This window comes from Paenibacillus tritici (assembly GCF_013204885.1).
GTDB classification, from domain to species: Bacteria; Bacillota; Bacilli; order Paenibacillales; family Paenibacillaceae; genus Paenibacillus_AQ; species Paenibacillus_AQ tritici.
Genome location: NZ_JABMKX010000021.1, coordinates 57672 through 101255 on the forward strand (window position 1 = coordinate 57672; position 43584 = coordinate 101255).

Genomic DNA, 43584 nt, shown 5'->3' on the forward strand with positions numbered 1-43584 from the left:
CAGTACCGAACTGGCACTCCTGACATTGAACAGGGGCAGCAGGCTCTTCGAGCTGAATATGTGTCCGCTTATTGCTGAACCGGCACCTGCCTATAAGGCTGCTATTCTAGCAATACGCGATATAGGGCTGCCCCCCGTCATACGCCAACTGGTCCCAATCTGTGCCTCCTGCAAATCTATCCGCAGCACCCAGGAGGAATGGATCAGGATCGAACGGTTCCTGCAGCAGCAGCTTTCTTTGCAATTCACTCACGATATCTGCCCGGCCTGCATCCGCGAGCTGTATCCGCAATACGCCGCTTCTCTGAAGTGGTGATCAGTCCGGAAATGTCCGGCATGATCATTCCTGTTGGCTTTAATTCCACTTGATCCCCGCAAAATCCTTCTTTCTGCAAGTTAAAAATGTCCGGGAATGCACAGCAGCGCCCCTCCCATAAGGAGGAGCGCTGTTTGTTACTTATGTCTCTGCCGACTGTCTAATCTTTCTTTTCAATGCTAAAAACTTTCAACTTTTCATCAGGATCGAAATTAACACAATTGCTAAGCAATAAGGTATAAAAATCATTGGTTTCTGCTTTCTCGATCTTCTTGCAATAATATTTCATTCCTTTTCCTGTACTCAATGCATCTCTGCTATTGTCAATGCCCCAAGTGATTGTCTTCCCCTCCGTGTATACATCATTGATTACAAAGCCACTATCAACGGGCTGGGGAATTAACATTAAATAATCAGATTTTCCTTGATTAAAATTCTCTATAAAGTTATCTATCTTTTTCAAGTCATTGTAGTCAAAATCAAATAAAATCGGAAGATGACTTGACTCGCTAGTGTTTTCATCTTTATCATTTAAATTCTTCACCAACAAAAATCCTAATATAACAACCAATAAACAATTGAGTCCTAAGATCACCCGGTTGATTTTATTCATACCATCTCTCCTTGGAGAATTTATTACTGATTCGACGCAAAAAATAAAAAAAGCAGCAAAATCCCTTGAAATACCAAAGGCTTTTGCTGCTTTTGCTTTTTAAATCGTATGCGGTAGAGAGGACTCGAACCTCCACGGGTATACACCCACTACCCCCTCAAGATAGCGTGTCTGCCATTCCACCACTACCGCATATTGGTGACTCGTATGGGATTCGAACCCATGTTACCTCCGTGAAAGGGAGGTGTCTTAACCCCTTGACCAACGAGCCAAATTTGAAATTTTATCTTTGTGACAACAAAAATGAGTATATCAAACCCGAACGAATTTGACAAGCCTTTTTTCGAAAGCTAGGGTCTGCGAAAAATATAGGGAGAACCGCAGTGTGCAGCCTCTGCTTCTCTCCCCGCTCCTGCCCCACCTTCCCGCAGGACAGAATCCATATTCTTCCGCCTTAGAATTAGCTCCCCCCGCCGCCAGCAGCAGCAAGCACACTTATTCCCTCAGCGTATTCATATCCGAGACTGCCGGCCACCGCTGCGTTGGTGACCTGTCCGGCCACTACATTCAGACCACGCGCAAGCGCCGCGTTCTGGACTGCCGCCGCCTGAATGCCAAGATTGGCAATCTGCAGCGCATAGGGGATCGTCACATTAGTCAACGCCAGCGTCGAGGTCCGGGCGACTGCCCCCGGCATATTGGCTACAGCGTAATGGACTACGCCATGCTTCACATAGGTCGGGTTCTCATGGGTAGTAATCCGGTCAATCGTCTCAATCGACCCGCCTTGATCAATCGCAACGTCCACGATTACAGAACCCTCTTCCATCTGCTGCACCATATACTCTGTGACCAGCTTGGGGGCACGGGCACCGGGAATCAGTACGGCCCCGATCAGCAGATCGGCCCGGCGTACTGCCTGCTCCAGATGATAGGAATCCGACATCACGGTAATCAGCCGTCCGCCAAAAATATCATCCAGCGCACGCAGACGGCTCGCATTCAGATCCAGTACCGTAACGCGCGCGCCCATCCCCAGGGCAATCTTGGCCGCATTGGTGCCGACAATGCCGCCGCCGACTATGACTACCTCACCAGGCCGCACTCCCGGCACACCGCCCAGCAGAACACCCTTGCCGCCATGCGGCTTCTCCAGCAGCCCGGCACCGATCTGCACCGCCATCCGCCCGGCGACCTCGCTCATGGGAATCAGCAGGGGCAGCGAGCCGTCCTCCAGCTGAATCGTCTCATAGCCCACGGCGGTCACGCCGCTCTCTACCAGCGCCTTAGTCAGTTCTGCTTCAGGAGCCAGATGCAGATAAGTGAACAGAATCAGCCCTTTGCGGAAATAAGCGTATTCCTCCGGCAGCGGCTCCTTCACCTTAAGGATCATCTCTGCCTTGCTCCAGACATCGGCAGCTGTATCCAGAATCACTGCGCCTTTATCCATGTATTCCTTGTCACTCATCCCGCTGCCTGCACCGGCAGAGGATTCAATCAACACTTCGTGCCCGGCCTTACGTAACGCTTCCACCCCGGCCGGAGTGATGGCGACACGGTTCTCATTATTCTTGATTTCTGCGGGTACGCCAACGATCATGCGGATTCCCCCTAAAAGTTTTGTAAGCATAGACTTAGTTGCGCTATATAAGAAGCACTTAGGTTTTAAACTTGAAGCTTCATCGTCACTGCGGTGAATATTTGGACTTCCGGCCGCTGTTGTCCCCAGATTTCTGGATTAATACCGCTATTCGCGGTGGAAATCCGGTGACAAAGGCGGTCGCTACCGCTCCTACAGTTCCAAATTTCCCCTCCGCTTCTTTTGCTTTTTGTTATTTTCTTCAGTGCTTCTTATATAGCATAGTCCATATTCTATCGCTCTGAGATACGAAAAGAAAGGCTCCAAGTCGAGCCTTCCTCTTAACAGCTAAGTAAGGCAAGAGGCCCCTGGCCTCCTGCGGAATAGAAATTATTCCTCTCTCCTTACTATATGCAGATGGACAGCTTAAGGGTTAACCTTGGTTTCAAAGGTTTGCTTCCCGTCAACGAATTTCAGCACAACTGCGGCTTTGACCGGGTCATGCTTGTCGTTCAGCGTAATCTTGCCTGTAGCAAGCTGCAGATCTTTGGTCGCTGCCAGCGCTTCTGTAATCTTGGCCGGATCTGCTTCACCGGCACGGGTGATGGCATCGGCAACCAGCTTCAGGGCGTCGTAACCCAGGGCAGCCATACCATCCGGAACCGCGCCGCCGTTAGCCGCTTTGTAAGCATCCACGAAGGAGGTTACTTCATGAGCCGTATCTTCAGACGAGTAGTGATTGGACATGAAGGTATTATCCAGCGCTGCGGCACCGGCGATTTCAACGAGCTGCGGGGAATCCCAGCCGTCGCCGCCCAGGAACGGAACGGTGATGCCCATTTCACGGGCCTGCTTCACAATTTTCCCTACCTCTTCATAGTAACCAGGCAGGTAGATGACATCAGGGTTCGCTGCTTTGATCCGGGTCAGCACCGCTTTGAAGTCAGAATCCTTCTGCTGGTAGGACTCCTGGCTCAGCACTTCGCCGCCTTTCCCTTTGAAGGTCTCTTCAAAGAACTTCTGCAGACCTTTGGAGTAGTCGCTTGAAGTATCTGTATAGATTACAGCCGTCTTGGCTTTCAGGGAATCCAGGGCAAAGTTAGCCATCACTTCACCTTGGAACGGATCAATGAACGCGGCGCGGAACACATATTCATTCACATTGCCGCTGCGCTCATCCACGGTAACCTTCGGGTTGGTGGCACCTACAGAGACGAGCGGGATCTTCTTCTCGGTGGCTACCGGAACGATACCCAGGGTGTTAGTAGAAGTGGAAGCGCCGATGATGGTAACCACCTTGTCACTTGTGATCAGCTTCTGCGCCGCCTGCGTCGCTTCCTCCGACTTCGACGCATTGTCTGCAACGATCAGCTCAAGCTGCTTGCCGAGTACACCGCCTGCGGCGTTGATCTCGTCCACTGCCAGCTTCGCGCCCTTGGATACGGAGTCGCCGAAAGAAGCCTGACCGCCTGTGAGCTCAAGGTCAGCCCCGATTTTGATTGTGCCTCCGGCAGTATTGCCGCCGCTTGCAGAGTTACCGCTGTTCTCTGTGTTGTTGGCGCAGCCAGATGCTAACACCGCAGTCAATACTGCCGACAAGATAATGGCCCCAAGTTTCTTCATTGTTTCTCCCAGCCTCCCGGTTAATTGATTTTTATATATGGTGTTTCTGTGATGCTGTTGTAATCCGGCATATCCTGCTTAGTGCCCAAGATAAGCCATTTGGATCTCATCCGAGTCAGCCAGTTCCTTGGCATCCCCTTCTAGCACTACGCGGCCCGTCTCCAGTACATAAGCCCGGTCGGCGATTCTGAGCGCCTGATGCGCATTCTGCTCCACCAGCAGGACCGTGGTTCCGGCATCGTTCACTTCCTTGATAATCCGGAAAATATCCTGGACCAGCAGCGGCGCCAGTCCCATGGACGGTTCATCCAGCAGCAGCAGCTTGGGATGGCCCATAAGGGCCCGCCCCATAGCCAGCATCTGCTGTTCCCCGCCAGACAAGGTTCCGGCCTGCTGTTTCTTGCGCTCCAGCAGCCGGGGGAAGATATGGTAGACCCGTTCAAGATCAGCGGCCAGGCTGCTGCCAACCTGCAGATAAGCCCCCATCTCCAGATTCTCCTCGACTGACATATTAGCAAATACCCGGCGCCCTTCGGGACAATGGATCAGCCCCTCTTTGACAATCGCCTGAACAGTCTGATTCACAATCCATTTATCCAGAAATTCAATACTTCCTGTCTTCGGTTTAAGCAGCCCCGAGAGCGTCTTCAGCAGCGTAGACTTTCCTGCGCCATTGGCTCCGATCAGGGTCACGATCTCTCCCTGCTTCACGTGGATGCTGAGATCCTTCAAGGCATGGATCGCTCCGTAATAGACGTTAATCCCTTGTACTGTAAGCATCGCGCTACGCCTCCTGTCCCAAATACGCTTCGATGACCTTCGGATTATTGCGGATCTCCGCCGGTGTTCCGTCAGCGATAAGGATGCCGCGATCCAGGACGTATATGCGATTGCAGACCCCCATCACCAGTGACATATCATGTTCGATCAGCAGAATGGTCAGGTCGAATTCCTCCCGGATCCAGGCGATCAGATTCATCAGATCACGCGTCTCATTCGGATTCATCCCGGCAGCGGGCTCATCGAGCAGCAGCAGCTTAGGTCCGGCCGCCAGCGCCCGGGCAATCTCCAGACGGCGCTGATTCCCGTAGCTCAGGTTGCTGGCGATCTCATCCCCCTGGTCGGCCAGATTGAAGATAGAGAGAATGTCCATGGCCTTCCGGGTGATTTCTTCTTCTCCCTGAAAGTGCTTCGGCAGACGTAGCATCGAAGAGAACAACGAGTGCCTGGCATGCTGATGGAAGGCAATTTTGACATTCTCCAGAACCGTCATCGCCGTAAATAAGCGAATGTTCTGAAACGTACGTGCAGCGCCTTTATGATTGATTCTGTAAGGCTTCATCCCGCCGATAGATTCATTATTCAGCAGAATGCTGCCTGATGAGGGCGGGTATACGCCGGTCAGCAGGTTGAATAAGGTTGTTTTGCCCGCACCGTTAGGCCCGATCAGACCGATCAGCTCCCCTTGGTCAATATGGAGGGAAACCTCACTTACAGCCTTAAGTCCGCCAAAGGCCCGGCTGGCCTCCTTCACCTCAAGAAGTACTGCTGCTCTCGATTGCGTCATTTGCCTTTGCCTCCTTTTTGCCGGACTTGCCGAATGAGAACCGGGTTGAGCCAAGCAGGCCGCTTGGACGGAAGATCATCATCAGGATGAGCACGATCGAATAGATAATCATGCGCCATTCCGGGAATTCACGTAAGTAGGTGTAGAGCAGAGTGACGAACACCGCTCCAACAATAGAACCAGCCGTACTGCCAAGCCCCCCGAGAACCACCATCACGATAATTTCAAAAGACTTCAGGAAGTTGAAGCTGCCCGGCGTAATCACATAGAACGTATGGGCTGACAAGCCGCCCGCCATGCCGGCGAACAAAGCACCAATGGTAAACGCGATAATCTTATAGCGGGTTGTGTTAATCCCCATCGCCTCAGCAGCAATCTCATTCTCGCGGATAGCGATACAGGCCCGGCCATGCGTAGATCTAATGAAGTTATTAATCAGCACTACCGAGAGGAGCGTGAAGAAAAAGAGCATCGTCCAGGTAGTTTTGGCCGGAATACCGCTAAGCCCCGAAGCTCCGCCGACATATTCGGTATTCAGCATGATAATCCGGATGATCTCACCGAACCCCAGCGTGGCGATGGCGAGATAGTCACCGCTCAGCCGGAGAGTTGGCATGCCGATCAATACGCCGAACACGGCCGCCAGGAGCCCGCCTGCAATAATAGCCGGAACGAATGGCACGTTGTAGTCCAGAGTAAGGATCGCCGAGGTGTATGCACCCACAGACATAAATCCGGCATGACCAATGGAGAACTGCCCGGTAATCCCGGTAATCAGGTTGAGCGACACCGCCAGCATGATGTTGACCCCGATTAGAAGCAGCATAGACTGATTCACATCACTAAGTATTCCCGTTGTTAGAAGAACTTTAACGATTCCATAGAACGCAAGGGCGACAAGAATGCCCAGCCAGAACTTTTTATTTAACTTTCGCACGGCTGCCTCCTCCTACACTTTCTCCCGGACATTCTTGCCGAACAGCCCGGAGGGTCTGAAAATAAGGATTAGAATGAGTACCGCAAAGGCCACGCCATCACGCCAGGAGGAGAACCCGAGTGAAGAAATTTCAGTCTCAACCGTCCCCAGCAGCAAGCCGCCAACCAGCGCACCGGGAATACTTCCAATGCCTCCAAGTACAGCCGCTACAAAAGCCTTAAGTCCGGGCATCACGCCCATCAGAGGATCAACCGAATTGTACGTCATTCCAAAAATGACACCGGCTGCGGCGGCCAGCGCCGAACCAATGGCGAAGGTGGCTGAAATGGTGCGGTCCACATTGATTCCCATGAGCCGCGCGGCTTCTACATCGAAGGATACGGCCCGCATGGCTTTGCCCGTCTTGGTGTAACGAACGATATACTGCAAGACAAGCATTAGAATAATCGTGGTCAGCAGAATCATGATCTGATTGGACTCTACCTGAATGGAGGAACCGAACAGATGAACCTGCTTCTTATCCATAATATCCGGGAAGCCCTTGGCCTGCGGCCCCAGAATCAGCACTCCGGTATACTCGAGCAGGAAGGATACGCCAATCGCTGTGATCAGCGCGGCAATCCGTGTTGACTTGCGCAGCGGCTTGTAGGCCAGACGTTCAATGCTAATCCCGAGACATGCACTGATGGTCATTGAGATGATCAGCGACAGTAGCAGGACAACGACGGGCGGTAATCCGGCAGCTGCCAAGTACTTGGCACTATACAGACCGATGAATGACCCTACCATAAATACATCCCCATGCGCAAAATTGATCAGTTTGATAATCCCGTAAACCATAGTGTAACCAAGAGCGATCAGAGCGTAAATGCTGCCTACGGAAATCCCGTTAATTAGTTGCTGAATGAAGTACTCCATCGCCAACCCCTTTTCCCTATATTCATCTTAAATCCCCTTTCGCTGTGTACCTTCTCTACTTGGAATATGATGTCACTTATATTAACACAAGGTCAGGGCATCGTCACTAATTTTTGTGCGAATTAATATAAAATTCAATATTTGGTGTTATATTACATAACGTGATATGTGTAGTATCCGGTAGGTTTAAGTTGGTTATTGTAGAACATGTAGAAAACAGGAGTAAAACAGAGGATTTTGCAGCAGGATGGTGTTAGCAGTGGTTACCTTTTCTTATACAATACTTTGTTTCTGCGTAATTAATATAACATTTGTCACGGATTGAACCGGCAAATAAGCCGGCCCCTCGATCATCGGAGGTCCGGCTTCTTGTCAGATATAGTCTTGCAAGGGTCGTGTAGCGTTAATCCAAATATACCGCCTTACCCGTCTGCGCCGATTCATAGATAGCCTCAAGTATCCGGGATACGACATAGGCCTGTTCAGGAGTCACGACCGGATCTTTATCCTGTTCGATTGCTTCGATCCACTTTCGCAGTTCCACATCCGTAGATTTCTCTTCTTTGCCTTCATAAAAGGCTACTCCCCCGGCGCCAAGCTCAATCTCATTCGTGTATAGCTTGCTATGGTTCTCCCCATTAATTCTGAGACCGTTCTTCATGTCCGCACCCGCTTCGGTTCCGCTTAAGCTGCACTTGGCTTCATCCACATCCAGCGAATTCAGCGCCCAGCTCGCCTCCAGCGTAATCGTTGCTCCGTTCTCCATCACAATCATCCCGAACGCAGAGTCTTCCACGGTGAATTTCTTCGGGTCCCAGGGTCCCCAGGCGTTGGCAGCGTCTTCTTTTTGTGAGAGCTCATGGTATTTGGTCCCCAGCACAACCTTCGGCTTGTAGTTGTCCATCATCCAGAGCGTCAGATCCAGCGCATGCGTTCCGATATCAATCAGCGGGCCGCCCCCCTGCTTCTCCTCATCCAGGAATACTCCCCAGGTCGGAACCGCTCTGCGCCGGATGGCATGTGCTTTGGCATAATAGATATGGCCGAGCTCGCCAGCTTCACAGACTTTTTTCAAATACTGGCTGTCTTGTCTGAACCGGTTGTCATACCCGATGGTCAGCTTCTTGCCTGTACGTTTCGCTGCTTCAGCCATACGTTTGGCGTCTGCCGCTGTTTTGGCCATGGGCTTCTCACACATCACATGCTTGCCCGCTTCCAAGGCTGCAATGGATATTTCCGCATGCGCATCATTGGGAGTAAGAACATGAACAATATCAATAGAAGCATCCTTCAATAATTCCTTATAGTCCGTATAGACAGCCGCTTCCGCACCGCCGTATTGTTCCGCAGCCGCTTCCGCCCGTTCCCTGATAATATCGCAAAAAGCCACCACTTGAACCTTATCCTGTCTGCTTAAGGCAGGCAAATGCTTCCCGTTCGCAATTCCTCCACAGCCGATAACTCCAACACGATATACTTTGCTCATAGTCTCTCATCCTCACTGTTCATGTATTTTTCGGGCCTTGCGGTATGCAGCCGGGGTCATGCCCAGCCGCTTGCGGAATACCGAATGCAGATAGGTGGCATTGGTGAACCCTTCGGACTCCGCGATGTGTTCGATCGACAGGCTGCTGGCTTCAAGCTTGCTGCACACCGCCTGCAACCGGATCTCTTCAAGAATCCGGCTGAACGTTTGATCCGGATGGACCTGCTTAAAGATCCGCTGCAGCTGTCTGGAGCTGATATTCAGCTTCTCCGCAACATTCTCCAGCGTCACGGCTGATGAATAATTCGCTTCCATGTACTGAACGGCGTATTGATAGCGGTAGGTCAACATATCCCGTACGGGTGCCGCAGCGCCCATCCCGCCTGTATCATAAGCTCTGGTTACCTTCAGCAATATACTGATCACAAGATGCTTGATGGATGTGTAATATCCCGCCAGCTTGCCGTCACAGGCTTCATAGGCCTCCAGAAAACACTTCATCGCCCTGTGATAATCCTGCGCAGGGATAAGCGGCAGCCTCCTCAGCTTCTCCACACATTCCTCTGCTTCCGCAACCTCCCATGGATCTGCGTCGTCTCTGGGCTTCTCCGCAATATTGACATGCAGACATAACTCTTCCATCGACTCTTCCGCATCCGCTTCCTGACGGTGCATGACTCCAGGTCCGGTCAAATAGAGCATTCCCTCCGATAAAGGATACTGCTGATCGCCAAGAATGACCGTTCCCTTGCCCCGCGGGATGAAATGAAATTCAAATTCAGCATGGTTATGGAAATCAATGACCTTCCCCGGCGGAAAAGAGGTCAAATGAAACCGGAGAACTGAAATTTCATAATGTCCCCACAGAATGGAAATATCCAGCCGTTCCAGCAGATCCATCTTCTCAAACATAATCTCGAAGGGAAAAGGACTCATGTTAACCTCCTGCAAATCAAGATTTCAATTCGGCTAACCGGACCACCCGTCCTGCCTTCGCCGAGAGATTCGCCGCCTCCATTAACCGGGTAAGCTCGGTTGCCGCTTGAATATTGTCAGAAGCAAGCGTGTTGTTCTGGATGTGGGCGACCCATTGCTGGAAAGCGCTCTCCCGATTGGCCAGCACAGGCGTATCGTTCCAGGAAGCCCCTTGATCGGCCGCTTTGGTACTTCTCACTAGCAGCTTCTCTTCAGGCGTTCCATATAATAGGGTGCCTTCTGTTCCATGCACTTCGATGGTAAACGGGGAGTAGCTATTCACGAAACCGGCTTCCACAACACCGATAGCTCCCGAATCGGTATAGAGCGTTGCTACCGCGTTGTCTTCCACTTCCTTGCCCGTCACATATCCGAAGTTCGCGCTTACCCCGGTCACCTCTTGACCCAGGAATAGTCTGGTCAGGTACATGGGATGACATCCCAGATCAATCAACGCACCGCCCTGGCATTGCTCCAGGCTATAGAAATGCTCAGGAAGCCAGTTGGCCGTTGCCCCGTTATGGGATAAGCGGACTCTGACATAGGTGATCTCCCCCAGCAGTCCCTGGCTTAGAATGTCTTGAACCGATAATGTATAACCGTCATTTAGCCGCGGCAGGGAGACGGTTAGCTTCACTCCATGATCTGCGACCTCGGAGAGGATCTCGTTAACCTCACTCAGCGTTGCAGCTACAACCTTTTCGGTGAAGATGTGCTTGCCTGCTCTGGCCGCCGCAATCATGACCTCCCGGTGCATATAGGTTGGCGCGTCGACAATAACGGCATCTATATCTTCCCGGGCCAACAGATCATCCAAAGAATCACAGAACGGGACATTCAAGCTCTCTGCCGCCTTCCTGCCCCGCTCCGCATCCTCGTCCCATACCGCAGCAATTTCCGTATCGCCATGCTCCTGAGCCTGCTTCGTATAATCCCAAGCATGTACATGCCAAAAGCTGATCTTGCCAATCCTAATGCTCATCCGCCTGCACCTCCATATACATTATTCTGACATCACCTATAAAGTATCATATAATAAGCAGGATTTTTAGTAGATAAATGCGACATCGGGTATATGGAATTACGACATTTTGAGAAAAATCGTATCGTTCACAGATTCCGCCTGCTCCAGCTGGATGGACGCAAAAAAGGAGCTCAATATGAGCTCCTTATGTGTTGATTAAAGTACGGAGAGAGAGGGATACTCTCGCTACGCGAGAGATTGCGAAGTATTGCTAACGAAGCTTATGCTCCAACGAACCACCGAGGGTTCTCATCCCTGGCAATGAAGTATTTCAGAACGGAGAGAGAGGGATTCGAACCCTCGCACCGCTTACGCAGTCTAACCCCTTAGCAGAGGGTCCCCTTATAGCCACTTGGGTATCTCTCCAAGTAATGGCTCCCCGAACAGGACTCGAACCTGTGACAACTCGATTAACAGTCGAGTGCTCTACCAACTGAGCTATCAGGGAACATTAACATGAACAAGGATTAATTTATCATGATTCTGAAGGTTAGTCAAGGGCAGAGAATAAGATATTGAGATCGTTTACAACTTATACAGATTGGTCCTGTTTGTATATCCACTCCCCATCCAGCGGTACAGCGACACGGTCCAGCAGCCCCTCCTGTTCAAGACGAAGCTTCAATAACTCCCGGGTAACGCGGCAGTGGTTGATGGCATCCATATGAACGGCGATCACGGAAGCTTCCGGGGCGGCATGGCATACATCGACAACATCCTGTTCGTTCATCGTGATATGTCCCCCGGCTGCAACCCGTGCACCCCCTGCATTCAGGATAATGACCTCAGGCCGATGATCGGCAAGCACCTGCTCTGCTTCACTGCACCAGATTGTATCCCCCGCCAGATAGAGCACAGGTTCACCTTCTGCCTGGAATATGAAGCCGGATACCTTGCCCATTCTCTCCCCGATCTCCCCCGTCCCGTGACGGCCGTCTGTACGCGTCAGGGTCACTGCACCGAAGGAAGCAGAGCTGCTGTCCTTAATCTCTGTAACGCTGAGCATACCCTGGGCGGATATTTTCTCACCGTCACCTTCCTGGCATAATACCGGCAGCTCATGAGATAATTGATCTACGGCCGCTGTATCCCAGTGATCCTGATGGAGATGTGTCACAAGGACAGCATCCGGCTTCAGCCACTGCTCTACCGGGCCGGGCAATGGAACCAGCGGATTCCGGCGTTCATCGCCTGAATTCATAATCGGCGGATTAACTCCCTGCGCACTCAGCATCGGGTCGACCAGAAACGTTACACCTCCGTATTCCAGCCATAGGGCGGCGTGGCGGATAAGTTGGATTTTCATTATATACACCTCTTCCTCAAGCTTGCATTCTGTTACAATTCATTATAAATTAGCTGCGGAAGAGAGACCATTGTGCCGCGAAAGAGATTCGCCGGTTCTACTTTCAGCCGGAAAGGAAATGACCGCCATGACCGCTACTCAAATAGATCATACGGATTACCGCATCCTCCAGCTTCTAATAGAAGACTCTACATTAAGCCATAAGGATATTGGAGCTCTGGTCCACCTGACAGGTCAAGCTGTAGGCGCACGTATCCGCAGAATGCGGGAGCTGGAGATCATTGAAGGCTACACCATTCACTGGAACCCGCTCCGGATCGGGCAGAATATTCATGCTTTTATTACGGTTTTTCTCAGCACCAAGAGTGACCACCTCCCATTTCAGGAGTTTGCGAAGGCCCATGATAACGTAGCCGAGGTGCACCGTATCAGCGGGGAGGGCTGCTATTGGATGCGGGTGCGCACTGTGAATCAGGAAGCGCTGAACGCTCTGCTCGACGAGCTGCTGGTGTACGGCAATTACCGCGTCAACCTGGACATGGGCCAGATCAAATAGGAAATGGTGAACAGCTGGATAACACACTAAACCTCGGAGGTAATCATGAGTCATACCATTGAACAACCCAGAATCCCGGAACCGGAGCTACTGCTGCCCCAGCAGATTCATGCCCTCGCTTCCAAGGACGAATTCAGCCGCTGCCTCATTGAAGGTGCGCTGATTGAATATCAGGAGGCCGCCAGGGTGTCCTTTGACAAGGTGATCTTCCGTAACGTTACCATTACTGAATCTTCCCTGCACGGCATTGAGCTGACCGATGTCCTCTTCGATCATTGCGACCTGTCCAATGTGGATTTCAGCGACGCCTTCATGCACCGGACCGAATTCAGGGATTGCCGGTTAATCGGGACGGACTTCACGAGAGCGCGGTTTCAAAATGTGTCGGTGACCGGATGCCTCGGGGAGTTCGCGGTGTTCCGTTTTGCGAATTTCAAAGGGGCTTCCTTCGAGCGCAGCTCGCTGGCCAGTGCGGATTATTACAAGTCCACTCTGAACGGCCTGTACTTCTCGCAATGCAATCTGGAGCAGGCTACGCTGGCCGGGTGCAAGCTGAAGGATATTGACTTAAGCGATTGCGAGTTCACCGGCCTCTTGGTGGATCTTCAGGATCTGGAGGGCTGTATCATCTCTGCGGAGCAGGCAGCTTCTTTTGCCGGACTGCTTGGCCTCGTAATCAAAGATTAAGTAGCCGGACCCGCATCTGCGGTCAGGGTGACCAGCTTCAGCTTGCCGGAGCATTTCCCGCAGCGGTAACGCCCCGGATCGGCTCTGCGCTTGCGCAGATATTCGGTGGCACAGGTAATGCATACCAGCTTGTACCGGTACGGCTGAGGCTTGCGCGCTTTGGCTCCCGGCAGAGTCTGGCAGTAACGGCTGCCGCCGACGCGGGCCAGCAGGGTTTTGAAATCGGCATCCCGGTGCATATACCCCCGCTTCGCCAGATGCAGGTGGTAGTGGCAGAGCTCATGCTTGATAATCTTCTCCGTCTCCTCCCGTCCGTACATGGCAAGCTGCTGGGGATTAATCTCTATATTATGGCTTTTGGTAAAATACCGTCCGCCCGTTGTCGTAAGTCTGCTGTTAAAGCTGGCCGTATGCCGGAAAGGCACGCCGAAGCTGTTCAGCGACACCTGCTCTATCCACAGCTGCAGCTCTTCGTTGCTCATACTGGTCATAGCGTTCCTTCACGGTCCTTCCTTAAGGAAATTAGATCTCTACTTGAATTGTAACTTGCCCATAGGCTACACTGTCAAGAAGGAAGACAAGTCCGGAGGGAGAATGAGTTATGCCGAAAATGCGGTACGTAATCATGCAGCAGGATCAGGAACTGCAATTCGTGGAAATGCCGGAGGAGTATGCTTACCAGTTGAGCGCCCTTAATCTGCGCCTGAATAAAGAAATCGACAAGCTGACCGCTGAGAATGTTCCCGGATTGCCGCTCGCCGTTGCCGAATGCGATTCGCTGGAACTGCTGCGCGAGGAGCATCACCTGGAATCGGGGCTGGCGTATATTAACCGGCTGGAGAGTGCTTTTGCCTCCATCAAGGAGGATCATTATCCGCTGATCTCTCTGCTGACGGAGATCCGTGCACTCCAGGCTCAGCTCGAGCAATGGTATGAAGAAGAAGCAGAACGGGTACAGTAGGCCCGGTATGGGCAGGCCCTCTTAATTTCTGCCTGCAAAACTGATGCCAAAGTCGCACCTTTGGGCGAATTCCCCCATATGCTATCTATACATAGGATGCATGCCAGAGGAGGGGTACCCGTGCCACAGTGGCTTCGACAACAGCTCATGAAGGCCTATTTCAAAAAAGACAGCCGTCAGATCAAACTGCTGAACGAATGCTGGTTCTTCTACCGGAATTCCGCTGAACCCAAGGAGTACATCCAGAACAACTTGTAGTCTGGTTGATGGATGCAGAACAGCTTATACAATTCAAACAAGCCGCGAGAACCTTTAGAGGTCATCGCGGCTTGTTGAGGTGCGGCTACTTTTAAAAAAGTGACGGTGTTGCTTAGTCGAAGCTGCGCGTGCCCGGCCAGGAGCCCTGCAGCTTGCGGACCAGCACAATCTGTCCGGTATGGTAAGCATCATGCAGAATCAGGCTCATCACTTCTTCTCCCGGCGCATGTCCCGAGCCGCCCCATTCATAGGCGCCTTCTTCAAGGGCCACTATGATCTCCCGCAAAGAGGCGTGAACGGACTTCAGCTTGTCGACCGCCTTGTTCCAGGCCTTTTCCCCGCTCTCCGTTACGGTGAACGTATCGTCATTGCTCTCCAGATCAGGCAATTTCTCCAGCCCTTTCAGCTTACGCAGCAGACGTTCCTTATAATAAGTCAGATGATTCACAGTCTCCCAGATGGAGTTGCCCGCAGCCCCCTCCGGTTTCCAGCTGGCCTGCTCACTGTTCACGCCTTCGAGCGCGTCCTTAAGCGGCGGCTGCCAATCCTCAACCTCCATGACATAATCCCAATTTTCAACCAGAACATCGCTAATTTTGTTTTTCACCTGTATCCCTCCTGTAACGACTTAATAACCCGAATAACAGTTACATGAGAAATGTATCATATTTCCCGGAGCGCATCAAGTAACTAGCAAATATTATTTTTAACTGTTACAATCAAAGCAAAGATGACGCGAAAGGACCGATGAAGCTTGCTGTGGGTAGATTTCATGAACAGCTATTGGCGGGATTGGCGGACAAGCGACCGGAGCAAGGACCGGGACCGGCTGGAGGAACCCAAGTGGCTGGAGGAATGGCTGGTGGAGCAGAAGCTGCCTGCAGCCGCCCCGCTCCTGCCGGAGGAGCTGGATCGGCTGAAGCGGCTGCGCGGATTGTTATGGGACGAGCTACAGAGACTGGTCGCGGGCGAGACCCCGGCTACAGCTCTGCTGGAGCAGCTCAATGATTATCTGGGCAACGGGCCGGTTGTGCGCCAAGTGGTCTGGAATGCCACAGGCGAAGCCGGGATCTCCCTCCTGCCGCAGCGGGCGGATTGGAAGCAGATCATGGCGGAGATTGCTGCCTCTTTTGCGGCCGCGTTACTGGAGAAGGAGCCCTCACGCTTCCGCATTTGCGGCAATCCCGATTGCCTCTGGGTCTATTACGATGATACGCGTAACCGCTCGAAGCGGTATTGCGACGACAAGCTCTGCGGGAATCTGATGAAGGTCCGGCGGTTCCGGGCACGCAAGAAGGCTGCGGAGGATGAACCTCCGGCAGAGTAATTCATACGATGATCCGGCGGACAGCGGGGTAACTTATACGATGTTTCGGCGGGACAGCAGAGTAACTGATACGATGATCCGGCAGGACAGCGGAGTAACTTATACGATGTTTTGGCGGGACAACGGGGTTAGCGTGGTGTTCTTGCCGGAATGCTTGGCAGTATAGAGCAGATTGTCCACTTCCTCGAACAGCTTTTCTTTGGTGGCTCCTTCGTCATAGCTCTGGAGGCCAACGCTGACGGTAACCGCCCGGTTCTCCATCTCTTCATGGAACGTCTCCGACAGCTGGCGGCGGATTCCGTCGATCAGCTCGTAAGCCTCCTCGAAGCTTTTCTCGAACAGCAATATGGCGAATTCCTCCCCGCCGTAGCGGGCTGCAATGTCCGCGGGAGAGATATACTCCTTGATGATGTGGGCGACCCGAGCCAGCACAAGGTCCCCCGTACGGTGTCCATATTTATCATTGATCCGCTTGAAATTATCTATATCAAGCAGCGCCAGATGGAACGGGGCTCCCTGGCTTCCGTATTCCAGCGCTTTTTCATAGAATTCGTGAAAAGAAATATGATTATACAGCCCCGTCAGCGCATCGGTGGTAGACAGCTTGCGGATGACAGCATTCTCGATCATCAGATCCTGCTTGGCGATCAGGGTGGCTTCAAGATCGCTCGCCAGCTCGCGCCCGTTAATAATGATAATAGCCGCTACCAGCGTGCCTACCAGCAGGAAAAGCGGAATGGCAATCAGGTCAAAATCATTCAAGTACATCTTGAACCGGTAATCCCAGCGGTAGAGAATGAAGAATGCAGCCGCCTGCAGGGCAGACGTAAATAAGGTCAGATCCAAACGGAAGAATATCGCAGACGCCATAATCGGCAGCAGCATCAGTGCCCCGATGATCCGAATATCCATATTCAGATGAATGATCAGCATGGCTATAATCGTCCCCGCTACAAACAGCAGCACGAAGGAATACTTCGGTGCTGCATAATCCACAAGCTGCGTAATCCCGACAACCGCACTCATCAGAAGTGTCGGATACAACAGCACCTCACAGTAAAATTCCTTCGGCCCCATGGGATAAGCCAGCCACCAAAAAGCCCCCAACTGAGCCAGAAAATGCAGCGCAATCACAAGCCAATAGGTATACAGAAACCGCCTGATCCACCGGGCCTGCCGGTGAGCAGACGTATCCGAAGGGCCCATGAAATCTCTTAATCTCAACGCTTTCACCTGCCGCCCCCAGATAAGATTCACACATTTCGATGTACACATTTCTCCTATTTTAACATGCCAGGGGCCGGCTCGGATACTCTCTTGGGGGATATGTACTAATGGTGGGGGGTTGCTTGTATGAGGAGCGACACCTACAAGAGGTACACCAGCTCGACCTGATGATTTCACTTCACATTCTACATGAGGAGCGATGCGGAGTTACCGTATCTGCATTGTACAACATAGATTTCAATCTACCCTCCTGAACGAGGAGCTACCTCATTTTAAATATGTCGCCAAAACACTAACGGATTTCAATCCACGCTCCCGTATAGAGTGCGACTTTTATCCAACTTGCAATAAAGTATATATTCATTATTTCCGCTGTCGCACTCTACACAGAGTGCGACAGCGGAAATCAGCATAACCTATGCCATTTCCATATTAATCCCCCACCCTTCTTCCAATATAGTACAATAAAGGATATGAATCAATGAGTGCGAAGGACCCGAGGTGGGAGCTTGGCATTCGCACCAGCTATCAGTTCCTATCTTACTCCACACATATTGTAAAATATTTCATTGAGGATGGTTATTATGAATCAGGAAAACTTAACTTGTAAAACCTGTGGATATACTACCTTTGCAAAAGGTGAAGTTAACGCTGTTGACGCTAGAGTTATGCCAGTAGGCAAAACTTTTTCTTTCGGTTCTCCGGTTATATATACATTTTGTAAAAGATGCGGCGAAGTAGCGTCCATTAGGATTAAGAATCCCGATAAATTCTGAACAACACGGACTGCTAGAGATCAGAGCTACTAAGCTAATATTGGAACTAACGATAACTCTTAGACTCTACCATGTCAGTGTTTCAATTCACAACAAACAGCCCAACCCGCGCATTTGCGTGTGATCCGGCTGTTTCTGTGTTACCCTGACTAATCAGCACCCTCAAGCATTCATCATCAACTGAATGCGCTCCACATCCTGGCTGAATTTTTTGGCCAGGCGGGCTTTACCAAGGTTGGACTTTACGATCTTCTGCATCCGTTTGTCGTCGGTCACGGCGAATTTGGCGAGCATCCGGAAGCCATGCTCGGGGGCGCGTTCCACGAATACGCTAAGTGCATACTCCAGACCCTTGGACAGGATGCGGAAATCCTCCGTACCATAACGGGTCTGTCCGGCGGCAATCTCATCCAGAATCTCCTCTGACAGCTCCAGCGCGTACAAGACATTGGCGGAATCCTTCAGCATGGGCGGATGGGCCAGCGCCGCGACGAAGGCCCGTTGCTCCAGCGGACCGGCTGCGTCCTTCATCCCATCGAACAAGCTACGGAGCGCGCTGAAGTCCTGCTCGCCAATCCGCTGCAGTGCCATCGCTGCCGCTTCGCGCATCCGCCAGCGGGAATCATTCATGGCTGCCTGACAACGCTCCAGAATAATCTGCTGCCGGGAAGGCTCCGCGTAACGGTAATAGCTGCCCATCGCCTGCAAGGCGCAGAACGGCAAGAACTCCCGGGGATCGTCCGTAGGCGCTGCCGATTCCGGCTTGCCGCTCCATTCCATAAGCAGGTTCCAGGCGTCGTCAGAAACCCAATCGGACGCGAAGGCATCTGCGAACGTGGACGCCGCCCCCAGATTTGCCCGCGGACCGGGCAGATTCGACTCACCGAGCAACCGCTGCTCCAGCTGCTTGAATTGCCCGGCCTCCTGAAGCTCCTCATAGAAGATGTTCTTGGTCACTTTGCTGTTCATAGTACCCCTCCATCATTTTGGAAAAGCCATTTTGATATGTTCCTCGCAGAACTCCTTACACACATTGTTGCCCCAGAACAATCCCTCGAACCGCTTCAGAGCAATGGTATCCTCGCGAATCTCCACCAGGCCCGCCTTAACAAACTTATCGAACAGCTCCGGGAACATTTCCTCCGGGAAGATGCCGAATTTGCGTTGGAAGAGCTGGCGGTCAATAGCCGTGCGGCGCAGGCCCATCGCCAGGAACTGGTTAGGCAGATCGTCTGCCTTCACCTCGTAGCCTAAGGCAACCGGCAGGTTGCCGGATGTAACTTTTTTCACATACTCAGGAAGAAGCTTCACATTCTGGTAAGCATAACCGCCCACATCGCCAAACGCACCCAACCCGACAGAGAGCAGGTCCAGATGATCGTCAAAATGCTTGCGGCTGTAGATATGATGTCCTCCCGGCCGTACAAAGTCATAGGTGGATTCGACCGCATAGCCCTGTGACTCCAGATAATGACAGGCCTCAACATACATCTGCTGCTCCAGTTCAAGATCTCCGCAGGGTGGAAGCTCGCCGCCGGCAATTCGTTTGAAGAGTCCGAAGCCGGGAATGAGCTTAAGCGGGAATAAGGTAACATGACCGATTCCCAGCTCCACTACCTTCGCCAAGTCCTCCAGCCATTCCTCCATCGTCTGCCCCGGCAGATTGTACATCAGGTCCAGGCTGACGTTGGAGATTCCGGCCTCTTGGGATTGCTGAATGGTGCGCAGTGAATCCTCACAGGTCTGAAGCAGTCCAAGGCGTCTCCCCAGCTCATCGTTGAAGGTCTGCACCCCCAGACTGATTCTGTTGACGCCCAGGGCATGAAGCAGCTTCAGCTTGCCTGCGGTGAACGAGGCGGGATTCCCCTCAAAGGTGATCTCTTCGACACTGTGCATGGGAAGTGTGGACTGTAGCTGCTCGAACAGAGCCGTAATCTCTTCCTCATTAAGAACGCTCGGCGTACCGCCGCCAATGTAGAGCGCCTCCACCGAGGAATTGCGGATCTGCGGCGTGAAGCCGTACATCTCCAGTTCACGAAACAGCGCGGTCAAATATTCCTGGCGGGCTCCCTGCTCATTGAACGCCTTGGGATACGGGCAGAACGGGCAGATGGAATCACAGAACGGAATATGTACATATACCAGTTTAGAGCTTGCAGCGGCATCATTCAAGTTCATCAGGGACGGCAGACGTTTGCTGTCCTCCGGTGCAACCGGAGAATTCCCCATGGGATAATGTCCTATCCCTATCTCCCGGAACGGGTAAGCCGGCTTGTTCATTCGATCAAGTCCTTCCTCCAATTGAATTCATAAGCATATCCTTATAGATGTGGCGCGATGCCGCCAGAGCCTTGGTGAGCAGATCTGTGCTATAGTCCCTGGACTGGTAAAAGGCCGGAAGCAGCAAGTTATCCGCCGGATGAATCACCTGCTCTTGCAGAGCGATATTGTACAGGGCGGTATGAGGATAGATCCGGATGCCTTGACTGGCCAGGATATAGACAGGATTCAGCTGATTGACCAATTGTACCGTCTCTTGCACCGTTTCCTCATGCTCCCCCGGCCCGCCGAACAGCAGCGATACCGAATAAGGGATATGATATTGCTCCAGCAGACGCCCCAGCTCCAGCAGGTGTTCCGGGGTGAATTGCTTCCCCATCCGCCGGAGCATACGCCCCGAGCCCGAATCGGCCCCGATATCCACGAAGCGGCAGCCGGTGTGCTTCAGTGAGCGTATCAATTCTTCCGTAATATTGGCAGGCGTCAGGGCGCAGCTCCATTCCAGCGAGGTGCTTGTGCGGCCGATCTGCCCGCAGAACTCTATCGTCTCCTCCACCTCATGATTGAAGACACCGTCTACAAAAGTAATGCTGTTCACCTGATAGTCCGCCTGCACAATCCTCATGTCTTCCATGAACTGCTCCGCAGGAATCCGGCAGGCGCCGGAATTCATATAGCCCTCCGAGCAATAGATGCAGTGCCGGCTGCAGCCTCTGGAGGCCTGATAGCCCATGGAGGCTTTTTTGATGCGTGGGTTCGGGATGAAATACTGCGGAGAGAACAGCGACTTGGCCGGAATACGGCTGTACACCGGATGATAGGCAGGATCTGCATTCCTTACCGTACCTGTGTCCGGGGCCATTCCCCGTTCCAGATCATGGACGAGCCGGACAGCCTCCGCTTCGCCCCCGCTCCCCTTGATTCCGTAATCCGCCCCCAGCTCCTCGACCAGCTCACCCGGCATCACCAGCATCGCAGCCCCGCCTATCATTACCTTGGCTGAACTGCAAGTACGGCACACCTTCATGACTTCATGTACAAAAGACAGATAGCTCTCCGGCTGCTGAATCACCTGATTGTCGATGTTGCGCACCGAGAGGCAGATCAGCTCCGGCTCACACGCCCGCAGCTCATCGCGGAGGGCCTCCAGCGGCTCGGCCACAAACGCCATATCCAGAAAGCGGGCCTCGAATCCGGCAGCCTTCAGGGCCGAGTAGACCATCCCCGCCCCAACCGGAAGCACCGGCATCGGCTTCAGCAGAGTATTCGTAGACACTACCAGTATTCTCATGATTACGCTCCACCCTGTTTTTGTGAAATTAGATGAACATCCAGTCCGGGTTCCGCTCCCGGTAAGGGGCGCAGATACTATTGGCCTGCTCCAGCTTCAACTGCGGGGACATGAAGAACTTCGGATGGAGCAGCTCATCCGGCTCCGGGGAGCCGACATAGCTGTACATATCGGTGGACGGCAGAATGCGGATGCCGAACAGGCCGAAGATACGCTGAACCTCCAGCTCCTCCATCAGATCCAGTGTCTCCTTCAAGGTCTCCGGGGTCTCCTCCGGTCCCCCGATCAGTAGACAGAAGCTGAAGTCCAGCTCCTGGGCCCGGCAGAGCTGCACCACCGCCCGGATCTCGCCCTGCCGGAAGTTCTTCTTGAACGACCTGAGGCAGATATCGCTGCCGGAATCAATGCCAAATTCCACCTCCGTACACCCCGACTGCTTAAGCAGCCCGGCGAATTCTGCGGTGAAGAACCTGGGATTCAGGAAGCAGCCCCAGGACACAGGAACCGCACGCCCGATCAGCTCCCGGCAGATATCCTCGGCATGCTCCAACGGGAAGTTGAACACACTGTCCACGAAATCGAACGATCCGATGTCATGCTGCCGCACCATCTGTTCAATCTCATCCACTACCCCCTTCGGCGACCGCAGGCGGACGGCCCTGCCCTCCAGCGACGGATAAGCACAATAGGTGCAGCTCAGTGCACAGCCCCTCTTGGTCAATACATTATGGCGCACCTTACGCTCGACATCATAGCTGTGCAGGAACCCGCTGCGGCTCGGGAAATACTCCTGATCCAGTTGCTCAGGCGCGTCAGGCGGCCAGTAATTCCATACCCCGGCCCTTGTCCTGAACATCAGTCCGCTTACTGCGGACGGCTCCTCCCCCTTCTCCAGCTGCGACAGGAGTTCAACCATACTGTCACAGCCATCGCCGACAATTCCATAATCCGCTCCCGTCTCCTGCAGCCATTGCCTGGGAAGGAGCGAGAAGCCCGCTCCCCCCAGAATGACCCCGGCCGTGCTGCTCCATTGCCGGACCCAGTCCACCAGAGCGCAGACCTGCTCCACGAAGCTCCGGGGGTACTGCATACAGCAATTATCCAGATTACGGATCGACACGCCGATGTAGTCCGGTGTATAGGAATCCAGGTAGGAGGTGACGGCCTCCCGGGTATAGTCCAGCTGGGTCATGTCCAGCATCCCGGCTTCCCAGCCGGAAGCGGCAAGACTGGCATGAATATAGCTGAGACCCAGCGGGAACACAGGCGGCCGCTTCTCCGTATTCGCCGATATCAGCAGTACTCTGCCCATACTACTCCTCCCTGAGGAAATTGAGCATGGCATCCGCTACGGCATCCTTCTCCTCAAGAAACATAAAGTGTCCCGAACCCGGAACCGCCATCATCCGGGAGTCCGGCAAGTACCGGTTCAGCTCCAGCGCCTTGTGCAGCGGAGTGATCCGGTCCTCCTGGCCGGTTATAATCAGCGTTCTCTGCCGGATATTCTGAAGAATCGGCCGGAGATCGGGATGCTGAATCTGGATCATCAGACGGTGGGTCGCGGCAGGCAGCCTGGACCAGCCTTCCAGAATCCGGTGCTGCACCTCTTCATGACCCTCTGTGAAAAAATACGGAACCGCCGCCGCATTCGTCTGCCTCACGGTATCCGGCGTGATCTCTTCACCGTGGCTTGGCCGCTTGAACGGAACCTGAAAGGTGGCAGCGGCCCCCATAAGGACCAGCTTCTTCACCCGGCCCGGCTCCCGTGCAGACAGCAGCAGCGCCAGCGTGCTTCCCAGAGAATGTCCAACGATCGAGACCTGCTTCAGCCCCTGCTCGTCCAGCAGCCTGAGAATATCATCAACCATATCCTCTAGGGTGAAGGGGAGACCTGAGTACTCTGACTGGCCGTGTCCGCGCAAATCAGCGCACAGCACCTGATAAGAGGTCTGCAGCGACTGGGCCAATTCCCGGAATACGAGCGAAGAGTCCCGGTTGCCGTGCAGACAGAGAATCGCCTCCCCGGTGCCCTGGCAGCTGTGAAATAAAGGTACGCCCTTAGTCTTCAACATTTACTTTCTCTCCTCCCTTAGCACTTCCCCGTCCTGACTGCTCATACAACTACTTCGTCCAGATAGTCCACGACCCGGCCGATTTCCCGGCCTTCCGCTTCATCTACTGCAAACAGCCGCCACTCCTCCCGGCTGCGGCCCACCAGAATGGCTGGCTGGCCGGGTGCCAGACTGCAGCGCGAGGCCAGCTTATCTTCCCAGTCATAATATAGCTCGAAGCCGGGAACCGTCTGCCCGGTCTTCTCCTTTACGAATTCATGGGTAATGAAGTGCGGCAATTGTCCTACTCTTGCGATCAGCGCACAGGCGGCCTTGCCGCCGAACTGCTGCTCCAGCTGCTCCAGCAGCGGCCCGCAGCGGACGCTGGCCTGCTGGTCGCCGATGACGAAGATGCGCGGCCGCTCCGCTGCCAGCTCACCGAGTGCGATCTCTTCATCCTTGACGTTCTGCACAGTGAAGGCAGACCAAGGATCAGCCTGCATCCCGTGTTCCCGACTCTGCTCCATAGGGTCCTGCTCCATAGGGTCCTGCCCCCCGCTTCCCTGCCCTTGCCCTGCCCCCGACTGCCCGGGAAGGTCGAAGTAAGAGAATCCCAAGGAGGAGGCCACCCGCATCCCGACCGCCCGGGCCATCATCTTGGCCTCTTCCGCCTCTTCAATCGGTTTGCTCCAGGAGCGCTTGCGGATGCCTGGCTGGCCGTCATATTCAATCAGACTGATGCCTGCGCTGGCGATCATCGACAGCTTAATCGCCGTGAAGCAAGGCATCAGCGAAGCCAGTGCCCATTCATGCCCCGGACCTGCTGCGACAACAATCTGTCCGGCTACCTTGCCCGTGAACGCTTTGCCCTTCACCCCGGCAACCCGGTCATAATTGTAATACTCGAAGTCCAGATCCTCGTCGCTGCAAGGCTCGCAGCGGTCAATCCAGTTCTTCCAGACGGCCGGAAGCGAGAGCGCATAGACCGGGGAGGCGAAGACGAACCCGTCCGCCTCCTTCAGCTTGTCATACAGCTCCGTCAACTGGTCCTCCGGGTCCTTCAGCAGGTGGCAGTGCTTGCCGTTCATGCAGTTGCCGCAGCCGTCACAGGGCAGAATGTTGTAATCATTCAGCCGCAGCAGCTCCGTCTGCACCCCCTGCTCCGCTGCAGCTTCAAGCGCAACGGAGAGCAGATATTCGCTGGAGCTGTGATGCTTCTTCATGGACCCGGCAAGCCCGATGATCTTCTTCATCCGGCTGCCTCCTCTAAGTCCAGCTCAGCCGTATCGAACCCCAGCGCCCGCAGATCGCTAAGCGCGAACATCCGGAAGTCGGCCGGGGTACACAGCACATTGGCTTTGGCTACATCATATCGGGAGACCTGGCCTGTTCCGCGTGCTGCGGCAAGCTCCTCCGCCTTCTTCCGAATCTCGGTACTTGCCATATCGCGGATGAACTCGGGCTTACGCGCAACAATCCCTTCATAGAGGCTCTGGCCCTCCGCTGTCCAGGTTACCGCCGCTGCTGCACCAGAATCGAAGAAGGTGCCTGAAGCCAGCGCCTGAAACAGCTGCTCGAACTCCGCCAGAGTAGCCTCACCCGGCTTCGCCACCTGAACGGTACGGCTGGCCCATTCGGCACAATACCCGCATTTGTCGCAGTCCATCCGGTCGCAGCGCTTGGAACGGAAGCCTTCCAGGAAGCCGTCCAGGCTCTCATTGTCGATGCTTGCCTGGAAGCTGAACAGCAGGCTGTAGACCTGCCGCATTTTCTCAGACGGCGCGAACTCCTCCTTGATATTCTTCGAGAAGTTGGGCATTTCGAAATCGGCCTCCGCCATCCGCGAATTCAGCAGACTAAGCAGGTTGCCCTCATACTTGCGCCGGGAGTAGGACTCAGCCGTAGCTGCAATCTTCTCCGTGGTCTTCATGCGCTCGGTCAGCTTGAACTTGTGATAGCCCAGCTCCTCATAGAGATACATGTCTTCCGGACGAATCCACTGCGACTTCAGCAGCTCTTCGGGATGCTGGAGCTTGCGCTCCGTGCAGCGCAGCATGTAATAATCCAGCGCGAAGCCATCGGTTACATGGTTGCACTGCGAGGCATGGCTCTGGAAGTTCGCATGATTGTGGCGCATCGGGCAATCCAGCAGACAGTCATTGGTCGCAATGAGCTGATAATCGAGCCGGGTATTCTTGCGCAGGCTCTCCAGGAAGGCGAAGTCACGGTTCCGGCTCTCGGGCAGGGTAACTTCGCTGACACCTTTTTCTTCAAAATACTGCGCCTGTCTCAGCGTGTTGACGTTCGCAAAGGTAGACAGGCTGATCTTGACATCCGGCAGCGCGGTGCGCACCATATCAATCAGCATGGGGAGGGACACCGTCACGTATTCCGGCTGCAGGGTACCGATCCATTCCAGCAGCTCGCGCAGACGGTAATGGAAGTCCTTGGTGGTCTCCAGGTTATCCAGACAAGTGGCATTCAGCAGATAGTTGAACTTGAACCCGTAGGCGTGAAGGAGCTTCACATGCTCCTCCACTCTTGCCCGGTCTATCGTTGGCAGCGCAAAGGTCGGCCGGCCCCCGCCCACCAGATCAGAGGATAATTTGCCATAGAATACATCAACATGCGAATCCTGCAGCAGCAGAGGTAACCGGTCATCGAAATTGGTGCCGACAGACAGCTTCATCACTTCAGCTCCTCCCCGGCAGCTTCGGCCGGTTTTTGCCCGCGTGCCAGCTTCACACGGCTCTCGAACGTCTGCTGGTTCGCCTCTGAGAAGAACTCCTTACATACATTGTTGCCCCAGACAATGCCCTTGGCGGACAGGCGGATCTCGTGCTCATCCGTCTCCAGCAGACCTCTGGCTACCAGGTCGTCGATCGTCTTACCAAAGATCTCTTCCGGCTGGTAGCCGAACATGCCGGTGAAATCCTCCCGCTTCACCGCCAGCATCCGCAGACCCTTGGCCATCATTCCGTGCATCGCTTCCAGATCATCCGCCTGGCTGGCAATGAAGACGGACAGGAACTGCTGCTGAAGCCGGTCACTGTACTCCTGGATATCACCCTGATTGATATACATCAGCTTGTTGACATAACCGAAGGCCGCCGGGCCGTGCGCGAACAGATCCTTCTGCTGGGTATAGTACAAGAGGACATGCCGGTCCTCGAAGCCCGGCTTGGCGAAATCCCACACGCTGTACTGGACATACCCCTCTTCCTGGAGCAGCCGCTTGGCCTCCAGATACATATCTACTTCCAGCTCGACACTGCCGGTAGGCGGAATCTTGCCTTCCTTGATCATTTTGAACAGGGCCGTAAACGGCACTACACACAGAGAGAATACCGTGATATGGTCAATTCCCAGCCGCACGGCCGTTCTTACATCCTCCAGCCATTCCTCCATGGTCTGCTCGGGCAGATTGTACATCAGATCAATGCCGATATTCTCGAAGCCCGCTTCCTTCGCTTCATTCAGCACCTCGAAGGCCCGGTGTGAATCGTGACTCATCCGCAGATGGTGCCCCATCTTATCATTGAAGGTCTGTATCCCAATGCTGATCCGGTTCGCTCCCTGGGCGCGGATGGCCTGCATTTTCTCCAGCGTCAAGGTTGCCGGGCTTCCTTCAAATGAGATTTGCGCATCCGGTGTCACCCGGTAATTCGCCTGGACACTCTTCAGCATCTCTACCATTCTCTCAGCAGACAGAGCCGACGGCGTACCGCCCCCGAAGGTCACTGCGCTGATTGTGGACTGGGAGCCATACGGTGAAGAGGCATAGATGCCGATTTCGGCCTTGACCGCCTCCATGTACTGCTCCACCTGATTTTCCTGGTAAGCCATCTTATTGAAGGGACAGAAGATGCAGACGGAGGCGCAGAAAGGAACATGCACATAGACGGCACCCACATTATCCGCCGGAGGCGGGCCGCCAAGGCCCATCCGTCCATAAATGTCAGCCGGGGCAACCTCGGTCACCGGATTGGGATAGTGGGACACACAGATCGGGTCTCTATGGGGATACACGTTGTAGAATGGCTCATAGGATGTTTTAACTGCCATGGTGGACACCCCGCTTCGATTCCAGCGCCGTCATTGCCGCAGCCAGACCGGAGGATACAGCCTCAATGCCCGCCACAGGCAGACAATTCATCACCGTCTCCGTTACTTCCTCAGCAGTTGCTCCCATCTCGTAAGCCTTCAGCGCATGCAGCCGGATGCCGAAGGGAGAACGGTCTGTCACTACACAAGCCAGGCGGATCAATTCCCGCACCTTCGGCTCAAGCGTCCCCGTGTCCTCAATTGACTTGCACATGCTATCAAAAGCGGTACCCACCCTGGGATTAACTCTCATCAACATATCGCTCATTAGCTATACCCTCCTTGTCATTTTACCGAATGTACCGGACGCCCTTTGGCCAGCTTCATCCGGTGCTGTAGCCCGTAATCCGCATACTTCGCGGAGAAAAATTGCTTGCTGACATTATTGCCCCATATAATTCCGTCATCAGTCAGCCGAATCCCTTCGGCATCCTGAATCAGCAGCCCGTCCTGCACCAGACGCTCAATCGTATCCGGGAACAGCTGCTCCGGCTCCTGCCCGAACATCCGTACGAACTCAGCACGGTTAACGGACAGCATCCGCAAGCCTTTGGCCATCGCTCCGTGCGCCAGTTCCAGCTCGTCAGCCTTCTCCCCGCAATTGACCGGCAGCAGCCCGTCCTGCACACGGGTCATATATTCATTCAGATTCCCGCTGTTAATATACATATAGCCGTTGATGATTCCGAAGGCAGCCGCACCGATCCCGATCATATGCGCCTGCTCCGAGAAGTACAGGGTAGCGTGGCGGTCCGTCTTGCCCGGCTTGGCGAAATCAATCACACTGTACTGGACATATCCCGCTTCCAGCAGCATCTCCTTGGCAATGGTATACAGCTCGATCTCCCTGTAGACATCTCCGATCCCCGGAATCTTCCCGTCAGCGATACGCGAGGCAATCTGGGTATGCGGCACCACACAGAACGAAATTACGCAGATATGGTCGATCTCCTGCTCGATAGAGGTGAGGATGTCCGCCCGCCACTGATCCAGCGTCTGACCCGGCAGATTGTACATCAGATCAATCCCGATATTGTCGATTCCGCAGCTTCGGGCATTCTTCACCAGCTCAAAGGAATCCTCGACACTATGGTACAGCCCCAGCAGCCCGGCAAGCTCCTCCTGAAAGGTCTGCACCCCTACGCTAATCCGGTTCAGTCCCTGCAGGGATAAGGCTTCCAGCTTGTCTGCCGTGAAATTCCGCGGGTTGCCTTCGATGAAGATCATGGCATCCTCCTCAACATGAAAGGCTTGCTTCATGTATTGCAGAATGCCGGTCAGCTCTTCCGTGGAGAGGCAGGAAGGAGTACCGCCGCCGAGATTAATGGAAGAGACTGTAATGCTGCCGCCAAACGGCGTAGCCGCATATCTGTCGATCTCCTTGCGGACTGCCGCCAGATAATCATCCACCTGATCCTGCCGCTTCAGATAACGGTTGAACGGGCAGAACGAGCAGGTGGCATCACAAAAGGGAATGTGCAGATACAAGGCCGTCGGCGTATCTTTGGTATTCATCTGCTCAAGCTCCATCAGCGACCTTACTTCAGACTCTTCGTGCTGAGAGACAGGCACCGGATAATGAGAGACACAGATTGAATCTCTCTCCTTGAACAATTCAACATATTGCTTCGCTCTGCTCATATGGAGCGGTCCCCCTTCATTTGGATTGCAGCATCCGGCCCGCATATGGGGAATCTTCGGACGGCTCCACCGGGATGCGGCGGATCTCCATGGTCATCTGGTTGCGCATATCCGGGCAAGCCGAGTGTACAATATTGCCCTCAGGGTCCCACGGCAGCTTCGCATCCATGTTCAGCGCCAGCAGCATAGGGAAGACCGCATGAAATGCCGTTCCGCAGAGATTGCCTGCATTCAGCGGGGAGACCTTCATAATATCCCCTTCTTTGTGCCCTGCCCGGCAATGCCCTTTAACGCCCGTTACCTTAAGTTCAAATTCATAATTCATTCGTAAACCCTCCTCATTGGATTGTGTGATTCGTTTCACTTAATTAGCCATACGCTACTCAACAATCGCCACTGCACGGACCCAAGCCGCCCCGGCCGCTCTGATCTTAACCGGAAAACAAGCCACCTTGAAGCCGTACGGAACCGGAATCTGCTCCAGATTCGCCAGGCGCTCCATATGGCAGTAGGTCTGCTCCCTTCCCCAGAAATGGGCCGGAAACAGATAGGCGTTATCGCCCGTCCGCTTATAATCGCCGATCATATTCTTGAACGGCCGGTCGAACCCGTAGCTGTCAATGCCCATCACCTTGATGCCCTGCCCGGTCAGATATTGCGTGGCCTCCCGGCTCATCCCCGGGTAATCCGTAAGATACCGGGGTGTACCCCAATGCCGGTCCGCACCTGTACGGATCAGCACAATATCCAGCGGCTTTAGCTTGTATCCGATCCGCTCAAGCGCCTGCTCAATATCCGGCTGCTCAATCGCTTCCCCCGCTTGTATATGCGTGACATCCAATACCACGCCGTCGCCGTAGCACCATTCAAGCGGCACCTGATCAATGGACGCTGCCGGCTTGCCTTCGCTCATGGAGCCGAAATGCAGCGGGGCATCGAAATGTGTCCCTGTATGCGTGGAAGCGGTGATCATCTCCATGTTCAGGAACTCTTCGCCGGGGAAGTCCTTGCGGCTTCCGTCGAACTGGCGGGCAAAGCGGTCTGCCCCCTCCTTATGGCCGGTCTGCTCGAACCCGTACGGGGCCAGCTCGCCCGGATTCTCCTCCATATGCACACTTAGATCAATGAATTGATATGTCATGCCCTCACCTACTTCATAATTCTGAGTGCGTTCAGTCCCAGGATGTTCTGGACATCCTCCTTCTTGATCTCCTTCACCCCCATCATCAGCTTCATGGGCAGCGGAATGGCTACCTTCTGCATATAATTCAGCACTTCGGCGATGTTCGGCGTGACCGTCCAGTCCGAGCCCCAGAGGATCTTATGGCTGCCGCAGACCGAGATCATCTTGGCCAGCTCCATGCGGAACACCTTGGGATTGTTGTGAATGAGGATGTTGGCTACGGCCGTAATGGTCACATACATATTGTCGTGCCTGCCCACCATGTAATAGCACAGGTCATTCCAGGGATGGCCCATATGCTCCACAATCAAGGTCAGGTTAGGAAAATCCACCGCAACATCATCGAGCAGAATCGGGTAGTTATGCTTCATCCGAAAAATACTGCCCGGCGTAATCCCCGTATGCACGCTTACCGGAATTCCCAGCTCGCTGCACCGTTCATACAGCGGGTACAGCAGCTCCCGGTCGTTCAGGACGAAGCCCCCGTAATCATTGGGGTTCAGCTTGAAGCCCTGCATGCCGAGCGTATTAATGGCGTAATCCAGATCGACCAGCGCTTCCTTCCCCTTATAGGGATTGACGCTGGCGAAGCCGCGCAGCTTGTCGGGATGCGCTCGGACCGCTTCAGCGATTTTCTCATTGGACAGCACCTCATAGCCGTACACATCCTCGAAGCTAAGCTGATGAACCCAGCTCATCGCGATTTGATTCTCGGCCATACAGGCCAGATAATCCTCCAGCAGATTGTTGTCATCGACGAATCCGTCCTGAGCCGCACCTACCATTTTCTTCAAGTACTGCAGATCGTCGAATCCTCTTTGCTTCTTGTAATCCGGGACGGTTCCGGCTCCAGCCAGACTAAGCTCCAGACTCTTATTCTCCTTGACGGCGAAATGGGCATGAGTATCTACAATAACAAGATTGCTTTTCACGTTGTTCTTCTCACCACTTTGCTTAGAATTAGCATTGCAAGCGCAGGACTCTAGACCTCTCTATGACCGATCTCCGGCCTTGGGGCCAGCGGTGCCGTGGCGAAGACCAGCTCCATGTCGCCCGGCCCCTCATTAACCACGCGGTGGCGCTCTCCCTTCCTCGCAATGAACAGGCAGTTCTCCCGAATGGAATGCGGGATATCTTCAATGAACGCCGTGCCTTGTCCCCGGACCACAAATACGGTCTCTTCGCCGTAATCATGGAGATGCTCCTTGATCTCTTCCCCTGCCTGGAGGAGCACATGGCCCATAATTAACTGCGTGGCCCCGATCGTTGCCGGACTGGCCAGCACACGCATCTGTCCTCCCCTGGCATGAACCACCGGCACATCCTCCAATTGAACCACTGTACTCGCGTACATCTGCTTCATCACTGCACTCCCTTATCCGGCTGATTTATATTCGGTTACACCTGTTGCTTCTTTTTTGCCGAGGCCCAGCGAGATCAGAATCGTCAGCACCATGAGTCCGGCGGCTACCAGATAGCTGGGATGCGTGCCGATCCTGCTATAGAAGAAGCCGCCAAGCGTTGATCCCAGCGCAATCCCGACTCCCTGCAAGGTCCGGAAGGTCCCTAAGGCCGCGCCCATTTCCATCGGATTGATCTTGATGACCTTATCCGTAATAATCGTGTTGACCAGCGTGATAATTGGCCCCTCAGTCAGTCCAATCAGCGCATAGCCGAAGGTCAGCAGCCAGGGGTTGAAGTCAAGCGCATACAGCAGCACGAGCGCTCCCAGACAGATCGACTGGGCCCAGATCAGGGGCGCATGTCTGCCCACTTTATCCGAGATCCAGCCAATGAATACCGCCCCGAACGAAGCTACGGCTTCATAAGGAATGAAGAGCAGGCTGAGCAGCACCAGGGAAATATCCTGTTCCTTGGCCGCAAACGGCACCAGGAAGGTCGTAAACACACCCACCATGAAGCACAGGGTTCCTACAATTCCTGCCAGCAGGATTTCGCGGACGCCCAGCCACTTGAATGAACTTTTGAACGCTTGCCCGATGCTCTTGCTTGCATTCTTGACCCCGGTCTCCTTCAGCAGCACAGTCGTAACCAGCGTCGACAGCAGCAGCAGGGAACCCAGCACTGCGAAGGAAGTATGCCAGCCAAAATAATTGCTGAGCAGGCCGCTGAGTACATATCCCAGCACCGACCCGGCGCCAATCGCCCCCGACACAATGCCCATCGCTCTGCCCCGCTCTTCGGGCTTGCACACATCCATGACCACCGCAAAAATCGGTGTGGACACGAAGCCTCTGGCGAAGCCGAACAGCAGCCACCCTGCCGTAAACAACATCACCCCGTGGGAAGCCGCCACCATGAACACGGCCACTGCCGACAGGGCCATGGAGGCAACGATAATCTTCTTCCGCCCATACCGGTCGGCGAAGACGCCCGAGGGAATCGACAGGAACGTCATCACCAGCGAGGCAATCCCCGCGATGGTTCCAATCTCACCGGAGGTCATGCCGAGATCAGTGCTAATCAGCGGTGCGATGGGGAAGATACTGACCATAATCGAAAATACGAGTAGAATATTGACGGCTAAAAGTGTGAAAATTTTGTTATTGCTCATGTGAATCGTCCTCCTCACAGTCATTGACTGCTCTCAATAATGATGAATGCGGCAGCATAATCACCGTGATGACTGATGCTAACATGGATAGTCTCCTGCTGTTGTACATAAGGCTCCAGGCCCCTACTGCGGACCAGATAGGGCTGGCCGCTGGGGTGGTTAAGGAATTCCAGCCCGTTCCAGTCCAGCTCACAGTTCATTCCCGTTCCAATGGCCTTCAGCAGCGCTTCCTTGGCGGCGAATCTGCCGGCCAGGAATTCTTCCGCATGTCTTTTTTTACTGGTGAACAGCTCCCGCTCCTCCGGGGAAAAGTACTGCTGCATGAAATGTTCACCACACTTCGCCAGCATCTGCTCCACAAAGCTAACGCTGACCAGATCCATGCCAATCCCTCTAATCATGCCTTCAAGGCAACGGCTTCCATCACTTGGGCCACTGTATAGGTTTTGAGCATCTTGCTCTCAATGAAGATGCCGAAGGCCTTGGCAATGGCTGTTGAGACCAGCGCCAGCTCTGTCGAGTCCAGTGCCAGATCCTCATACAAATGCGATGCCTCTGTAATCTCTTCCTCAATTCCAATGTCATCAATAATGTCCTTAATCTTCTCGAATACCATTAGATACACCCTCCCGTTAGAGTTAATGGACCTTACGCTTCCTTGTTCACAACCAGTGCCGAAGAGACGCCTCCCCTCCCTCTGGCGAGAATCAGTGAGGACTCCACCGCTATCCGGCTGCTGATTCCCGGCACAAAGTTCAAGTTATGGTCTGGAACAGACTCCGCCAGATACGGAAGGCCGGGCAGCTCCCCGTGATTCATGGCAAGCACGCTCAGGGCAACATCGAACGCCCCTGCGGCGCCAACCGTGTTGCCGAAGGAGGTCTTGGGACAACCCGCCCATTTGTCTGCTGCACTATCGCCGAATACCTCCTGGATGGCCGAGCATTCAATCCCGTCTTCACGGGCGGATGCCGCCCCGTCCAGGGAGAGATAACCGATGCTCTCCGGCTGCGTATCCGAATGCCCGATCGCCAGCCGGATGGCTCTGGCACACTGCGCCACACTGTCCTCCAGCGGAGCCGCTTCCTGGCCGTCATTCGTGAATCCGAAGCCCTGGATACTCGCTCTCACCCGCCCGGACGCCTCACGCCGCTGGAGGCTGCGCTCCGATTCGAGGCAGAGGAAGGCCGCCCCTTCGGCTAACGCCATTCCGTTCCGGGCTTCTACGAACGGCCGGTACGCTGCCTGCGGACTATCCGCCTTCAGGTTCAGCAGCCCCTCCGAGTTGTAGAAGGAGAGCGCCCACGGATCAAGCGGCGTCTCTGCACCGCCCACGATGGCCGCATCAATAATCCCGCTGCGGATGGCTCTGGCCGCATACGCTATGGCAAGCAGCCCGCTGCTCCGGTCCGCGATGACGGTCTTGCTGTAACCCTTAATATCAAAAGCCAGCGACATATGCCCCTGTGCAGCAGCCGGAAACCAGTTGCTCGCCAGGTTCGGGTCAATGAAGGGGGCACCCTCGGTATGCAGGACGCGCAGGCCATTCCTTGCACTCTCCCAGCCCCCCGAGTTGTTGCCGACGAAGATGCCGATCCGCTCACGGCTCATCGAACCCAGCTCCCAGCGGGCATCATCCATGGCGTCCTTAGCGGCCAGGATCGACATCACAGAGAAACGGGAGCATTTCTTAAGCAGACGCTTCGAGATGACCCGCTCCGGCTCCATCCCTCTGACTTGTCCGGCGAAGGGAGGTGCGGCGCCAACCGTACCCTCAAGCTGAAGCGGAGTCATATAGTTGACGCCGCTCAGAAGTCCCTCCCAGAATGCCCCTGCGTTATTCCCGCAAGGCCCTACCATGCCAACTCCGGTTACGAACACTTTATTCTTCATGGGCTGCACATCCATTGCTCAGTCTGAAGCTTCCCTGCCATATTACTGAACTCGTTCTCCGCCAGAATCATCGCTGAATGGATGCCGGAGAACCCGCTTGCATTGGTCAGAATATGGTGCAGGTCACGCTTTAACGCTTGCTTCGGCACATAGTTCAAATCACAGGCCGGGTCTGGCTCGTCCAGATTGGCCGTTGGCGGGACATAGCCTTCGTTCAGGGCCAGCAGACAGTGAACAATCTCAATGGCGCTTGCTGCCGAGAGCGGATGACCCACCATGGATTTCGTCGAGCTGATCGGAATGGAGTAGGCCAGGTCGCCGAAGGTTCTTTTGTAAGCCGCCGTCTCAAATGCATCATTCTGCGGAGTCGAGCTTCCATGCGCATTGATATATTGAATGTCCTCCCCTGTAAGGCCGGCATTCTTCAGCGCCTCGTTCATCGTCAGACTGAGGGCATCCCCGTTCTGCGGCAAATCCGTCATATGAAAAGCATTGTTCGTGCTGGAGAATCCGGTGACCTCACCATAGATGTTGGCCTGCCGGCTGAGCGCATGCTCCAGCTCCTCCAGCACAACAACCGCGCAACCCTCGCTGAGCACGAATCCGCTCCGGTTCTTCTCAAAGGGTCTGGAGGCCCGCTTCGGATCATCGTTGAACTTCGAGGTCAAGGCACCAATCGCATCGAACGAAGCAATGGTCATGGAGCTGATCGGTGCTTCCGCTGCCCCGCAGATCATAATGTCGTGTTCACCTGCGGCGATAGATTCGTACCCGTAACCGACAGCATCAATGCCGCCAGTACAGCCTGTTGACATCACCAGTGCTTCTCCCTGCAGCCCGAACTCATGCGCCACTTCAAAAGCTATATAAGAGAACATGCCCTGGCGGTACAGGTCCTCCTGGCAGAACCCGTGATCAATCGGCCCCTGGCCGCCTTCCGTCATCCGCAGAAAGGTCTGCTCCGAGAACGGGGTATCGGCAATCGCATTGGCGATGCAGACCCCGGAACGCTCCCGCAGCTCCTTCGTGAACTCCAGCCGTGCATCGGCAACCGCCCGTACAGCGGCGTTGACCGCCAGTATACCCGGCCGGCCCATGCCCGCCCTCTGCGCTTCATCGGCCGTCCGGCCCAGATGCTCGAACTCCGGTATTCTCCCGGTGACCCGGCTTTTCAAGGCCATATGCTCATAGCCCTGCAAGCTGTCATATCCAACCTTACACTCCAGGCTGTTCCTCCAGAACTTCTCCAGCGTATTCCCTAGCGGAGTAAGCAGCCCCATTCCGGTGATCACAACTCTTCTTCCCGTCACATTCTCCATCCAGCCTCAGCTCCGAACCGTTTGCTTCTCGATATTGTGCTTGACTGCTGCCATCTGCTCCTTGGTTGTGCGGTTCAGATGGGCTTCAACCTGCGCTTCGGTGAGGCCGCTGGCGGGATCTACCTCGAACTCCTGAATCCAGGTCATGTACGTACCCCCGTCTTGCTCCTCATAGAGCCATTCCAGGTTCATATGCTTGAACGGCAGCAGCGGCTCCAGGCGCTTCGCGGTAATCCGGAAGTTCGGCCGGTCCAGCCATCGTTCCGATATCCATGAGCGCGAAGGCCGGTTACTCTCGGGATGAGTAGTCAGCTCAAAGCGGATGTAGGCGTCCCCCTGCTCCAGCACCCGCGTTCCCTGATATTCCGTGAATAAGTCTGTCCAGCCCGCAATGTCATTGGTCCTGTCAAATACGGTGATCCGGTCTGCATGAATCCAGATACTGTTCTGAATCGTTGCCACTATACATGCCTCCCCAATAGTATTAGGAACATCGTAACGCTAAAGTTCCGCTGGAGACATAACCCGGCTGTTAAGTTTGCGTTAATTTACAGTTATTCCTTTTTTTGCAGAAGCGCGGCGGATATACACAAGTGGAATTTGTACATCTAATTTGGCGTCAGCGATGGATTTCCAGAAATTAGTTGGAAAAACAACACTTACGAGGCCCAATTTCTGCTGAATCCGTAAGATTCGGTGGAGGAGGTGTACTTTTTCCAACTGCTTCCCCATAACACACTGTTGCGGAAGATTTAAGTGCCTTTTTTCCAACTCTCCTCCCCCTTCACCCACGCCGCAAAAAAAAGACCTGACAATAAATTGTCAGATCTAGAGGCTAACTGAATATCCGATTCCCCGGCGGAACAGAATGACATCGCTTCGGCCGGCGGTCGTCTCAATTTTGTGTCTCAGCTTATATACATACTGCCTGACAATTTCAGGAGAAGTATAGCTGTCCCACAGGTGGTGCAGAATCTGCTCGGTGGGGATATACTGGCCCTGGCATTCCAGCAGCAGGTCAAGCAGTTCAAATTCCTTACAGGTAAGTTCAATGACCGTCTCGCCGACTTTTAAGGATTTGGAGTGAAGGTTGAGCGCGATCCCCTTAGATCGTCTGGAGCAGGGGGTGTCCTTGCTTAGCCCTTCGTCAAACCAGCAGCGCAAACGGCTGAATAATTCATCCTGGAAGCCATGGCGTTCATATCTGCCGAAGTAAATGTGATTAGACGGGATTTGGACAGGAATGCCCTGAGTGCCGGTCTCCTCCACAATAATGAACATCTTCAGCGTAAGCAGCTGCTGCAGATATTGCATCGTATGAAGGAATCCCGGGTTGAAATCCGGAGTGCTCACAACTACACCGTCAAACCTCAGGCCTTCCTTCACAATATCGACCAGCGCATCAAGCTCCTTGAAATGAAACACCTTGCAACCGTACACCCGGGCAAAAAAAGAATGAACATTCTGAAACCTACAATCCTCACAAGGCTCTGTGGAACCCGCACAACATACCAGTGCAACCCGCATGCGCTTCTCCCCAATCCATTCTTCTCATCATTGAACTAATTTCACCAACATTCTTATTTCTATTTTATAGTATTAATTAGGATAAAAAAGGAAAAATATCATAGTTTTCTACTTGAAAAATGAACAAAAAAAGGGCCGCGCATTTTCGCTACGGTCCTCTGGGTTGCGGACAGCCCTCTATCAGCATTACTTAACCGCTATTTCTACCCCGTCTGCCTGCTTAGCCACAGGGTAATCGAAGCGTAGACGAAGCGCTACCAGGGCCGCCAGCATCAAAATCAAACCGGATAGCATATAGACAAAGATTAGCGAACTTTGCGCCACCAGCATGCCAGAAAGTCCTGTCCCGATCAGCGTACACCCGGTAAAGATTGGAGTGATGAGGCCATTAATCCGTCCGATATATTCGGCCCGCACCAAAGTCAGCATATATGTGCCAATTACAGTCTGCGTCAAAGCCAGGAACAGACCGGTAATCAGCCGCATCCCGCCTGTCAGCACCGGCCAGACCGACCATACTTCAATCATCGTCCCCGCTCCAAGCAGAATCAAACCGGCGAAAACCACCCCTTTGCCCTTCAGGCGGCCGGACAGGCTGGCGGCGATTATGGCCCCGATCAAGAGGCCCGAGCCGGACAAGGCGGTAAACCACTGCAAGTCTGCTTCCGCCAATCCCAGCCGCTCTGTAACCAGGAAGATGTCGAGCGGAGCGGTCAAACCGGCTCCCAAGGCAAGGACGCCAAACATCACCATCAACACTTTCAAGTTGGCATGTTCCCGCAGGTAGAGCAGTCCGCCCCGTAAATCCCTGACTACAGCCTGTACGGACAACTTTTCCATGGAGCGCGGGGAATCGGGCAGGAAGAACAAAAAGCAAGCGGAAAGCGCAAAGATTACCAGCAGGCTGCTTAAGGAAACCATAACTCCGAAGGTGTAGTACACAAAGGTGCCGAGGATGGGGCCCAGGATGATGAACAGCGAGCTGACCATCTGGGTCATTGCCATGGCAGCCGTCAACTCTTGTTCCGGGACATGAGTCTTAAGCAGCTTGGATGAGGAAGGCTGGGAGAACTGCGACACAATCGCGGAAATCATCGTCACAACAAACACCGCCTGCCAGTATCCCCAGGCCACCACGAATAAAATCGGCACAATGGAGAGAAAGCTTAGAATATCGCCCCAGATCATGGTGCGCTTGGGACGCCAGCGGTCCGCCAGCACACCGCCCACCAGGGAAAACAAAAAAATCGGCGCGTATTCCACAACTGTAAGCAAGGACACAGCCACCGGGTCGCCCTGCGTCTGCTGCACCACATAATAGAGCAAAGCCATATTTCGCACCCAAATTCCCACCTGCTGCAGCACATCCGAAGCCATCACCAGCAGGAACACCCGATTGCGCAATAATTCTTTCATCTGTATTACCTCCTTTTTAGATAAAACCGACCGTTCGGTTTAATTATTCGCAAATAAACATGCCTGCCCGAGAAATTCGGTTCAACCACTCGAACAGGCTCCGCTTCGTTCACTTCTTCTGAATCCCCTCTAATAACACAGCCACCGCGTCTTGTGTATGCTGGTGCATCCCGTCTTTGGGGAACACTTGGGGGTACAGCGTCAAGCCGCTTAACATACTGGTGAATAACACAGCCAGCTTGCCCGGGTCCGCCACAGTAAAAATCTGCTGTTCCATCCCCTCCCGGAAGATCTCGGTAAATACTTCAATCTGCACCATTGAGATCTCGATCAGCCGGTCATGCACCTCCTGGTAACCATCCTGCATATTCATGGAAAATTCTTCAGCGACCTTCGTCAGAGGACTCTGGAAGCTGTTCACGAAATGCAAGCTTGCTCCCATCAGTCTGCTTCCGACCTCGGGAAATTGGCGGCGAATCTCCGCCCACTCCTCCACCCATTCGCGGTTTATTTTCTCAACCATACTCACAAACAAATCATCTTTGCTGGAAAAGTGGTAATAAATGCTGCCCTTGCTGACCCCCGTGTGCTTGACGATATCCTCCATCGAGGTGGCGGCATATCCCTTCTGCACAAAAAGCTCCAGCGCCTGGTCAAGGATCAAACTCCGCTTTACCGAACCTTTGGGTGTACTCATTTCATTCCTCCTACATAAAACCGACTGTTCGGTTTAATTATATGAGGTTATATTGGGGAATGCAAGCCTGGAATGAAGACGATTCGTCTCGATTTTCTTTCCCAATGAGGATTAGATATCTTCTTATGCTATAATCGTCCATAAGATTAAACCATTCGACACAGGGGGTAGGCAACTTGGACAATATGGACCGAAAAAAGCGATTGGATGAGCTTGCCGCAGCATTCAGCGAATGTCAACAAGCCTTATTTGCGATTGGAGATCCGACACGCCAATTGATCATTCTGGCCTTGATTGAAGGCAGCGGTGAATCCAATCAAGGGAGCCGGGTGGGTGAGATCGCCTCCAGAACCAACCTGTCCCGCCCGGCCGTATCCCACCATATGAAGATTTTGAAGGATGCCCATTTCATTTGTATGAGACGGGTTGGCACCAGGAACTACTACTATTTAGAGGTTTTACACAGTGACCTGTTCAAGCTGAAGCAGCTTTTTGACGACTCTGCGGCGTTTGTACACCAGCTTCAAGCTAGCTCTACACCAGTAATGAAAGAGGAAGGGTGACTCTGCAATGGAACATTTTGTGTTGAACAACGGTGTGGTAATGCCAAAGATTGGTCTCGGTGTGTATAACATCAAAGATAATAATGAAGACGCTATACTCTGGGCGCTCAATAACGGGTACCGGCATCTGGATACGGCCGCTGCTTACCGCAACGAGGAGCTGATCGCCAGGGCCATCCGGAAATCAGGCGTCAAGCGAAGCGATATCTTTATTACGACCAAGGTATGGAGTACTGATCTGGGGCGGAAGACCCGTCAGGCGTTTGAGACCAGTCTGCAAAAACTGCAAACCGACTATATTGATCTTTATCTGATCCACTGGCCAGCGAAGAACTACCTGGAGAGCTGGCATCTCATGGAATCGCTGTACAAGGAGGGGAAGATCCGGGCCATTGGGGTATCTAATTTTGAGCAGGAGCATCTGGACAAGGTTATGAAGCAGGGAACCATCATTCCCGCTGTGAATCAGATCCAGACGAACCCTCTGCTGCAGCAAGGTGCGCTTCATGAATACATGGGCAAGCATGGGATACAGCATGTTGCCTGGAGCCCCTTTGGACATGGGAACAAGGAGATACTTGCCCACCCTGTACTGGCCGAAATTGCAGCCAAGTATAATAAAACAGCGGCGCAAGTCATCCTGAGATGGAACCTCCAGCGGGATATCGCAGTGATTCCGAAATCAGTCACTCCCGCAAGACTGCAACAAAATTTGGAAGTATTTGATTTTGCTCTGTCTGACGATGAGATGGGTCAAATCGTTGCCCTGGATCAGAATAAACGGGGCTTTGTTGATCCTCAGAACAAATTTTACCTATGGACAACCCGTTTTATCCCGCTGTCATAAATTTTTCTGCACCAACTGCAACATTTCGCCTCAAATGACCATCTTAGTATATAGAGGTGATGCACAATGAAACCAACTAATCTAACGAAGCACGCAAAAAAAATGAGCATCGCGTGCGGAATTCTGGCTGCCAGCTTATCGTTCGGAGCGTCCGCGTTTGCATTTTCGGACCTTAAAGGAAACCCTGCCGAAACCAAAATCAATGCACTGCATAACGCCGGTGTGATCAACGGTATAACTAGTGATCTGTTTGCCCCCAAGGCTAAAGTGACCACGGCCCAAGCCATCCAGTTTCTTGTCAAAGGATTGGCGCTTGCCCCACAACCGGGGACGGACAGCAATGCTTCCACGGCCAGCAGTTTTTTTGAGAATGTAAAAGATAATGCCTGGTATGCTTCCTCGTTCGCAATTGCCCAGCAGAGCGGCCTTACGCTGGCGAAGGATATCGACCCGAACGCGCCTATGACCCGGGCAGAATTCGCCCACTTATTGACGCAAGCCTTGCAGAGCAAGGGCAATTTCCCGGTCACCAAAATGTTCTTCATGATTGAGGATGGCGATAAACTCTCTCCAGAGGTTAATTACAGTCTCCAGGTCCTGCTGAACACGAAGGTACTTACCCTGGACAACGGCAAATTCCGCCCGGCAGATGTCATTACTCGCTCCGAGGCTGCGGTGATGATCCATGATGCTGCTGATTTTGCCGCACGGGTGATCACTCCGAATAATCCGGTGATTGAGCCTTCTGAACCGGAGCCGGTTCCGGTCAATAACTACGTCTCGGATGTAGTCCTGGAAAAAGCGGCTGAAGGCGTCAACAAAGCCACCATCACCGTTGACAATCTGCCTAACCCAGGTTACGGCTTGGTAGTTGAGCGTATCGAGTTCACCAGTGCTACCAAAGCAGTGCTTTACTTCAAAGTCACCTTGCCTGACCCGGATAAAATGTACGCTCAGGTGATCACCAAAGGTTCGGTATCCACATATCTGCCCGCAGGCTACACCGCGACAGCAGAGCCTGTAATGGGTTCGCGCTGGCTGCAGCCGTCCACCCAGACTCAATAAGATGTGATGATCCTCCAAGGATTGGTCAAGGAAAAGTTAAAAGGGGCTGTCCCAAAAGCCATGAAATGGCTGCCTGGGACAGCCCTTTGTTTTGAAGTAAGATCAACGTGGGCACTTGGGTGGACGCTGCGCGAACGGACCGTTATTCCAATCGCTGTGCTCTCCAGATTTTTTTCATTCCCCTTAGCGGTGAAAATCCGGAGACCAAGGCGACCGCTGTCGCTTTTCCACAATCGTTCCGTTCTCTCCGCTGTTTAAGCGGAAAATAGACGACAATATTTATAAAAACGCAAAAAAAGAAACCTCTCTTTTGTTAAAATGGAGTTACCACACAACCATTTCAAAGGAGAGGTTTCTTTGTACATTCAATATACCATGGACCAACTTTGCTTGCCAATGGATCTGGAAGAAGATATCCCGGAAAATCACCTCGTTCGCGTCGTGAATGCCGCCGTCAATCGGCTGGACAACGCCATTTTTGACGCTGCTTATCCCGGCGGCGGCCGCGACAGCTACCATCCCAAAATGCTCACCAAAGTCATCATCTACGCCTACACTCAGCGAATCTATTCGTCTCGCCAAATCGCCAAAGCGGTACGGGAGAACATTCCCTTCATGTGGCTGGCCGGGCGGCAGCGACCCGACTTCCGTACGCTGAATCGCTTCCGTTCCCAGCGGATGAGAAATGTCCTCGAAACGGTATTTACCGCCGTGCTTCAGTTTCTGGCTGACGAAAACTACGTGTCTCTGGAGCATTATTTTGTGGATGGCACCAAGATCGAGGCCAACGCGAATCGTTACACTTTCGTGTGGGGCAAAGCGGTTAGTAAATATAAGTCCAAGCTGCAAGAAAAGGTACAGGCTTTGTTTGAGGACATTGAGGCTGCAGAGAAACAAGAAGAACAGGAACACCGCGGCCAGGACCTGAGCGAACTTGGCGAGTCCGCTGAGATCAGCAGTGAGAAACTCGAACAAATGACTCAGGCGCTGGAGTCA

At 53.5% G+C, this 43584-nt stretch carries 48 protein-coding genes and 4 tRNA genes (1 of these 52 cut by a window edge); 10 read left to right on the forward strand and 42 right to left on the reverse strand.

Annotated elements, in window-relative coordinates:
- A protein-coding gene (locus tag HQN87_RS27650; protein WP_173139864.1) for a PAS domain-containing protein crosses the window boundary here: on the forward strand, positions 1 to 316 show its 3' portion. Its footprint begins 260 nt before the window's first position; only the last 316 of its 576 coding nucleotides appear in the window; the start codon falls outside the window, past its left edge; its stop codon occupies positions 314 to 316.
- A gap of 160 nt (positions 317 to 476) precedes the next feature.
- Here the strand turns inward: HQN87_RS27650 and HQN87_RS27655 are convergent, their stop codons facing one another.
- The 15 genes from HQN87_RS27655 to HQN87_RS27725 all read right to left on the reverse strand — a co-directional run bounded on the left by HQN87_RS27655 (position 477) and on the right by HQN87_RS27725 (position 12344).
- Positions 477 to 929, reverse strand: coding sequence for a DUF4362 domain-containing protein (locus HQN87_RS27655; RefSeq protein WP_173139866.1), 453 nt, complete (start codon positions 927 to 929; stop codon positions 477 to 479).
- A gap of 109 nt (positions 930 to 1038) precedes the next feature.
- Positions 1039 to 1121, reverse strand: a tRNA-Leu gene (locus HQN87_RS27660).
- A gap of 4 nt (positions 1122 to 1125) precedes the next feature.
- Positions 1126 to 1200, reverse strand: a tRNA-Glu gene (locus HQN87_RS27665).
- A 189-nt stretch (positions 1201 to 1389) separates the two neighbouring features.
- Complete coding sequence (gene ald / locus HQN87_RS27670; protein WP_173139868.1) at positions 1390 to 2529, reverse strand: alanine dehydrogenase; 1140 nt, start codon at positions 2527 to 2529, stop codon at positions 1390 to 1392.
- 405 nt (positions 2530 to 2934) lie between these two features.
- The gene (locus HQN87_RS27675) at positions 2935 to 4131 is read right to left on the reverse strand and encodes an ABC transporter substrate-binding protein (protein WP_173139870.1); all 1197 of its coding nucleotides are present in this window, start codon (positions 4129 to 4131) and stop codon (positions 2935 to 2937) included.
- 78 nt (positions 4132 to 4209) lie between these two features.
- Positions 4210 to 4911 carry an ABC transporter ATP-binding protein gene (locus HQN87_RS27680; protein ID WP_173139872.1) on the reverse strand — a complete coding sequence of 234 codons (702 nt, stop codon included), beginning with the start codon at positions 4909 to 4911 and terminating at the stop codon, positions 4210 to 4212.
- Between the two features lie 4 nt (positions 4912 to 4915).
- Positions 4916 to 5698, reverse strand: a complete 783-nt coding sequence (locus HQN87_RS27685; RefSeq protein WP_173139874.1) for an ABC transporter ATP-binding protein — start codon at positions 5696 to 5698, stop codon at positions 4916 to 4918.
- Positions 5667 to 6635 carry a branched-chain amino acid ABC transporter permease gene (locus tag HQN87_RS27690; RefSeq protein ID WP_173139876.1) on the reverse strand — a complete coding sequence of 323 codons (969 nt, stop codon included), beginning with the start codon at positions 6633 to 6635 and terminating at the stop codon, positions 5667 to 5669. Before HQN87_RS27690 ends, HQN87_RS27685 begins: the two co-directional genes overlap by 32 nt.
- A 12-nt stretch (positions 6636 to 6647) precedes the next feature.
- Positions 6648 to 7553 (reverse strand): branched-chain amino acid ABC transporter permease, encoded by a 906-nt coding sequence (locus HQN87_RS27695; protein WP_173139878.1) that lies wholly within the window; start codon positions 7551 to 7553, stop codon positions 6648 to 6650.
- A gap of 403 nt (positions 7554 to 7956) precedes the next feature.
- The gene (locus HQN87_RS27700; protein ID WP_173139879.1) at positions 7957 to 9039 is read right to left on the reverse strand and encodes a Gfo/Idh/MocA family protein; all 1083 of its coding nucleotides are present in this window, start codon (positions 9037 to 9039) and stop codon (positions 7957 to 7959) included.
- 12 nt (positions 9040 to 9051) lie between these two features.
- Positions 9052 to 9975, reverse strand: a complete 924-nt coding sequence (locus HQN87_RS27705; protein ID WP_173139880.1) for a helix-turn-helix domain-containing protein — start codon at positions 9973 to 9975, stop codon at positions 9052 to 9054.
- 16 nt (positions 9976 to 9991) lie between these two features.
- Positions 9992 to 10996, reverse strand: coding sequence for a Gfo/Idh/MocA family protein (locus HQN87_RS27710; RefSeq protein WP_173139881.1), 1005 nt, complete (start codon positions 10994 to 10996; stop codon positions 9992 to 9994).
- A gap of 319 nt (positions 10997 to 11315) precedes the next feature.
- Positions 11316 to 11404, reverse strand: a tRNA-Ser gene (locus HQN87_RS27715).
- Positions 11405 to 11410: 6 nt separating this feature from the next.
- Positions 11411 to 11486 (reverse strand) — tRNA-Asn (locus HQN87_RS27720).
- An 84-nt stretch (positions 11487 to 11570) separates the two neighbouring features.
- Positions 11571 to 12344, reverse strand: coding sequence for an MBL fold metallo-hydrolase (locus tag HQN87_RS27725; protein ID WP_173139882.1), 774 nt, complete (start codon positions 12342 to 12344; stop codon positions 11571 to 11573).
- Positions 12345 to 12471: 127 nt separating this feature from the next.
- Between HQN87_RS27725 and HQN87_RS27730 the strand changes: the two genes are divergently transcribed.
- The gene (locus tag HQN87_RS27730; RefSeq protein ID WP_173139883.1) at positions 12472 to 12900 is read left to right on the forward strand and encodes an Lrp/AsnC family transcriptional regulator; all 429 of its coding nucleotides are present in this window, start codon (positions 12472 to 12474) and stop codon (positions 12898 to 12900) included.
- Between the two features lie 45 nt (positions 12901 to 12945).
- Entirely contained in the window at positions 12946 to 13587 is a 642-nt protein-coding gene (locus tag HQN87_RS27735; RefSeq protein ID WP_173139884.1) for a pentapeptide repeat-containing protein, read from the forward strand.
- On the opposite strand, the gene HQN87_RS27740 is transcribed toward HQN87_RS27735, so the two are convergent.
- Entirely contained in the window at positions 13584 to 14069 is a 486-nt protein-coding gene (locus HQN87_RS27740) for a SprT family protein (RefSeq protein ID WP_173139952.1), read from the reverse strand. The two genes, HQN87_RS27735 and HQN87_RS27740, sit on opposite strands and share 4 nt — an antisense overlap.
- Positions 14070 to 14188: 119 nt before the next feature.
- Here HQN87_RS27740 and HQN87_RS27745 point away from each other — a divergent pair, with 119 nt between their 5' ends.
- Both HQN87_RS27745 and cmpA read left to right on the forward strand, forming a co-directional pair.
- Positions 14189 to 14548, forward strand: coding sequence for a hydrolase/acyltransferase (locus tag HQN87_RS27745; RefSeq protein WP_173139885.1), 360 nt, complete (start codon positions 14189 to 14191; stop codon positions 14546 to 14548).
- A gap of 120 nt (positions 14549 to 14668) precedes the next feature.
- On the forward strand, positions 14669 to 14806 hold the full coding sequence (gene cmpA, locus HQN87_RS27750; RefSeq protein WP_173139887.1) for a cortex morphogenetic protein CmpA: 138 nt from the start codon (positions 14669 to 14671) through the stop codon (positions 14804 to 14806).
- Positions 14807 to 14918: 112 nt separating this feature from the next.
- On the opposite strand, the gene HQN87_RS27755 is transcribed toward cmpA, so the two are convergent.
- Positions 14919 to 15413 (reverse strand): DinB family protein, encoded by a 495-nt coding sequence (locus HQN87_RS27755; protein WP_367272826.1) that lies wholly within the window; start codon positions 15411 to 15413, stop codon positions 14919 to 14921.
- A gap of 147 nt (positions 15414 to 15560) precedes the next feature.
- Between HQN87_RS27755 and HQN87_RS27760 the strand changes: the two genes are divergently transcribed.
- Positions 15561 to 16133, forward strand: a complete 573-nt coding sequence (locus HQN87_RS27760; RefSeq protein ID WP_173139889.1) for a CGNR zinc finger domain-containing protein — start codon at positions 15561 to 15563, stop codon at positions 16131 to 16133.
- A gap of 99 nt (positions 16134 to 16232) precedes the next feature.
- On the opposite strand, the gene HQN87_RS27765 is transcribed toward HQN87_RS27760, so the two are convergent.
- The 25 genes from HQN87_RS27765 to HQN87_RS27885 form a co-directional block, all read right to left on the reverse strand.
- Positions 16233 to 17357 (reverse strand): GGDEF domain-containing protein, encoded by a 1125-nt coding sequence (locus tag HQN87_RS27765; protein ID WP_367272827.1) that lies wholly within the window; start codon positions 17355 to 17357, stop codon positions 16233 to 16235.
- A gap of 941 nt (positions 17358 to 18298) precedes the next feature.
- Positions 18299 to 19105 carry a hypothetical protein gene (locus HQN87_RS27770; protein WP_173139891.1) on the reverse strand — a complete coding sequence of 269 codons (807 nt, stop codon included), beginning with the start codon at positions 19103 to 19105 and terminating at the stop codon, positions 18299 to 18301.
- 12 nt (positions 19106 to 19117) lie between these two features.
- Entirely contained in the window at positions 19118 to 20416 is a 1299-nt protein-coding gene (gene hemW / locus HQN87_RS27775; RefSeq protein WP_173139893.1) for a radical SAM family heme chaperone HemW, read from the reverse strand.
- Between the two features lie 4 nt (positions 20417 to 20420).
- Positions 20421 to 21707 carry a B12-binding domain-containing radical SAM protein gene (locus HQN87_RS27780; RefSeq protein WP_173139895.1) on the reverse strand — a complete coding sequence of 429 codons (1287 nt, stop codon included), beginning with the start codon at positions 21705 to 21707 and terminating at the stop codon, positions 20421 to 20423.
- A 28-nt stretch (positions 21708 to 21735) separates the two neighbouring features.
- Complete coding sequence (locus HQN87_RS27785) at positions 21736 to 23019, reverse strand: B12-binding domain-containing radical SAM protein (protein WP_173139897.1); 1284 nt, start codon at positions 23017 to 23019, stop codon at positions 21736 to 21738.
- Between the two features lies 1 nt (position 23020).
- Positions 23021 to 23779: an alpha/beta fold hydrolase gene (locus HQN87_RS27790; RefSeq protein WP_173139899.1), complete on the reverse strand. Its 759-nt coding sequence runs from the start codon at positions 23777 to 23779 to the stop codon at positions 23021 to 23023.
- Positions 23780 to 23820: 41 nt separating this feature from the next.
- Positions 23821 to 25011 (reverse strand): flavodoxin family protein, encoded by a 1191-nt coding sequence (locus tag HQN87_RS27795; protein WP_173139901.1) that lies wholly within the window; start codon positions 25009 to 25011, stop codon positions 23821 to 23823.
- Positions 25008 to 26447 carry a U32 family peptidase gene (locus HQN87_RS27800; RefSeq protein WP_246553660.1) on the reverse strand — a complete coding sequence of 480 codons (1440 nt, stop codon included), beginning with the start codon at positions 26445 to 26447 and terminating at the stop codon, positions 25008 to 25010. The genes HQN87_RS27795 and HQN87_RS27800 overlap by 4 nt, the downstream gene beginning before the upstream one ends.
- On the reverse strand, positions 26447 to 27823 hold the full coding sequence (gene hemW, locus HQN87_RS27805; RefSeq protein ID WP_173139906.1) for a radical SAM family heme chaperone HemW: 1377 nt from the start codon (positions 27821 to 27823) through the stop codon (positions 26447 to 26449). The genes HQN87_RS27800 and hemW (HQN87_RS27805) overlap by 1 nt, the downstream gene beginning before the upstream one ends.
- Positions 27813 to 28130 carry a carboxymuconolactone decarboxylase family protein gene (locus tag HQN87_RS27810; RefSeq protein WP_173139908.1) on the reverse strand — a complete coding sequence of 106 codons (318 nt, stop codon included), beginning with the start codon at positions 28128 to 28130 and terminating at the stop codon, positions 27813 to 27815. Before HQN87_RS27810 ends, hemW (HQN87_RS27805) begins: the two co-directional genes overlap by 11 nt.
- Before the next feature lie 17 nt (positions 28131 to 28147).
- The gene (gene hemW, locus HQN87_RS27815; RefSeq protein WP_173139910.1) at positions 28148 to 29503 is read right to left on the reverse strand and encodes a radical SAM family heme chaperone HemW; all 1356 of its coding nucleotides are present in this window, start codon (positions 29501 to 29503) and stop codon (positions 28148 to 28150) included.
- Positions 29504 to 29519: 16 nt separating this feature from the next.
- Positions 29520 to 29828 carry a TIGR04076 family protein gene (locus HQN87_RS27820; RefSeq protein ID WP_036723289.1) on the reverse strand — a complete coding sequence of 103 codons (309 nt, stop codon included), beginning with the start codon at positions 29826 to 29828 and terminating at the stop codon, positions 29520 to 29522.
- 54 nt (positions 29829 to 29882) lie between these two features.
- Entirely contained in the window at positions 29883 to 30644 is a 762-nt protein-coding gene (locus HQN87_RS27825; protein ID WP_173139912.1) for a cyclase family protein, read from the reverse strand.
- 8 nt (positions 30645 to 30652) lie between these two features.
- Positions 30653 to 31618 (reverse strand): amidohydrolase family protein, encoded by a 966-nt coding sequence (locus HQN87_RS27830; RefSeq protein ID WP_173139915.1) that lies wholly within the window; start codon positions 31616 to 31618, stop codon positions 30653 to 30655.
- 50 nt (positions 31619 to 31668) lie between these two features.
- Positions 31669 to 32049, reverse strand: coding sequence for a cupin domain-containing protein (locus tag HQN87_RS27835; RefSeq protein WP_173139917.1), 381 nt, complete (start codon positions 32047 to 32049; stop codon positions 31669 to 31671).
- A gap of 12 nt (positions 32050 to 32061) precedes the next feature.
- A complete protein-coding gene (locus tag HQN87_RS27840; protein ID WP_173139919.1) occupies positions 32062 to 33261 on the reverse strand; it encodes an MFS transporter in 1200 nt (399 codons plus the stop codon).
- Positions 33262 to 33281: 20 nt separating this feature from the next.
- Complete coding sequence (gene acpS / locus HQN87_RS27845) at positions 33282 to 33662, reverse strand: holo-ACP synthase (RefSeq protein ID WP_173139921.1); 381 nt, start codon at positions 33660 to 33662, stop codon at positions 33282 to 33284.
- Positions 33659 to 33877 (reverse strand): acyl carrier protein, encoded by a 219-nt coding sequence (locus HQN87_RS27850; RefSeq protein WP_173139923.1) that lies wholly within the window; start codon positions 33875 to 33877, stop codon positions 33659 to 33661. Before HQN87_RS27850 ends, acpS begins: the two co-directional genes overlap by 4 nt.
- Positions 33878 to 33909: 32 nt before the next feature.
- Positions 33910 to 35154, reverse strand: a complete 1245-nt coding sequence (locus HQN87_RS27855) for a beta-ketoacyl-[acyl-carrier-protein] synthase family protein (RefSeq protein ID WP_173139925.1) — start codon at positions 35152 to 35154, stop codon at positions 33910 to 33912.
- Positions 35151 to 36473, reverse strand: a complete 1323-nt coding sequence (locus tag HQN87_RS27860) for a beta-ketoacyl-[acyl-carrier-protein] synthase family protein (protein WP_173139927.1) — start codon at positions 36471 to 36473, stop codon at positions 35151 to 35153. Before HQN87_RS27860 ends, HQN87_RS27855 begins: the two co-directional genes overlap by 4 nt.
- A 6-nt stretch (positions 36474 to 36479) precedes the next feature.
- On the reverse strand, positions 36480 to 36935 hold the full coding sequence (locus tag HQN87_RS27865) for an SRPBCC family protein (protein ID WP_173139929.1): 456 nt from the start codon (positions 36933 to 36935) through the stop codon (positions 36480 to 36482).
- A gap of 81 nt (positions 36936 to 37016) precedes the next feature.
- Positions 37017 to 37244, reverse strand: a complete 228-nt coding sequence (locus HQN87_RS27870; RefSeq protein ID WP_173139931.1) for a hypothetical protein — start codon at positions 37242 to 37244, stop codon at positions 37017 to 37019.
- 57 nt (positions 37245 to 37301) lie between these two features.
- Complete coding sequence (locus tag HQN87_RS27875) at positions 37302 to 37898, reverse strand: winged helix-turn-helix domain-containing protein (RefSeq protein ID WP_173139933.1); 597 nt, start codon at positions 37896 to 37898, stop codon at positions 37302 to 37304.
- Between the two features lie 288 nt (positions 37899 to 38186).
- Positions 38187 to 39416: an MFS transporter gene (locus HQN87_RS27880; protein WP_173139936.1), complete on the reverse strand. Its 1230-nt coding sequence runs from the start codon at positions 39414 to 39416 to the stop codon at positions 38187 to 38189.
- 109 nt (positions 39417 to 39525) lie between these two features.
- Entirely contained in the window at positions 39526 to 40113 is a 588-nt protein-coding gene (locus HQN87_RS27885) for a TetR/AcrR family transcriptional regulator (RefSeq protein ID WP_173139938.1), read from the reverse strand.
- Between the two features lie 185 nt (positions 40114 to 40298).
- Between HQN87_RS27885 and HQN87_RS27890 the strand changes: the two genes are divergently transcribed.
- From HQN87_RS27890 to HQN87_RS27905, 4 genes are all read left to right on the forward strand, one after another.
- Complete coding sequence (locus tag HQN87_RS27890; protein WP_173139974.1) at positions 40299 to 40676, forward strand: ArsR/SmtB family transcription factor; 378 nt, start codon at positions 40299 to 40301, stop codon at positions 40674 to 40676.
- Between the two features lie 7 nt (positions 40677 to 40683).
- Positions 40684 to 41523: an aldo/keto reductase gene (locus HQN87_RS27895; RefSeq protein ID WP_173139940.1), complete on the forward strand. Its 840-nt coding sequence runs from the start codon at positions 40684 to 40686 to the stop codon at positions 41521 to 41523.
- A 66-nt stretch (positions 41524 to 41589) separates the two neighbouring features.
- On the forward strand, positions 41590 to 42588 hold the full coding sequence (locus HQN87_RS27900) for an S-layer homology domain-containing protein (RefSeq protein ID WP_173139942.1): 999 nt from the start codon (positions 41590 to 41592) through the stop codon (positions 42586 to 42588).
- Between the two features lie 357 nt (positions 42589 to 42945).
- Positions 42946 to 43584 (forward strand): transposase (locus HQN87_RS27905; RefSeq protein ID WP_173139943.1); only part of this gene is annotated, 639 nt, incomplete at its 3' end.

Excerpts from the sequence above, each read along its gene's own strand:
- HQN87_RS27780 (WP_173139895.1), bottom strand. The coding sequence starts at position 21,707 with ATGAGAATACTGGTAGTGTCTACGAATACTCTGCTGAAGCCGATGCCG.
- HQN87_RS27705 (WP_173139880.1), bottom strand. The coding sequence starts at position 9,975 with ATGAGTCCTTTTCCCTTCGAGATTATGTTTGAGAAGATGGATCTGCTG.
- hemW (WP_173139906.1), bottom strand. The coding sequence starts at position 27,823 with ATGGCAGTTAAAACATCCTATGAGCCATTCTACAACGTGTATCCCCAT.
- HQN87_RS27890 (WP_173139974.1), top strand. The coding sequence starts at position 40,299 with ATGGACCGAAAAAAGCGATTGGATGAGCTTGCCGCAGCATTCAGCGAA.
- HQN87_RS27860 (WP_173139927.1), bottom strand. The coding sequence starts at position 36,473 with ATGGAGAATGTGACGGGAAGAAGAGTTGTGATCACCGGAATGGGGCTG.
- HQN87_RS27825 (WP_173139912.1), bottom strand. The coding sequence starts at position 30,644 with ATGACATATCAATTCATTGATCTAAGTGTGCATATGGAGGAGAATCCG.
- hemW (WP_173139910.1), bottom strand. The coding sequence starts at position 29,503 with ATGAGCAGAGCGAAGCAATATGTTGAATTGTTCAAGGAGAGAGATTCA.
- HQN87_RS27730 (WP_173139883.1), top strand. The coding sequence starts at position 12,472 with ATGACCGCTACTCAAATAGATCATACGGATTACCGCATCCTCCAGCTT.
- HQN87_RS27810 (WP_173139908.1), bottom strand. The coding sequence starts at position 28,130 with ATGAGCGATATGTTGATGAGAGTTAATCCCAGGGTGGGTACCGCTTTT.
- HQN87_RS27835 (WP_173139917.1), bottom strand. The coding sequence starts at position 32,049 with ATGAAGCAGATGTACGCGAGTACAGTGGTTCAATTGGAGGATGTGCCG.
- hemW (WP_173139893.1), bottom strand. The coding sequence starts at position 20,416 with ATGAACAAGCCGGCTTACCCGTTCCGGGAGATAGGGATAGGACATTAT.
- HQN87_RS27745 (WP_173139885.1), top strand. The coding sequence starts at position 14,189 with ATGCCGAAAATGCGGTACGTAATCATGCAGCAGGATCAGGAACTGCAA.
- HQN87_RS27840 (WP_173139919.1), bottom strand. The coding sequence starts at position 33,261 with ATGAGCAATAACAAAATTTTCACACTTTTAGCCGTCAATATTCTACTC.
- HQN87_RS27685 (WP_173139874.1), bottom strand. The coding sequence starts at position 5,698 with ATGACGCAATCGAGAGCAGCAGTACTTCTTGAGGTGAAGGAGGCCAGC.
- HQN87_RS27695 (WP_173139878.1), bottom strand. The coding sequence starts at position 7,553 with ATGGAGTACTTCATTCAGCAACTAATTAACGGGATTTCCGTAGGCAGC.
- HQN87_RS27785 (WP_173139897.1), bottom strand. The coding sequence starts at position 23,019 with ATGGGCAGAGTACTGCTGATATCGGCGAATACGGAGAAGCGGCCGCCT.
- HQN87_RS27680 (WP_173139872.1), bottom strand. The coding sequence starts at position 4,911 with ATGCTTACAGTACAAGGGATTAACGTCTATTACGGAGCGATCCATGCC.
- HQN87_RS27710 (WP_173139881.1), bottom strand. The coding sequence starts at position 10,996 with ATGAGCATTAGGATTGGCAAGATCAGCTTTTGGCATGTACATGCTTGG.
- HQN87_RS27800 (WP_246553660.1), bottom strand. The coding sequence starts at position 26,447 with ATGAAGCTGTCTGTCGGCACCAATTTCGATGACCGGTTACCTCTGCTG.
- HQN87_RS27725 (WP_173139882.1), bottom strand. The coding sequence starts at position 12,344 with ATGAAAATCCAACTTATCCGCCACGCCGCCCTATGGCTGGAATACGGA.
- HQN87_RS27900 (WP_173139942.1), top strand. The coding sequence starts at position 41,590 with ATGAAACCAACTAATCTAACGAAGCACGCAAAAAAAATGAGCATCGCG.
- HQN87_RS27790 (WP_173139899.1), bottom strand. The coding sequence starts at position 23,779 with ATGTTGAAGACTAAGGGCGTACCTTTATTTCACAGCTGCCAGGGCACC.
- HQN87_RS27850 (WP_173139923.1), bottom strand. The coding sequence starts at position 33,877 with ATGGTATTCGAGAAGATTAAGGACATTATTGATGACATTGGAATTGAG.
- HQN87_RS27885 (WP_173139938.1), bottom strand. The coding sequence starts at position 40,113 with ATGAGTACACCCAAAGGTTCGGTAAAGCGGAGTTTGATCCTTGACCAG.
- acpS (WP_173139921.1), bottom strand. The coding sequence starts at position 33,662 with ATGATTAGAGGGATTGGCATGGATCTGGTCAGCGTTAGCTTTGTGGAG.
- HQN87_RS27795 (WP_173139901.1), bottom strand. The coding sequence starts at position 25,011 with ATGAAGAAGATCATCGGGCTTGCCGGGTCCATGAAGAAGCATCACAGC.
- HQN87_RS27880 (WP_173139936.1), bottom strand. The coding sequence starts at position 39,416 with ATGAAAGAATTATTGCGCAATCGGGTGTTCCTGCTGGTGATGGCTTCG.
- HQN87_RS27735 (WP_173139884.1), top strand. The coding sequence starts at position 12,946 with ATGAGTCATACCATTGAACAACCCAGAATCCCGGAACCGGAGCTACTG.
- HQN87_RS27770 (WP_173139891.1), bottom strand. The coding sequence starts at position 19,105 with ATGAACAGCAAAGTGACCAAGAACATCTTCTATGAGGAGCTTCAGGAG.
- HQN87_RS27820 (WP_036723289.1), bottom strand. The coding sequence starts at position 29,828 with ATGAATTATGAATTTGAACTTAAGGTAACGGGCGTTAAAGGGCATTGC.
- HQN87_RS27655 (WP_173139866.1), bottom strand. The coding sequence starts at position 929 with ATGAATAAAATCAACCGGGTGATCTTAGGACTCAATTGTTTATTGGTT.
- HQN87_RS27895 (WP_173139940.1), top strand. The coding sequence starts at position 40,684 with ATGGAACATTTTGTGTTGAACAACGGTGTGGTAATGCCAAAGATTGGT.
- HQN87_RS27855 (WP_173139925.1), bottom strand. The coding sequence starts at position 35,154 with ATGAAGAATAAAGTGTTCGTAACCGGAGTTGGCATGGTAGGGCCTTGC.
- HQN87_RS27740 (WP_173139952.1), bottom strand. The coding sequence starts at position 14,069 with ATGAGCAACGAAGAGCTGCAGCTGTGGATAGAGCAGGTGTCGCTGAAC.
- ald (WP_173139868.1), bottom strand. The coding sequence starts at position 2,529 with ATGATCGTTGGCGTACCCGCAGAAATCAAGAATAATGAGAACCGTGTC.
- HQN87_RS27675 (WP_173139870.1), bottom strand. The coding sequence starts at position 4,131 with ATGAAGAAACTTGGGGCCATTATCTTGTCGGCAGTATTGACTGCGGTG.
- HQN87_RS27700 (WP_173139879.1), bottom strand. The coding sequence starts at position 9,039 with ATGAGCAAAGTATATCGTGTTGGAGTTATCGGCTGTGGAGGAATTGCG.